Raw genomic sequence first — 57671 nt, forward strand, 5'->3', positions numbered from 1 at the left:
CGCAATTGCTCCGCGGCCGCGATGCCGCCCATGCCGGGCATGTTGACATCCAGTAATATCAGCACAGGAGTGACGGTCTTGACCTTTTCCAGGGCTTCCTCACCCGTCGCCGCCTCAATCACTTGCCAGTCGGCATGTTTGCTGAGGATGAACTGATGCGACATCAAACGTGAAACCCGGCTGTCATCGACAACAAGTACCTGTTTACTGTGAGTCATGTGCTATTCCTGAAACGTCATATCGGTGTATCGTTTCATTTTCGCATATTTTAGAGGGCATAGAGTGTAATTGGGTGCGCAATTGCCCTAGGGCAAGGTTTTCCCGTTTAGCTGTTGTATCGCGTCGCAGCGTCGGTCATGATGGCCGGCTGGCCGGGCCGGCAATCCGTTAAAATAGCGCCATTCCTCACTTTAGCCTGAATGCCATGACCCAAGACGAATTGAAGCAAGCCGTAGCCCGCGCCGCCATCGCCTATGTAGTTGAAGGTGAAATCATCGGTGTCGGCACCGGTTCCACCGCCAACTTTTTCATCGATGAACTGGCCAAGATCAAGGACACCATCAAGGGCACGGTCGCGTCGTCCGAAGCAACGGCCGCGCGCCTGGCCGGCCATGGCATTCCCGTCTTCGACCTGAACGATGTTGAATCGATCGCCGTCTACATCGATGGCGCCGATGAAATCACGGCCAGCGGCGCCATGATCAAGGGCGGCGGTGCGGCATTGACGCGTGAAAAGATCGTTGCCTCGGTCTCGAAACAGTTCGTCTGCATCGCCGACGGCTCCAAGCTCGTCGAGACCCTGGGTGCTTTCCCGCTGCCGGTGGAAGTGGTGCCGATGGCCCGCGCCGCCGTCTCGCGCCAACTGGCCGCGCTGGGCGGCACGCCCCGTTTGCGCCTGAAGGCTGGCAGCACGGAAGCGTTCATTACCGATAACGGCGGCGAAATCATCGACGTGCTGGGCTTGCAGATTGCCGACCCGGTGGCGCTGGAACAGCAGATCAACCAGATCGTCGGCGTCATCGCCGTCGGCCTGTTCGCCGTGCGCGGCGCGAATGTCTGCCTGCTGGGCATGCCGGAAGGCGTGCGTACTTTGGCATACTGATACGCAGCAGAAATCCGGGGTCAGACCCGCCGGGTCTGACCCCAGCCTTCACTTTGCACAGCCCGGTACACGGCCACGGTGCGCAGCAAGCCACCGAGGAAGATGCCGCTGAAGCAGCCATAGGCGAGGCAGACGGGCACGCTGAAGCCGGGCGCATGGGCATAGGCTGGTGCGATGGCCAGAGTCACGGCGACCGCATATTTCATGCAGAAAATGCTCATCATCAAGATCAACGGCACCCAGCTGCCGGGACGCTGCACGCTGGCCCGTTCGGGAATGGCGACGATCTTGCGCGCATCGGCCAGCGTCCAAGCCAGCGCCGCGCCGGCCAGGGCGCCGGCGGTCCAGGCGAACGGCGCCACGCCATCGAAGCCGAAACTGCTATGCACGCCGCTCAGGGACAAGGCCAGCATGACGAGGGGAATGATGCACAGCTTGCGCAAGGTCACTTCGCGCGCCCGGCTGGCCAGCACGCCCCGATAGACGAGAAAGCCCAGGATGGCCCAGACGTAGAGGGGAGTGTGGCTGAAGATTTGCTGCAACATGGTGTCCGCCTTGGAATGAGGTTGTCGATGGACGTACTGTGCCAGCCGACGGCGCGGGCGGCGAGCGGTGTGCGACGAAACAGGGAGGCAGTGCCGTGAAACGGCGGGGGCGGGCGTGAAACGCAGGTGAAACTGCCCGTGACGTGGTCACGGGCATGCTTGAAACTTACTCGGTAGGGGGAACGTAACCCATGGCCGCATCGGCGCCATCGCCGAAGAAATGCTTTTCCATCTGCGTGGCCAGGTATTTGCGGGCGCGCGCGTCGGCCAGGTTCAAACGGTTCTCATTGACCAGCATGGTCTGGTGCTTGAGCCAGGCAGCCCACGCTTCCTTCGACACCGATTCGTAAATCTTCTTGCCCAGTTCGCCCGGGTACGGCGGGAAATCCAGTCCTTCGGCTTCCTTGTTGAGTTTGATGCAGTGGATCGTGCGGGCCATCTGTGCTCCTGAATCAGTGTAGAGATAAAGCGTGATTATAAGGCACTTTGCGCCTGCCCTCGCGGGGCCGTCGCGGCCTGGCGACACGCCGTTTGCCGCGCCCTTGCGCTGGATCAAATTTGATCTGCGCCGCCCCAGCTAGTAAGATGCCTTATCGCGCCAGCCGCTGGCTGCGCCTCTTCCAAGCAAGTAGTAACAATTAACCAATATGGAATCCCTATGACCTCAGTGAAAGTCCATGGCATCGACGTCAGCAATACAGGCAGCTTCGCGCTGTTTGGCGGCATCAACGTGCTCGAATCGCGCGATCTCGCCATGCGCGCCTGCGAAGAATATGTGCGCGTGACGCAAAAACTGGGCATTCCCTATGTGTTCAAGGCCAGCTTCGACAAGGCCAACCGCTCGTCGATCCATTCCTACCGCGGTCCGGGCCTGGAAGAAGGCATGCGCATCTTCCAGGACGTCAAGGCGGCGTTCGGCGTACCCGTGATTACCGACGTGCATGAACCGTGGCAGGCGCAGCAAGTGGCCGAAGTGGTCGACGTGCTGCAATTGCCCGCCTTCCTCGCGCGCCAGACGGACCTCGTCGTGGCCCTGGCGAAAACCGGTAAAGTCATCAACATCAAGAAGCCGCAATTCCTCAGCCCAGGCCAGATGGCCAATATCGTCGAAAAATTCAAGGAAGCGGGCAACGATCAACTGATCCTGTGCGACCGCGGCACCTGCCTCGGCTATGACAACCTGGTGGTCGACATGCTGGGCTTTGGCGTCATGAAGAAAACCTGCGACGACCTGCCCATCATCTTCGACGTCACGCATGCGCTGCAGCAGCGCGACCCCGGCGGCGCCGCGTCGGGCGGCCGCCGCCAGCAGGTGGCGGATCTGGCCCGCGCCGGCCTGGCCGTCGGCATCGCCGGCCTGTTCCTGGAAGCCCATCCTGATCCCGACAACGCCCGTTGCGACGGCCCCAGCGCCTTGCCGCTGGACCAGCTGGAGCCATTCCTGGCGCAACTGAAGGCGCTCGATGACCTGGTCAAATCGTTTGCGCCGCTGAATATCAAGTAATGATATTTCAGTAAAGAAAAAGCCCGGCATGCCGGGCTTTTTCAGTTTTACAGGGTCTTGATCAATACTTGCGATTTACGCTGCCAGTTATACATATGCTGGCGGTCCTTCGGCAAATCGTCGACGGTGGCCGGCACGAAGCCGCGCTTCTTGAACCAGTGCGAGGTACGCGTGGTCAGCACGAACAGCTTGTTCAGGCCGGCGGCGCGCGCGCGGTTTTCCATGTGTTTCAGGATGCGTTCGCCGTCGCCCTGGGCTTGCACTTCCGGGTTGACGGTCAAACATGCCATTTCCGCCATCTTTTGCGCAGGGAACGGGTACAGGGCGGCGCAGCCGAAGATCACGCCATCATGCTCGATGACGGAGAAATAATCGATTTCGCGTTCGATCAGCTCGCGGCCCCGCTTCACCAAAGTGCCGTCCGCTTCCAGCGGTTCGATCAGCTTGATGATGCCGCCCACGTCTTCGATGGTAGCCTGACGCAAACTTTCCAGGTTTTCATGGCTGATCATGGTGCCCACGCCATCATGGGTAAACAATTCCAGCAGCGCCGAACCATCCATCGAGAACGGTACGATGTGCGAGCGCTCGACGCCGTTGTGGCATGCCTTGACGCAATGTTTCAAGTAAAACGCCGTCGCGTCGGGCAGAAAGCCCGCCATCAGCACGGCTTCGGCCTGGTGCGACGACAGTTCGCGGATTTCCACGCCCGTCGCGTCTTCCATCATCGGCGTTTCGGTAATGAAAATCAGTTTATCCGCGTGCAGGGCGATGGCGGCGCTGCACGCCACGTCTTCCATGGTCAGGTTGAACGCTTCACCGGTAGGCGAGAAGCCCAGCGGCGAGAGCAGCACCAGGCCGTCCGAACCGAGGATGGAATGGATGGTTTCGGCGTCGACCTTGCGTGTGATGCCCGTCAGTTCCAGGTCCACGCCATCGATCACGCCCAGCGGGCGCGCCGTGATGAAGTTGCCGGAAATGATACGGATGGCCGCATGCGACATGGGCGTGTTCGGCAAGCCCTGGCTGAACGCGGCCTCGATATCGAGGCGCAGCTCGCCGGCGGCTTCCTTCGCGCATTCCAGCGCGGCGATGTCGGTAATGCGCACGCCGTTGTGGAAGCGGCCTTCGACGTTACGCAGGGCCAGCTGTTCCGCCACCTGCGGCCGCGAGCCGTAGACAACAGTGACATTGATGTCCAGCGCATGCAGCAGGGATAAATCATGGGCCAGCACCTGCAGCGCCCCGGCGCTGACGAGTTCACCGGGGAAGGCGACCACGAAGGTCTTGCCGCGAAAGGCGTGGATGTAGGGCGCGACGGAGCGCAGCCATTGGACGAATTGGGTAGGGTTTTCCATTAAGCGCATTATAATTCGCTGCGCGATGTGCGCGCTTAAAATACCTGTAAAAAACAATGTCTTCAGCCAGCAATAAGTCTTCCCCTCCTTCCAACGTTGCAAATGTGCCCGCCAGCGGGGATGTTGCCACGCCTGCCGCCACGCCTGCGCAGGGCCGCCAGCGCCCGCCCGTGAGCCAGCAAAGGCAGCAGCCGCCGCGCGCGGAACAACAGAAACAGCAACAGCAGCAGCGATCGGCACAGGGCAAGCCTCAGGCCGCGCGCCCGCCGCGCGAGGGGCAGGAAAGCCGTGAAAGCCGCGACGCAGCCCGCGCCGCGCGCGAAGCGGAAAAGGCTTTCCGCAATCCGCTGCCGCCGATTACGTATCCGGAAGACTTGCCCGTCTCGGGCCGGCGCGCCGAAATCGCCAAGGCATTGACGGAAAACCAGGTCATCATCGTTTCGGGCGAGACGGGTTCCGGCAAGACGACCCAGTTGCCGAAGATTTGCCTGGAGCTGGGACGGGGACAGAAGGGCATGATCGGCCACACGCAGCCGCGGCGTATCGCCGCCTCGTCGACGGCCAAGCGCATTGCGCAGGAACTGGGCACACCGCTGGGCGAAACGGTGGGTTTCAAGGTGCGCTTTACCGACACCCTGAGCCGTGGCGCGTCCGTCAAGCTGATGACGGACGGTATCTTGCTGGCCGAGACGCAGACCGACCCGTTGTTGAAAAACTACGACACCATCATCATCGATGAAGCGCACGAACGCAGCCTGAACATCGACTTTCTGCTCGGCTATCTGAAGCAATTGCTGCCGCGCCGGCCCGATCTGAAAATCATCATCACGTCGGCCACCATCGATGCGGAACGCTTCTCGCGCCATTTCGGCACGCCGGAAAAACCGGCGCCCGTGATCGAAGTGTCGGGCCGTCTGTACCAGGTGGAAGTGCGCTACCGTCCCGTGGAACGGGAACAGGTGGCCATGCCCGGTGCCGCCAACCCCGACAAACCTGGCCAGCGGACGGCGAATGTACGTGTAGCTGCGCGCGAAAAGCGCGACCTGATGGATGCCGTCGTCGATGGCGTGGAAGAACTGTGCCGCATCGGCTCGGGCGACGTGCTGGTGTTCTTGCCGGGCGAGCGCGAGATCCGCGACTGCGCCGAAGCGCTGCGCAAGCACCATCCGCCGCACGTGGAAATTTTGCCGCTGTTCGCCCGCTTGTCGGCCGAGGAGCAGGAGCGCGTGTTTAAAACCAGCAATGCGCGCCGCATCGTGCTGGCCACCAACGTGGCGGAAACCTCGCTGACCGTGCCCGGCATCCGCTACGTGGTCGATGCTGGCCTGGCGCGGGTGAAACGCTACAGCTACCGCAATAAAGTGGAGCAATTACAGGTCGAGCCGATTGCCCAGTCGGCCGCCAACCAGCGCGCCGGCCGTTGCGGCCGCGTGGCCGATGGCGTCTGCATCCGTTTGTACGAAGAGCAGGATTATTTGCTGCGCCCGAAATTCACGGAGCCGGAAATCCTGCGCTCCTCGCTGGCGGCCGTCATCCTGCGCATGAAATCCCTGCACCTGACGGACGTGGAAACCTTCCCCTTCATCGAGCCGCCGCTGGCGCGCGCGATCGCCGACGGTTACCAATTGCTGCAGGAACTCGGTGCCGTCGACGAGGTCAACAAACTCACGCCGCTGGGCAACAAGCTGGCCAAGCTGCCGCTCGACCCGCGCGTGGGCCGCATGATCCTGGCCGCGCTCGATAACGCGTGCTTGAGCGAAGTGCTGATCGTCGCCTCGGCCCTGTCCGTGCAGGATCCGCGCGACCGCCCGATGGAACACCAGCAGGCGGCTGACGAGGCGCACAAGAAGTTTGCCGATGAAAAATCGGAATTCCTCAGCTATCTGAAAATCTGGCGCTGGTTCGAATCGGCCATCGAGCACAAGAAAACCAACCGCCAGTTGCAAGACAATTGCCGCACGAATTTCCTGTCGCAGATGCGCTTGCGCGAATGGCGCGACGTGCATTCGCAGCTGCTGACCATCGTCAAGGAACAGGGCTGGCGCCTGAACGAAGCACCAGCCACCTACGACAATCTGCACATGGCCTTGCTGACCGGCTTGCTGGGCAATATCGGCTTCAAGGGCGAAGACGAGCCTGGCGCCGGGTATCTGGGCGCGCGCGGCATCAAGTTCCACATCTGGCCTGGTTCCTCGCTGCTGAAAAAGCCGGGCAAGTGGATCATGGCGGCCGAACTGGTCGACACGACGCGGCTGTACGCGCGCTGCGTGGCGCAAATTCAGCCCGAATGGCTGGAGAAGGTCGGCGAGCATTTGCTGAAGAAATCGTGGGGCGAGCCGCGCTGGGAAAAACGCTCGGCGCAAGTGACGGCGTCCGAACGCGCCACGCTGTACGGCCTGGTGGTGTACAGCCAGCGCCGCATCAATTACGGCAATTTCAACTTGCCGGAAGCGCGTGAAATCTTCATCCGCGACGCGCTCGTTGGCGGCGACTTCGACACGCGCGCGCCGTTCTTTGCGCACAACCATAAACTGATCAAGGATATTGAAAACCTTGAACATAAATCGCGCCGCCTGGACGTGCTGGTGGACGATGAACTGATCGCCGCCTTCTACGACAAGCTGCTGCCGGCGGACGTGTGCAATGGCGCCGGTTTCGAGAAATGGCATAAAGAGGCGACGCGCGACAATCCGAAGCTGCTGTATCTGAATCGCGAAGAGCTGATGCGCCACGAGGCGGCTGGCGTGACGACGGACCTGTTCCCGAAAACCATGTCCGTGACGGGCCTGGAAATGGGCCTGACCTATCATTTCGAGCCGGGCAGCGTGCGCGATGGCGTGACCTTGGCCGTGCCGCTGTATGCGCTGAACCAGTTGCCGCGCGAACGCTGCGAATGGCTGGTGCCGGGCATGCTGAAGGAAAAAGTGCATCTGCTATTAAAATCGTTGCCGCAAAAGCTGCGCCGCCACTGCGTGCCGCTGCCCGATTACGCAGCGAAATTTTGCGAGCGCGTGCATGAAGCGGGCGTGTTTGGCCGCGGTGACCTGATCGACGCCATCATCCTCGACATCCGCACGCAGATCACGATCAATGTGCTGACGACGGACTTCAAGCCGGAAACCCTGCCTGCCCATCACTTCATGAATTTCAAGGTGATCGACGAGCATGGCCGCCAGCTGGACATGGGCCGCAACCTGGCCACCCTGCAGGCGGAATTTGGCGGCCAGGCGCGCCAGAGTTTTCAGAAGCTGGCCGAAGTGTCGGGCGTTTCCGGTGCGGGCACGCCCGGTGCCAAAGTGGCGGGCGCGCAAGTGGCGTCGCGGCTGCAGGCGCAAGCGCAGGGCGCCGCCGCCAATGCGGCGGCAGGCAAGGGCGGTGCGCCAGCCAAGGGCGCAGCCGCTGCGGCCGCACCGGCGTCAGGCAACGCCACCGTCTCGCAGCACATGGGCTTGACGGCCTGGACCTTTGGCGAATTGCCGGAGTTGCTGGAAATCGTGCAAGGCAAGCTGACCCTGATCGGCTTCCCCGCGCTGGTCGACAAGGGCACGCATTGCGACCTGGAAGTGTTTGACGACCCGACCGTGGCCGCCCGCACGCATAAAATCGGTTTGCGCCGATTGTTCGCGCTGCAAATGAAGGAGCAGATCAAATACGTCGAGAAAAGCATTCCGGGTTTGCAGCAGATGGGCATGCAATTCATGGCTCTCGGTTCGCAGGAAGAGTTGCGCGAGCAAATCATCAACAAGGCGCTCGACATCGCCTGCCTGCAAGATCCGCTGCCGCTGGACGCCGCTTCATTCGCCAAGCGCCAGGCGGAGGGCAAGTCGCGGTTGGTTCTGCTGGTGAATGAAATCGCCCGTTTGCTGTCGCAAGTGCTGACGGAATTCCACGGCTTGCCGAAGCGTCTGCAGAATATTCCTGCAGCGGCGGCCACCGATATCCAGTCGCAGCTGCAGGGCCTCGTGCATAAACGCTTCCTGACGGAAAACGAGTACACGCAGCTGGCGCATTTCCCCCGCTATCTGAAGGCGATCAATGTGCGCCTGGAAAAGCTGCGCGCCGACCCCACGCGCGACACCAAGTTGATGGCCGAGTGGCAATCGGCCGCCGCGCCGTATCTGCGCCAGGCCAAGGACCGCCAGGCCGGCAAGAACACGGATCCGAAACTCGTCGACTTCCGCTGGATGCTCGAAGAGCTGCGCGTGTCGCTGTTTGCGCAGGAGTTGCGGACGCCGATGCCGGTGTCGGCCAAGCGCCTGCAGAAAGTATGGGAGTCGATGCAACGGTGATGGCACCTCTATAAACCTACTGCGCAGCTCACTATCGCGTCGGCGTTGCTCACCGGCTCGGCGCCCCCGTACAGAGTACGGTTGCGCTACTCAACGCGATATTGAACTTGCTCGCTACGGTTTCTAGAGGCGCCTTGACGCTAACGATGGGCAGCAACATGCTCCGCTAATCCATCCTACCCGACCTACGTTCCACCTGATCTCTCAAGTGCGCTTGTTGAGATCATCATCATCGCTGAGCGATGAGCGCGAACCCAGGTCACTCTGGCTGCCGCCCGTGCCGGCGCGGCTGCCGCTCATGGAACTGCCGGACATGCTGCCTTCGCTGCCCGATTGCAGGCTGGCGCCGCTGCGCAGGTCGCTGCCGGAGGGCATGTGGCCCCCTGCCATGGCGCCGCTGCCGTAGCGCGTGCCGCTGCCATAGAACGCTTCCATCTGCTGGTTCCACGCTTCGCTGCCCATGTCGGGCCAGTTGTTCTTGTCGAAGCCGGGAGCGTCTTTCAGCAGGTCTTTGTCGACGTTGAGCAGGAAGCGCTTGTTGACGGTGTCCAGGGTCAGGCGTTCCCAGGGCACGGCAAACAGCTTGTCGCCCATACCCATGATGCCGCCGAAGGACAGCACGGCATAGGCGATCTGGCCGGTGCGCATGTCGAGCATGATTTCCTTGATGTCGCCCAGTTCCTCGTCGTCGTGATTGTAGACATCGTCCCCGATCAGGGTATCGGCCCCCATCAGGGCCGGCCCCGGGCCGTCGTGGTTGCGGTACATGCCCAGGATGTCGCGGTCCAGATAGCTCATGGTGTTCTCTCCTCGTGTGAAGTGCTGATCGAACATCCAGAGTAAGCATACGCACTATGTAGCGTTTGATCTGCCTCAATAGTGCCAGTGGCACTTTTATCGGTGTGCCAACGTACGGTGCTGTCAGCCAATTGCGGTACTCTATGCGTTCCAAGGAGGAGGCCGCACATGCTGACGATGCAACGCTGCAGAGGGATGAACTTGCGGTACGCTCCACAACGACACGCGCGCCGCGCGCCATGGTAAAGCCCGCCACCAAATGGCTGCGCGGGCTGTTGCGCGCCGGTAAGGCGCAGCAGCGCACGGCGACCAAGCTGGCCAAGGTGCTGTTCGGCCCGGTGCCGGCCAAGCCCAAGGCCAAACCCCGCAGCAAGCCCGTGGCCAAGACCAAGGCCAAAGCAATCGCCAAGCCGCGCGCCAGGCCCGTCAGCGACGCCGTGCCCGCCCTGGCGCCCTTTGCCACGCCCCTGCCGCCCCCGCGCGTGCGCAAGCGAACGGCGCCCCCGCCGGGCAAGTGGCTGGCCGCCCACTATGCGCCGTTGCCGGAACTGGGCCAGTTGCCGGGCCGGCGCCTGCCATATTTTCTGTACCTGCCCGAGAAGGCGCCGAGCGCCGCCATGCGCAGCCGGGGCCGGCCGCTACTGGTAATGCTGCACGGCTGCGAACAGAGCGCCACGCAGTTTGCCGACGGCACGCGCATGAACCGCCTGGCCGAACGCAAGGGCTATGCCGTGCTGTATCCGCAGCAATCGCTGCGTTCGCATGCGCGCCGCTGCTGGAAGTGGTACGACAAGCTGACCCAGGAGGGGGGCGGCGACGTGCGCCTGATCGTCGGCGCCATCGAGCAGGTGGCGGCCCGTTATGCGATCGACCGCGCGCGCATCTATATCTGCGGCATTTCCGCCGGCGCCGGCATGGCGCATATCGTGGCCCTCAACCATCCTCATCTGTTCGCGGCGCTGGGCCTGCATTCCGGGCCCGTTTTTGGCGCCGGGCATAACCTGATCGGCGCGCTGGGCGTGATGCAGCATGGCGCTGCCGCCCGCGCCGACGCGGCCATCGATGAAGTGCTGGCGCGCCAGCCGGCGTTTCCCCGCCTGCCCACCATCCTGCTGCAAGGGCTGGCCGACAAGGTGGTGCGGCCCATCAACCAGACGCAGCTGGTGCGCCAGAGCGTGCGCGTCAACCGCTTGCCGTTCGATACCGTGGTGACGGCGCAGCGTCTGCCTGGCGGCGCGGCGGGCGGGCGCAATCCGGCGCATGCGTATGCGCTGCACGATTATCAGGTGGGCAAGGATGTGCTGCTGCGCGTGGCGCAGGTCGAGCACCTCGAGCACGCGTGGAGCGGCGGCGACGCCAGCCTGCCATTCAACGACAAGGCCAGGCCCGACGCCAGCAAGATGCTGCTCGATTTCTTCGCCAGCCACCGCCGCCGGTAAGCCAGTGTGCCGCGCGCCGCAACGGTGCGCGGGCACTGGTACGCATCGTTCTTCCTTTCCCCGCAGGGCCGCGGCCAGCCTGCCGGCACGCTGGCCGCGCCCTTTCCAGCGCAGATTTCCCAATGTCGCAGCAGCATGAATTTTACAAAGTGGTATTGCTGCGGTATTTAAAAATCACAAAAACAGGCGCTAAAAATACGAACTGGTATACAATTGGTACACGTTTTCAGTGTAATCCGTGTCTGCCGTCCCATGCCCCGACGGTAGATACGCACTGACGGCAGCCACCCACGTTACGGAACGCGCCATGTCCATCAAGTCCAAGCAGTTGCTGTGGTTCTTTGCGTTTTTCCTCGTCTTTGAACTGAATATTTATTTGTCGAACGACATGATCATGCCGGCCATGCTGGGCATCGTCGGCGAGTTCCAGGCAGAGGAAAAATTCATTCCCCTGTCCCTGAGCCTGTATCTGCTGGGCGGCAGTTCCCTGCAGATTTTCCTGGGGCCCCTGGCCGACACCATCGGCAAGCGCAAGCTCGTGTTGACCGGCAATACCTTGTTCCTGCTGGCCACCTTGGCCGTGCCATTTTCCACGTCGATCGAGCAATTTCTCGCCGCCCGTTTCATCCAGGGCATGGGCTGCTGCTTCATCTTCGTCGGCTATGCCATGATCCATGAACTGTTCGACGACATGGCTGCCGTCAAGCTGAGCAGCATCCTGTCGAGCACCACCATCCTCGCGCCCCTGGCCGGCCCCATCCTCGGCAGCGCCATCATCAGCCGGCTGGACTGGCGCTACGTCTTTTTCCTCTCCGGCCTGCTGGCGCTGCTGTCCTTGCTGGGCCTGTTCAAGACCATGCCGCGCGCGTCACCGGCCGTCACGCGCCCGGACCTGGCCGCCATCGTGCGCAGCTATGTTGCCATTTTCAGCAATGGGCGCTTCATGTTCGGCATGTTCACGGCCGGGCTGGCCACCGTGCCCCTGACGGCCTGGATCGGCTTTTCGCCCATTTTCGTGCTGCAGGAAATGGGTGCCTCCTATGCCACGTATATCGCCTTGCAATGCGTGATTTTGTCGGGCTTTGTCCTCAGCAGCATCGCCATCCAGCGCCTGCGCCAGGATTTCCCTCTCGTCTCCCTGCTGCGCCTGGGCGGGCTGATCGCTGCCGCCGGCATGCTGGGTGCCGGCGCGGGCCGCCACCACGTCGACGTGTTTGCGGCCTGCATGTTTGTCTATTCCATCGGCTTTGGCCTGTTCAATGGCGCACTGATACGCAGCGCGATCACGGCCAGCAAGGAGTCGATGACCTTGACGACGGCCGCCATGAGCTTGCTGTACTGCATTTATCTGTCCGCCTGGCTGCAGTTGTACAACGTGCTGTGCCAGCGCTTCGGCTATGCGCTGGAAACGTATGCGCTGCTCAATATTCCCGTCATCGTGGTCATCACGGCTTGCCTGCTGCTGTTTACGCGGGGCATGGCGGGGCGCCGGGAAAGCGGGGTGCGGCTGGCCCGGCACTGATGGCGCAACGATGCGCCTGTTCTCGACCTTGTTTTACCTCCTGCGAAGTTCATTGACACTCTCCTGCGGAAAATGGTGCGCCCATGAAAATAGATGACCTGGCCTCGAAACACGATCAAGCAAAGATTTTCAACCTCGAATACGAGTTTCGCATCAACCGGCTGAAACTCGATTACATCACCCTGGCCGATGTCCGGCCCCCCGGCAGCGATCTGGAGCAACTGGCCGTGGAGCACCAGGCTGGCATCGCGGCCCTGCGCAGCTTCGTCGCCCTGAACTTTAACCATTTCAACGCGGCAAGCTGCTCCTCGCTCAGCTGCATCCCCACGCGCGCGCTCGGCGACGACGAGCGCTACCTGCACCGCATCTGGATGGGCGGCCCCTTGCCGGCCATCGCTTCCGAAGCGATCGGGCAGTGGGGCGCGGCGCTGGAGGAGGTCCGCTACAACGGCGGCGCGCCGTACGTCTCCATCCTGTGGGTGTGGGATGCGCAGCAGCTGCGCCATGACGAGCGCTTCAGCCCCACTGGCGGCGCCGGGCGCTACACGATAGGCCGCTACGCCATCGGCGGCACGACCCTGCATATCAACTCGCTGCGCGCGCTGGCGCTCGATTTCGCGCCGGCCCGCTTCGGCATCCTCGATACCCTGCATACGCAGCGCTACTTCGCCACCTTGTCCGATTATTTCCGCATCCTCATCATGTGCGAATACGGCGGCATGTATATGGATGTCGATACGGTGCCGCATAATCCGGCGACGATTTTCCTGATGAAGCCTGAAGTGCCCGATTATTTCCAGCGCAGGGAAGGCGAGGGAGAAGAGCGCCGGCATGTCAGCTGGATGAATCTGTTTCTCGATGAAACGGGCATGCTGATCGCCAAGAAGAACGATGCGGCGCTGCGCGTGATCCAGCGCAATGTGAACCTCGCCTATGCGGGTATCGATGCGCAGGTTCCCCGTTCCTGCCCGCAATTCGAGGCGCAGCTGTTTGGCCAGTTTTATGCCGAATGGAAGAAGAACCTGGGCGTGACCCTGCTCAGCCATGCCGAGTTCTACCAGCGCTATTGCGTGCTGTATGACGGCGCGCGCGAAGCGGTGGCGGGCGGCATCCGCGGCATGCGCTTGCTGGACGATATCATTACCGGCATGCACATCCCCTTGAGCGACGAGGAACGGCGCGCATATGCCCGCTGCGTGGCGCGGCTCGACGACATCGGCTGGCGGCTCGATGATCCTTTGCGCCTGCCCGACATCGTCGACGTGTTCGACATCGAGGAAGTGCCGCGCATGGCGTATGCGGCCCAGTTGCGGGCCGACATCGATCATTTTCACTATTACTCGGTGCTGTCGGACGACCCGCAGCTGGACCGCGTGAATGCCGTCTTTTGCCGCTACCTGCTGGCCCACCGTTCGCAGCAGATTACCGCCGGCAATTTCTGGCGCCCGACGGTGGGCCGCCACGGCAGCCGCATGCCGGCCGCCGGCGATGCGCCCCCGCCAGGTGACGAGGCGCAGGCGGACTTGCTGTCGCATGCGCCGCTCACGCTGGTGGCGGGCGAATTGCTGGACGACGAGACGAAGAACCGCATGGCGAAATTGCTGTTTGCCACCAGCTACCTTGAATACTGCTCGTTCGGCAACAAACTCAATCTGCAGTTCGTCGAATTGCAGCGGCGGCAAAATATCGACCCGTATCTGGAACACATCCACGGCTTGCATGACGAGGAAGGGCGTTTCATCGGCTTTTTCACGGCCGCGACGATGGACGAGTTCCAGGCCTGCGGCGCCGTGTCATATTACCGCGACGACATGAAGGCGCTCGACGATGCGTATGACGCCTTCGTGCTCGCGCATGCGCGCGCCGACGACTGTTTCGTCAGCAGCCTGGCCATCGACGAGAAATACCGGGGCCAGGGTTTGTTCCGGCAAATGTTCCATGAAATCCGCGACCTGGCCAGCCGCAAAGGCTGCGCGCGCATCACCCTGACGGTGTGGGAAAAGAGCGAAGCGCTGCAAGTGTATCTGCACAAGGGGTTTCGCAGCGTGGGCACGTTCGACTATGCCTACAGCCTGTTCTATGACCGGCTGCATTTCCTCGTGTATGACGGAAACTGAGGGACGCAGGGGCGGCCGGCAGCCGCCCCGTGATGAGGCTTACAGGGCCAGGAAGGCCACGGCAGACACGGCCGTTGGCAGCAGGGCGCCGGCCAGCAGGCCGACGGCGCCGATCGATTCATCCTTGAAACCGCGGCGCAGCAGGGCCACGCCGGCCGGGTTCGGCGCGTTGGCGATGACGGTCAGGCCGCCGCCGGCCACGGCGCCAGCCATCAGCATGTATTTCGCTTCGTCCGTCATGCCGACGATCAGCGAGCCGAGGTAAGTCAGGGCCGCATTGTCGGTAATTGCCGTCAAGCCCAGGGCGCCGAAGAACAGGGCCAGTGGTTTCAGGCTGGAAACGATGGGCTGCAGCCACCATTGCTGCATGCCGCCCAGTACCACCAGGCCGCCGAGGAAGAAGCCGACCAATAAACCCTCTTTCAGGATCAGCGGGCTTTGATAGCGTTCATACGCCTGTACGAAGCCGAGGAAGAACAGGAACAGGCCGATGAACAGCACGGGATGGTGCGCCAGTGTCACCACGCCGGCCAGCACGATCATGTGCACCAGGCTGACGGCCAGCGGTACTTTCGGCGCTTCCACCTCGCCCGCTTTCGGCTTGATGTCGGAGGTATTGCTGTGCAGGTATTTGCGCAGCAAAATGCTCACGCCCGTGGCGTTCACCAGCACGGCGATGGCGGCCTTCCAGCCGAAATGGCTGGCCATGTAGGCGCTGTCCCAGTTCCACGTGGTGGCCACCATCAGCACGGGCGGTGCCGCGTACGAGGTGAGGGTGCCGCCGATGGAGACGTTGACGAACAGCACGCCCAAGGCGCCGTATTTCAGCCATTCAGGAATGCCCGGGCGAAAGATTTGCGGCGCCAGCATCAGCGCCGCCAGGGTCATGGCGGCCGGTTCCGTGATCAATGAGCCCGTCAGCGGAACGAGCGCCAGACCCAGCCAGACGAGGGCCAGTTCCGTGCGCAGCGGCATCACGCGCGCCACGCTTTTCAACAGGCGCTGCACGGCGTCGAGCACGGGGCGCGAGGCGGCCACGACCATAACGACAAAGACGAACAGCGGCTCCGTGTAATGGCGCGACTCGGCATACTCGATGGCCGCATCGCTGCCCGAGACAAAGGCCATGATGATGATCAGGATGAAGGCCCAGAAGCCGAACACGACTTCGACTTCGCCCAGCAAATGCAGCAGGCCCGCATGGCGGGGATGGCGACGCGACAAGGTTTCAAACGACTTGGCGGCAAAAGTGTGGATGAGCGCAAGGCCGAAGACGATGGCGCTGATGATTTGGATGGTGGTCAAATGCGTTTCCTTATGGACGGAGGAAGCCGCCCGGTGCATTGCCGAGCGGTAAGGAGAGTGCTTATGGTACAGCAATCGATGCCAAAAACGGGGTTTTTCGGACATGGCGGAGCGGCCCCTGCGGTTGCGGCAGTGAGATAAACCTTGCCAAAAGCGGGGCTGGATAGTACTGTATGTGCATACAGTATTCATCTATCTATTCAATGATGCAACATTCTCAATTGATGGCCTCGCCGGAAGCCTTGCACCCGTCTTTATGGCGCGCATCGCAGCTGGGGCAGGGCGCCACGCGCTGCCTGGACACGGGCTTTGCCGCGCTGTCCGCGCAGCTGCCCGGCGGTGGCTGGCCCAGCGGCAGTCTCATCGACCTGCTGGTGCAGCAGGCGGGCAGCGGCGAATTGCGCCTGCTGGCGCCCGCGCTGGCGCAACTGCAGGGCTTGCCCATCGTGCTGCTGCAGCCGCCCCATCCGCCGCAGGCGTTGGCCCTGGTGGCACAGGGGCTGGCGCCGTCGCAGCTGCTGTGGCTCAAAAGCGCCAGCAGCAAGGATGCCCTGTGGGCGGCGGAAAACATCTTGCGCAGCGGCAGTTGCGGCGCCTTGCTGTTCTGGCAGCAGCACGTGCGCGCCGACAGCCTGCGCCGCCTGCACCTGGCCGCGCAAGGCGGCAACACCCTGTTTTGCATGCTGCGCCCGCTGCACGGCGCGCAGGATGCGTCGCCGGCGCCGTTGCGCCTGTCCGTGCGCCCGGCCGCCGGCGGCATCGAGATCGGCTTCATCAAGCGCCGGGGACCGCAGCGCGACGCGCCCCTGTTCCTGCCCCTGCAACCTCCTTCATTATTGCTACGCCATGCGACTCTGGATCGGCCTGTGCCTGCCCCGGCTCCCGCTCGAAGTATTTTGCCCGCGCTGGTCGGCTGACAGCCTCGGCGTAGTGCTGGAGCAGGAGCAAGTGATGGCCGTGTCGCCGCTGGCGCTGGCCGCCGGCATCCGGCCGGGCATGCGCCGCGCCGGTGCGTTGATGCTGGCGCCGCAGGCGCGCCTGCACGAGCGCTCGCTTGAACTGGAAGCGCAAGCCTTGCAAGCGGTGGCGCTGGCGCTGCTGCAATATTCGCCGCTGGTGGCGCAGGGCGAGGAAGCGACCCTGCTGGTCGATGCGGGCGCCAGCCTGCGCCTGTTTGGCGGCGTGCGCGCCCTGTGCCGGCAGATCGCGGCCAGCTTGCGCGCGCTCGGCTACACGGCCCAGCTGTCGTGCGCTCCCACGGCGCGCGGCGCCTGGCTGCTGGCGCGCGCCGGCACGCGCCGGAGCCGCGTGCTGGGCATGGAGAGCCTCACTCGCCGCCTCGACGGCCTGCCGTGCGCTCTGCTGCCGCCCGCGCGCCCTTACCTGGACTGGTTCGAGGGCATCGGTTGCCGCACCCTGGGGCAGCTGCGCCACTTGCCCCGGCCCGGCTTGCAGCGCCGCTGCGGCGGGGCTTTGCTGGCCATGCTCGACGATGCGCATGGCCACAGCACGGAACTGTTCGTGTGGATTGAGGCGCCGCCCACGTTCCGCGCCAGCCTGGAATTGTTCGACCGCGTGGAGCACGCCGACGCGCTGCTGTTCGGCGCGCGCCGCCTGCTGCAGCAAATGACGGGCTGGCTATGCGCGCGGCAATTTGCCGTCGAGCGCATTCAATTGCTGCTGGCGCACGAACGGGGCAGGGTGGCGCGCGCTCCCACCGTCATCGACCTGGCGCTGGGCGAGGCCGTGTGGCGCGACGAGCACCTGGTGCGCCTGCTCAAGGAACGCCTGGCGCAGCTGGCGCTGGACGCGCCCGTGATCGGCCTGACCTTGGAAGCGCTGCAGGTGCAGCCGATGGCGCCGCCCAGCGACAGCCTGTTCCCCGAGCCGGGCGGCACGCCGCAGGAGCGCCAGCGTTTGCTGGAATTGCTGGTGGCGCGCCTGGGGAGCGACAATGTCTTGCAGGCCGCGCCGCGCGCCGATTACCGCCCCGAGGCGGCCAACCAGTGGCTGCCGCTGCCGGCCAGGCCAGGCGCAAAAATCGCGCTACCCGACTTGCCGCCCGGCTTGCCCGGCATGCCCCGTCCAGGCTGGCTGCTGGCCCAGCCCATCGCCCTGCTGATGCGCGAGCACCGGCCGTTTTATGGCTCGCCCCTGAAAATGGTGTCCGTTGCCGAGCGCATCGAAGCGGGCTGGTGGGGCCAGTCGCAGGCGCGCGATTATTTCATTGCCGAAGGCCTCGACCACGCCCATTACTGGGTCTACCGCGAACGCATCGCCGGCAGCGCGGAAGACGCCGCGCCGCGCTGGTTTTTGCATGGCTTGTTTGGCTAAATGCGCTGTTCTGCTGAAATTGCCATGCTTGGCTATACTGGCTTCCCGGTGCCGCATCTTTCATTGAAACAAAGGATATCCATGACACAGCTTTCCGACTTCCCCATTACCCAAAAATGGCCTGCACTGCATACCGAGCGCCTGCAGCTGTACTCGCTGCCGACGCCGAACGGCATCAAGGTTTCCATCCTGCTGGAAGAGCTGGGCCTGGCGTACGAGCCGCACCTGGTCAGCTTCGAGCAGAACGACCAGCTGTCGCCCGCCTTCCTGTCCCTTAATCCGAACAACAAGATTCCCGCCATCCTCGACCCGGACGGTCCCGATGGCAAACCGCTGGCCCTGTTCGAGTCGGGCGCCATCCTGCTGTACCTGGCAGAAAAGACGGGCAAGTTCATCCCGCAGGACGCGGGCCTGCGCTATGAAACGATCCAATGGCTGATGTTCCAGATGGGCGGTATCGGCCCCATGTTCGGCCAGGTGGGCTTCTTCCACAAATTCGCCGGCAAGGACTACGAAGACAAGCGTCCGCTCGAGCGCTATCTTGGCGAGGCCAAGCGCCTGCTGGGCGTGCTCGAACAGCGCCTGCAGGGCCGCGACTGGATCATGGGCGAGCAGTACACGATTGCCGACATCGCCATCTTCCCGTGGGTGCGCTGCCTGGTGGGCTTCTATGGTGCGGGCGATCTCGTCGGTTTTGGCAATTTCCCGAACGTGCAGCGCGTGCTGGATGTGTTCCTGGCCCGGCCTGCCGTCATCAAGGGTGTCGACATCCCATCGCGTGGCTAAAACAGCCGTGGCCGGACGGCGCTACAATGCGCCATCGGCCGCCCTGCGCGGCAGCTTTGATCTGAGACAATGAAATCCACCCGGCAAGATTTTCCCGGCGCGCATGGCCATGTGCTGGCGGCGCGCCTCGATGCGCCCGACGGCGCCATCCGCGCCTACGCGCTGTTCGCCCACTGTTTTACTTGCGGCAAGGACGTGCTGGCCGCGCGGCGCATCGCGCAAGGCTTGACGGAACATGGCATCGCCGTGCTGCGCTTCGACTTCACGGGACTGGGCGCCAGCGAAGGCGAGTTCGCCGCCACGAATTTCTCGTCGAACGTGGACGACCTGGTCGCCGCCGCCGACTTTTTGCGGGCCAGGCACGCCGCACCGCAATTGCTGATCGGCCATAGCCTGGGCGGCGCCGCCGTGCTGGCCGCCGCGTCGCAAGTGCCGGAAGCCACTGCCATCTCCACCCTGGCCGCGCCGAGCACGCCCGCCTACGTGACGCGCATGTTCAGCGACCACCTGGAAAAAATCGCCGCCGAGGGCGAAGCGCTGGTGCAGCTGGAAGGGCGGCCTTTCCGCATCCGCCAGCAATTTGTCGACGACGCGGGCAGCCACAGTTTAAAGGAGCACATCGCCGGCCTGCGCCGAGCCCTGCTGGTGATGCACGCGCCGAACGACACGACGGTGAGCCTGTCGAATGCGATGGATATCTTTACGGCAGCCAAACACCCGAAAAGCTTCGTTTCACTCGACGATGCCGATCATCTGCTGACGGGGCGCGATGACGCGGCGTATGTCGCCAACGTCATTGCCGCCTGGAGCGCGCGCTATATCAACTAAGCAACTAAGCTGAATTAAGTCTTCACCCATGAAAAACGCCGTACCGGCAAGATGCGGGTACGGCGCAGATGGGGAGAAAACGGCTCAGTCCTCGTCGAATTCTGCCGAAAGATCCTTCCAGCCTTTGCTGATTGCAAAGGCGGAAAATTCCTCTGGCGCTTCCAGAACGATCAGTTTCTTGTCTTGCAGGCCAAGGTCGCCATGGCCGAAGTCGGGGCCAACGTAGCCGAGGCTGCGCAGGCGGGCCAGGATGTGGCCGACCAGGGTCTTGTCCTTGTAGGCGCCCGCTTCGAGCGGGGCGGCGAAATCGACGTAGACGTCGATGATGCCGTAGCCTTCGTCGAAGATGCGGATGGCCTTGATGTCGTGGGCACGGCCGGAGCCGTCGGTGGCCTTGAAGGGGCCGCTGAGCTGGATGTCGGTGTCATTATTCATGCCGCCAGCATACACCAAAAGCCGGCCCCGCATGGGAGGCGCCATGCAAAATCCCCTTGGAGGGAGCTTGTAAAAATTTCTTACAAATTTCGCGAGGTCTGGGGCGCTTTTCGCCAATTTCAAGGCCTTGAAGGCCGCTTGATCGTCCTTAGATTGGTAGCAAGCGGATGCTCATGGTGAGGTCCGCCCCTCTTATCGCTTCATTTGAAAAGGATATTTATCATGCGTACTTTTGACCTTGCTCCCCTGTATCGTTCCGCCATTGGCTTTGACCGCCTGGCACAGCTGCTCAACGAACAACGCGCCGATGCGCAACCGAGCTATCCGCCATACAACATCGAACTGGTGTCGGAAGATAAATACCGCATCGTGATGGCCCTGGCCGGCTTCTCGCGCGAAGAGATCGACATCATCACCGAACGCGACTCCCTGCACGTCACGGGCCGCAAGCAGAAAGATGGCGTCGAGCGCACGTTCTTGCACCGCGGCATCGCTGCCCGCGATTTCGAACAGCGTTTCCAGCTGGCCAACCACGTGAAGGTCACGGGCGCCACGTTTGAAAACGGCATGCTGACCATCGACCTCGTGCGTGAAGTGCCGGAAGCGCTGAAACCGCGCAAGATCGAGATCGGCGCCGGCAGCGACACCGTCAGTGTGCTGGAACAGCGCCAGGCAGCCTGATCTGAGCTGATCTGAGCCGACCCCGGCGCCCCTCCGGCGCCCAGGCAGGCTCTTTCCATGCAGTAAAATACTGGCCGGTTGATCCGGCCAGTGTCACGTCCGGAGCCCGTTCGGGGCCTCCTTGATCGCCATGCGACATGCGTGCGGCAGGCAAGATTAAACCCTGCTTAAAGGCGCAAATGCCTGTTTCCAAATGGAAAAATGTTAAGCACCGCCTAAGACTCGTGGCCCACTATTGCATACATCAAAATCTCATTGAATGAGGAGCAATTCATGGAACAGCAAAAGAATACCGCATCCCTGAAAATCAAACGCACCGTAGCCGCGCTGGCCGCGATCGGTGTGCTGGGCGCCGGTGGCGCCATGGTGGTGCATCAGAACAATGCTGGCGCGAATGCCGCTGCCGGCGCGCCCGCCGCTCCGGTGGCTGCCGCCGTGGCACCTGCAGCCAGCGCGCCGCTGGTGGCCTTGCCCGACTTTAGCCAGATCGCTTCGCGCAACAGCCCGGCCGTCGTCAACATCAGCGTCACGGGCAGCACCAAGGTGGCCTACGACCCCTCGGCCCAGGCTGGCAATGACGATTTTGGCAACGATCCCTTCTTCGAATTCTTCCGCCGCTTCCAGGGTCCGCAAGGCGGGCAGCGCGGCGGCCGCGACGTGCCCACGCACGGCCTCGGCTCCGGCTTCATCGTCAGCCCCGACGGCATCATCATGACGAACGCCCACGTGGTGCGCGATGCGCGCGAAGTGACTGTCAAGCTCAACGACCGCCGCGAATTCCGCGCCAAGGTGCTCGGCACGGATCCGAAGACGGATATCGCCGTGCTGAAGATCGACGCCAACAACCTGCCCATCGTGCCGCTCGGCCATTCCAGCGACCTGAAGGTGGGCGAGTGGGTGCTGGCCATCGGTTCGCCATACGGCTTCGACAGCACGGTCACGGCCGGCGTGGTCAGCGCCAAGGGCCGCTCCTTGCCGGACGACAGCAATGTACCGTTCATCCAGACGGACGTGGCGGTGAACCCCGGCAACTCGGGCGGTCCGCTGTTCAATACGCGCGGCGAAGTGGTGGGCATCAATTCGCAGATCTACAGCCAGACGGGCGGCTTCCAGGGCTTGTCGTTCGCCATCCCCATCGACCTGGCCGGCCGCATCAAGGACCAGATCGTCGCCACGGGCAAGGCCAGCCATGCCAAGCTGGGCGTGACGGTGCAGGAAGTCAACCAGGGCTTTGCCGACTCGTTCAAGCTGGCCACGCCGGAAGGCGCGCTGGTGGCCAACGTGGAGCGGGGCAGCCCGGCTGACAAGGCGGGCCTGAAATCGGGCGACGTGGTGCGCAAGGTCAATGGCCAGCGCATCATCGGCTCGGCCGACTTGCCGGCGCTGGTGGGTACCTCTTTGCCAGGCGACAAGATCAGCATGGATGTCTGGCGTGACGGCAAGATCGTGAGCCTGACGGCAACCCTGGGCAATGCGGCCGACAAGGTGGCCGAAGTGGCGAAGAGCGACAGCGCCGCCGGCAAGGTAAAGCTGGGCCTGGCCCTGCGTCCGTTACAATCGGATGAAAAACGCGAGGCGGGCATCAGCGCCGGCCTGCTGGTGGAAGACGCGGGCGGTGCTGCCGCGAATGCCGGAGTGCAGCCGGGCGACGTGCTATTGTCGGTCAATGGCCGTCCCGTCAACACGGTCGAGCAGGTGCGCGACGTGGTGGAAAAATCCGCCAAGTCGGTCGCCTTGCTGATACAGCGGGGACCGGACAAGATTTTTATTCCCGTACGTTTAGGTTAATGAAGAAGCAAACCCAAGGGCAAATACTGGGGTCGAACCCTCAGGGTTCGACCCCGGTTTTTCGCCTTTGGGGTGAAAAATTGAACAAGGAGCAGCCATGCGCTTATTGCTGGTAGAAGACGATACGATGATCGGCGAGGTGGTGCTCGATTTGCTGCGCGCCGAGCATTACGCGGTGGACTGGGTCAAGGATGGCGACATGGCCGACACGGCCCTGCAGACGCAGACCTATGACCTGGTGCTGCTGGACCTGGGCTTGCCGCGCAAGGATGGCCTCGACGTGCTGCGCTCGATGCGTTTGCGCAAGCTAGATACGCCGGTCCTTGTGGCCACGGCGCGCGACGCCGTCGAGCAGCGCATCGCCGGCCTGGACGCGGGCGCCGACGATTACGTGTTGAAACCGTATGACCTCGACGAATTGCTGGCGCGCATACGCGCCTTGCTGCGGCGCGCCTCGGGGCGGCCGGAACCGATCTTCGAACACCAGGGCGTGTCCATCAATCCGCTGACGCGCGAAGTGATCGCCGAGGGCCATCCCGTCAACCTGTCGGCGCGCGAATGGGCCGTGCTGGAAGCGCTGATCGCGCGTCCCGGCATCGTGTTGTCGCGCGCGCAGCTGGAAGAAAAACTGTACAGCTGGAAGGATGAAGTCAACAGCAATGCCGTGGAAGTGTATATCCACGGCTTGCGCAAGAAGCTGGGCAGCGACTTGATCCAGAACGTGCGCGGCCTCGGCTACATGGTGCCCAAGGCATGAGGATGAAGGTCACGGTGACGCATTCGCTGCGCGGCCGCCTGCTGTGGTTTTTGCTGGCGGCTATCATCATGGCGGCCCTGGCGCAGGCGTCGATCGCCTACCGCAGCGCCCTGTACGACGCCGACCAGATTTTTGATTACCACATGCAGCAGATGGCCCTGTCGCTGCGCTCCGGCGCGCCGCTGGCCAACCATGCGCAAGCCTTGCCGGCCGACCCCGTCAACAACGACATGGTGGTGCAGGTGTGGACGCCGGACGGCGTGCAGGTGTTCCGCTCGATCACGCGCGCGGAACTGCCGCAGCGCGCCGTGCTGGGCTTTTCGAATGTAAAGGCGAACGGCACGACTTACCGCATCTTCTCCGTGCAAACCAGTTCCCAGACCGTGCAGATCGCCCAGGACATGGCCGTGCGCAAGCGCATGGCCGGTAGCCTGGCGCTGCGCACGGTGGGGCCGATTGCCCTGATGGCGCCGATATTGATGCTCGTCGTCTGGTGGGTCGTCAGCGGTTCGCTGGCGCCCGTCTCGCGCGTGCGCAAGCAGGTGGCGGCGCGCCAGGCGGACGATTTATCTCCCGTCTCGGAAGCGGGCTTGCCCGACGAAGTGCGTCCGCTGGTGCATGAACTGAACCTGTTGTTCGGGCGCGTGAAAACGGCGTTCGACGCGCAGCAGCATTTCGTCGCCGACGCCGCGCATGAATTGCGCACGCCGCTGGCGGCCCTGAAGCTGCAGGTATTGAGCCTGGAACGGGCCGAATCGGAAGAAAAACGCAGCCTGGCGATCAGCCGCGTGAGCGCCGGCATCGAGCGGGCCACGCGCCTGGTCGAGCAGCTGCTGGTGCTGGCGCGCCAGGAAGCGAGCGCCGCCAGCGGCGACCAGCTGCAGGCGGTGGACTTGAACGATGTCGTCAAGCGGGCGCTGGGCGACATGGCCGGCATCGCGCAGGCGCGCAAGATCGACCTGGGCCTGCATCACATGGACCCGGCCAAGGTGGCGGGCCAGGCCGATGCGCTCAACATCATGCTGCGCAACCTGGTCGACAATGCCATCAAGTACACGCCGCAGGGCGGCACGGTCGATATCGACCTGCGCGCCAGCCCCGTCTGCGTGACCTTGTCGGTGGAAGACAACGGCCCCGGCATCCCGCCCGAAGAGCGCGAGCGCGTCTTCAGCCGCTTCTACCGCGTGCCCGGCACGGACGCCAACGGCAGCGGCCTGGGGCTGGCCATCATCAAGGCCATCGCCGAGCGCCATGGCGCGCGCCTGGTGCTGGACAAATCCGAGCGCCTGGGCGGCCTGTGCGTGCGCGTGGAATTCCCGCAAGCCGTGAAAAAGTAACGTTTTGATCATGATCTTTGGCATGTTGCATTGACGCGCGCGCCGCTGGCATATATTGTCTGCGCAATAAGCAATCAAGCAAACGGAGCGCAGCATGCAGAAGATCGGCTTTTCAGGCACCCTCGACCCCATCACCAACGGCCATATGTGGGTGATCGGCGAAGCGCGTTCGCTCGCCGACGAGGTGATCGTGTTCCTGTCGCAAAACCCCGCCAAGAAGCCGCAATTCCCCGCCGAAGACCGCAAGCGCATCATCGAGCAGAGCGCGCGCGAATGCGGCTGGGACAATGTGCAGGTGGTCATCGTCAAGGGCGACTACACGGCGCGCGCGGCGAAAAAGCATGGTTGCGACTACCTGATCCGCGGCATCCGCACGACGGCCGATTTCGACTATGAAAACCTGATCCAGCAAACCAATGTGGACGTGCTGCAGGGCGCCAAGACGATTTTCGTGATGCCGCCGCGCGACCTCGGTTCCGTCAGCTCCAGCTTCGTCAAGGCGCTGGAAGGGCCTGTCGGCTGGAACTGGACCATGAAGAAATTCGTCCCCGGCCCCGCCTACCAGGCGTGGATACTCGACTGCCTGCGCAAGGAGTGGGAAGCGCTGTGGAACTATGCCACCGCCTCGCAAGCGGACATCGCGCTGGCGGACCACTGGTTCGCCCACCTGACGGGGCCGCAGGCATATGGCGGTGCGGACCGCCACTATCACAACCTCGACCACCTGGTGCATGGCTTGTCCGAGATCCGCGTGTGGGCCGACAATACCTTTGCGCCCAAGCGCGACAGTGCGCTGGTGAAAAAGGCGTTCTGGTTCCACGACGCCGTCTACAGCCACGACGACGATGCCCTGTATTCGAGCGAAGAGGCGAGTGCCCAGCTGTGGCTGGCCAGCGGCCTCGATGCGGGCGACAACCAGGATGTGGCGCAACTGATACGCGCCACCGACCATTTCCAGGGGCCCGGCATCAGCCACGCGTTGAAGGACGCCATGCTCAGCGCAGACCTGGCCATCCTGGGTCAGGATGAAGAGGTGTATCAAGCCTACACGCAAGCCATCGTCCGCGAATACGCGCACGTCGATCCCGTGCGCTTCAACGAGCAGCGGGGCCTGGCCCTGCAGCACCTGAGCGCCAAGGCGCAGGCGGGCCAGCTGTTTGGCGATGCGTATTTCGCCGACCAGTACAACGCGCGGGCCATTGAAAACATGCAGAAAGAGATCGCGGCGCTGGCGGGCGGCTGATCGGATGCGCCCGTGTTGGGCGCTGCCCGCCTCTATTGCATGGACTGCTTCACCGCATGCTGTACCTGCAACAGCATCGAGTCGCATTCGGCGCGCAGTTCCACGGTTCTGCGGTTGATGGGGCCCCATAGGCGGCGCCTGAGCCGAAGCCCGAGCGCCGCCAGTTCGACGGCGAAGGCGGGACAGGACTTGGAGAGTTGCTGGAATGCCAGGCCAGCCTTTTCCGTACCATGATTTTCCAGCTCGTCAGGCTTGCAATGCACGCCTTCCCGGAAGACCGATAGCAGTTCCGTGGAGTTCGCATACGAGGCGAATAGCTGGCGCATCAGGACCGAGTGTCCTATCAGGTTATATCTGGATTGGAACAGCCCCGCCTCCGCCGTGTCTGCCGCCATATTGCGGGCACTCCTGTCGCGGCCTTCGCAATAGCGGCCAGAACTTTCGCGCATGCCCAGGCCCGTCAGGAGGACATACAGATGCCGCAGGGTATCGGCGCCATCCTTGTCATTCTGCATGCCCAGGGCCGCGAATTGCTCGTCATACCAGTCCAGCGCATCGTTGTCGTCGTTGCCATGTGCGGCTGCGGCCATGGTCACGGCAATGGTATCGCCCTTGCTCCAGTTCAGGTATGCCTTGGCAAATGCCATGGCCATGCCTTTGATGTAGCCTGCTGGCGCGACGCCGCGGTCGAGCCAGCGGTAACGTGCCAGTTCGGTTCGGGCCGCGATTTCCAGTATTGTTTCTTGCAGCTGGGCCCCTAACTCGGCTGTCAAACGAGCTGGCGGCGGCAAGGCCGATGCCGTCAGTGGGGCGGTGGCGATGTCGCTCAGTTGCTTATCCATGGGTATGCTCCGTTTCTCATTGCGATATGGGTTTGTCATCGCAATCTGGAGAAAGTTCGCAGCAAGGGATTTATTCAGCCTCGGGTTTGCCAATCCGCAGGCAGGAGTCGATTTCGGCCGGGGCAAGCCCGCTCAAAGCCGTAGTCCGGGCCAATTGAGCGATGCGCACGGTTTTACTCCTGCCGTTTCTGCTGGAGCTGACGCAACTGTTCCTGCCGAGCTGCCGCGCCGGCCCGTGCGCGTGACTTTAACGGGTTGTGGCCGCCGCCTTGGCGCGCGCCGCATGCAGTTTCTTGAAGCTGTCGATCAGGCGCTGGTGCCTGTCGAGGCCTTCCAGTTGCATGCTGGTCGGGGTCAGGCCGAAGAAGCGCACGCTGCCGTCCACCGAGCCCAGCACCGCGTCCATCCGTTCGTTGCCAAACATGCGGCGGAAATTGACGACGTAATCGTCCAGCTCCAGCTCGTCATCGAGTTCCACTTCCAGCACCACGTTCATGGCCTGGTAAAACAGTTTGCGCTCGAGCGTGTTGTCGTTGTATTGCAGGAAGGTTTCCACCAGTTCCTTCGCTTCTTCGAACTGCTGCAGGGCGAGATGAATCAGCAGCTTCAGTTCCAGGGTCGTCAGCTGGCCCCAGACGGTATTTTCGTCAAATTCGATGCCGATCAAGGTGGCGATGTCGCCGTACTCGTCGAGCTCGCTGTTTTCCAGGCGGTCGAGCAAGTCTTCCAGGCTGGCATCGTCCAGGCCGTGCAAGTTCAGGATGTCGGCGCGGAACAGCAGCGCCTTGTTGGTGTTGTCCCAGATCAGATCTTCGACCGGATACACTTCCGAATAGCCGGGCACGAGGATGCGGCAGGCCGTGGCGCCCAGCTGGTCATACTCGGCCGTGTAGACTTCCTTGCCCATGCCGGCGAGGATACTGAACAGGGTGGCCGCTTCCTCTGCATTCGAGTTCTCGCCGTGGCCGGAAAAATCCCACTCGACAAAGTCGTAATCTGCCTTGGCGCTGAAGAAGCGCCACGAGACGATGCCGCTCGAATCGATGAAGTGTTCGACGAAGTTGTTTGGCTCGGTGACGGCTTCGCTGGCAAACGTCGGCTGCGGCAAGTCGTTGAGGCCCTCAAAGCTGCGGCCCTGCAGCAATTCGGTCAGGCTGCGTTCGAGCGCCACTTCCAGGCTCGGGTGCGCGCCGAACGAGGCAAACACGCCGCCCGTGCGCGGGTTCATCAGGGTGACGCACATTACCGGATACACGCCGCCCAGCGACGCATCTTTGACCAGCACGGGGAAACCTTGCTCTTCCAGGCCGGCGATGCCGGCCAGGATGCCCGGGTATTTCGCCAGCACGTCCTGCGGCACGTCGGGCAGGGCGATCTCGCCTTCGAGGATTTCGCGCTTGACGGCCCGCTCAAAAATTTCCGACAGACATTGCACCTGCGCTTCGACCAGGGTATTGCCGGCGCTCATGCCATTGCTGACGTACAGGTTTTCGATCAGGTTCGAGGGGAAATACACGACCTTGCCATCGGAATGGCGCACATACGGCAGCGAGCAGATGCCGCGCTCGGCATTGCCGGAGTTGGTGTCGATCAAGTGCGAACCGCGCAGTTCGCCATCGGGATTGTAGATGTCGAGGCAATACTCATCGAGTATCTCTTTCGGCAACGCATCCTTGCGGCCCGGCTTGAACCAGCGCTCGTTCGGGTAGTGGACGAATGGCGCGTTGGCGATGTCCTCGCCCCAGAACGACCCGGCGTAGAAATGGTTGTTGCTGAGCCGCTCGATATACTCGCCCAGGGCCGACGCCAGCGCGCTTTCCTTGGTCGCGCCCTTGCCGTTGGTGAAACACATGGGCGAATGCGCGTCGCGGATATGCAGCGACCACACGTTCGGAATGATGTTGCGCCACGAGGCGATTTCAATCTTGATGCCCAGGCCCGCCAGCAGGCCCGACATATTGGCGATGGTCTGTTCCAGCGGCAAATCCTTGCCGACGATATAAGTATTCGCGCCAGGGGCCGGATTCAGGGCCAGCAAGGCTTGCGCATCGGCGTCCAGGTTCTCCACCTCTTCAATGACGAACTCGGGACCCGTTTGCACCACTTTTTTCACCGTGCAACGGTCGATCGAGCGCAGGATGCCCTGGCGGTCCTTGGCCGAGATATCGGCCGGCAACTCGACCTGGATCTTGAAAATCTGCTGGTAGCGGTTTTCCGGATCAACAATATTGTTTTGCGACAGACGGATGTTTTCGGTGGAAATATTGCGCGTATCGCAATACAACTTCACGAAGTAGGCAGCGCACAGGGCCGACGATGCCAAAAAGTAATCGAACGGGCCAGGCGCCGAACCATCGCCCTTGTAGCGGATGGGCTGGTCGGCGATGACCGTAAAATCGTCGAACTTGGCTTCGAGACGCAGCTTGTCGAGAAAGTTGACTTTAATTTCCATGAGGTAATCCAATACAGTGCTTATGAGTTAGGCGCTATTATCCGTGCTTTCTGCCGCAGGGCAAACATTGTTCACTGCGGCTGTGCTGGCCGGGAGCCGCTGGGGCGGGCCAAGGGGGCACGTTCCCCTACGAAGCAAGCGGATAGTCCATGGCTTTTCACCTATCGCACTGAAGGTTGTTTCTCTATTATGATTATTCTTGCTGATATACAAGAATCGCAAACTGTGATGGACGAGCTCGCATCGCATTGCGATTTTGACCTTGGCCGCGCCGCTCGGGACAGCTCCTGGATCACGCTGCAGCCAGAACATCCTTTCATGGTACTGGCCGGTGAAAGCAGCGGTGGCGTTTTTCTGGCGTACGGTGATGGCGAGGTCGAACGACGCCCTGTCCTGTATGTTACATCCGAGGGGCAGGCGGGCTGTATCGCCACCAATCTCACGGAGTTGATTGCCATGATGCTGGCGCTGCCTTACTGGCGCGACCTGCTCAAATTTTCAGAGGGTGGCAACTTGAAAGAGATGCGACAGGCCGCTCTGTTCAGCGAGCAGGACTACGTAGACGAATATGCCGAATTTTCTGCTGCCAGGAAACGGATATTGGATACATTACCTGTTCCTGTTATTGCTGATCCAGTCAAATTGCTGCATGACTGCGTACGCGCCACCGATTGCAGTGTCGTGGCCGAGGACGGCTGGCCTTACGAGTCGCTGTTTCATCATTTCAAATCAAGCGACAATCCAGACTGGACGTGAGTGTATGGACGCCAGCATGAAAAACAGTGGCTGCCCATGCTGGCGCAGCCGCTGTTTTTTTATGCGGATACGGTGATCAGAACTTCACCCACAGCCGGCCAAAATACGAGGCGCCGTTCAGGCCGAACTGCACGCTGTCGTATTTGAAACCGTTATCCGTCTCGCCCGCGTTTTGCGTGGTGGGCTTGACGTTGAAGATGTTGTTGCCGCCAAAGGTCAGCTTGGTGTTCTTGCTGATGCTGTAAGTAAAGCTCAGGTCGGCCGAGGTCTTGGCCGCGTAGCGGGCGTTCGGCACGCCATTGGCCGTGCCGCTGAAGGTGCCCAGGGTTTGCGGGCCAAAGTAGATGACGCGCAAGTCGGACTCCAGCTTGCCCGTGATGTAGTCGAAGCCCAGGGTGGCTTTCGCGCGCGGGCCGCCCTGTTCGATGAACAGGCGTTCGCGCTCGGACAGCAGGACATCCTCGAAGCCCGTCAGCGAGGCGGGCGTCTTGACTTTCGTCACTTCCGTTTTGCTCAAGTTCAAGGCCAGGAAGGTGTTCAGGCGGTTGCCGGCCAATTCTCCCTTGTGCGAAGCCGTCAGGTCCAGCCCGCGCGTGCGCGTGTCGACGGAATTGACGAAAAATTGCGCCTCCGTCACGCCCAGCTGGGCCAGGCGTGCCCCCAGGTCCGGGTAATTGCCGGCATTGAAACGGCCCGACAGCACGATGCGGTCCTTGATCTTGATGTTGTACAAGTCGGCCGTCACGGAAATGGCTTGCGTGGGCGTCCAGGTGGCGCCGAATGTAAAGCTGGTGGATTTTTCCTCTTTCAGCTTGGGAATGCCGGCCGCATTGGCGACGGCGCCGCCATTCGGCGCCAGCACCACGTCGGTGGCCACGCCGCCGACGAAGTCGGTAAAGGTGGACGAAAAATATACTTGCTGCAACGATGGCGCGCGGAAACCCGTGCTGGCCGAGCCGCGCAGCAGCACGTTCGGCGCCACCTTGTAGCTGGCGGCCAGCTTGCCCGTCACGGTGGAGCCGAAGTCGCTGAATTTTTCATAGCGCAAAGCCGCCTGGGTTTTCAGGCGCTCCGTCCAGTCCAGTTCGACGTCGCCATACGCGGCGATACTGTGGCGTTTGGCTTTCGTCACATCGCTGGGCTGGAAACCGGGAAAACCCTGGCTGCGGCCATTGCCGCCCACGCCCACGCCGTCGACGTCGCTGTAGGAGCCCGGTTCGCCGGCCATGATCTTGTATTCCTCGCTGCGGTATTCGGCGCCGAAGGCCACGTTCATGCCGCGCATCACCGTGTCGTAGTAGCGGCTGAAGTCGGCATTGCTGGTCAGTTGCTGGAACGAAAAGCCACCCGCATCAAAGCTGCTGGCGCTGACGCCCTTGCCGCCGTTCATCAGGTCGAGATTGGCGATCGAGGCGTTCAGGGTATGGCTGACGTCGTAGCGCATCTTGTTGTAGCCATAGGTTTGCGAAAAGTCCGCATGCCATTCGCCGATCTGGCTGCGGTGGCCGATGGTGGCGTACTGGTCGTCGATCTTGCCGTTAATAAAAGGCACGAAACCATCGGGGTACATGGTGGCCGAATTGCGGGCAGGGATGTCAACGCTGCCGATGCCGTCGCGGCCAAACGCGGCGCTCGAGGCGTCGCGCGTCTGCGCGCCGGCCGTGAAGTACAGCTTGCCCGTGCCGCTGGTGGCGTAGTCGCCATTGACGTACAGGGTTTTGTTTTCGGATTTGGTGTCGCCGATGATGCGCATGCTGTCCGCATCGGCCCGGTTCGAGCGGCCCCGGTCCAGGTATTCGCCCGTGATGGCCAGGGTGCCCTTGTCGCCCAGCGCGATGCCGCAATAGGCCGAGGTCATGTAATTCTTGCCGTCGCCTGCGGAATACTGGCTGTAGCCGGCCACGGCTTCGCAGCCCAGGCTTTTCTTCAGTTCGATGTCGATCACGCCAGCGATGGCGTCCGAGCCGTACTGGGCGGCGGCGCCGTCACGCAGCACTTGCACGTTCTTGATCGCCAGCAAGGGAATCGCATTCATGTCCGTGCCCGTATTGCCGCGGTTGCGCGCGCCGAACAGGTTGACGAGGGCCGTCGTATGGCGCCGTTTGCCGTTCACCAGCACGAGGGTCTGGTCGGAACCGAGGCCGCGCAGGGCGGCCGAATCGATCAGGTCGGCCCCGTCGGCGCCCGACTGGCGCGTGGAATTAAACGAGGGAGAAATGTATTGCAGCGACTGCGCCAGGTCGAACTGGCCGCCTTGCTCGGCGACCTTGGAAATCGGAATGATATCGACCGGCACCATGGTATCGGTGGCGGAACTGGCGACGCGGCGCGAGCCGACCACGCTGACCGTTTGCACGGGGCCGTCCGTGGCCGCAGGGTCGTTGCTCTGCGCCATGGCGGCGGGACTGAAGGCGGCCAGGGCGGCGCTGCCGTACAGGCTGATGAGGACTGCTTTACGCAAGGTGGTGAGGGTCGGCACGCAGTATCTCCAAGTGGCTGATGAGCAAGATTCGTGACTTGATTCTAGTGCCATCATTTCAGCATTCACCAGCGATACTTTGTTTTGTTATTACAAATTTGTAGTAACTGTTGTTTCCTGGTTGATTATCTTTTCGCCGCTGCCTGGCTTGCCTTGTACTGGTGCAGCATGCCCCGTTCAGGTGCTGCGTTGCACCATGCCGCCCACCCAGATTGCTTGCGTGCTGTATTGCACCTGGATCAGACAAGGTTGCTGCGTCACGTGGCCCTGATGCAGGCGCAGCGACTGTTGCAAATGTGCTGACAGCGCGCCCGCCGCCACGCCCGTGGCGCTGTCTTCCAGCGCCGGGTCGAGGTGGTTGAAGTTGCGGCCCTCGTACTCGTGCTCGCCCGTGCGGCAATACGCATAGCAGCCATTGATTTGATGTAAAGCGCTCCAGTCGGCGATCAGTTCCAGGTTCGGCCGCAGCGCGCGCAGGGTGGTGCGGTCGGCCACTTCCAGCAGCAGTTTCGGGCTGCCGACGGAGGCGATGACGGGCGGCGACAGCAAGTGCATGTGCTGGCCCATCAGTTCGGACGGCACATATTTTTCCAGCATGACGGACGGTGCCGGCTGCGGCGCCAGGCCGATGAACAGACCGGCTGCGTTGTACACCAGCTGCAAGGCTTGCCCGCGCATGGCCGTGGTGACCGTCAGGGTTGCTGGCGCGCCAGGCGCCGTCAGCAGCACATGCGCGGCCGCCAGGGTGGCGTGCAGGCACAGGGGGCTGCGCGTGTGCGGATAAAAATAGTCGAGCACGAGGCATCCCTCCGCGCCGTCCGCCTGCCGGTCGATGAAGACGCAGGCGCTGACCTGGCGCTCGCGGGCGAATTGCTGGCGCGCCGTTTCGCTGCTGTCGTCGTTTTCCACGACCAGCGCCGCATTGCCGCCACCGGGTGCGGCGCCGAAACATTTCAAGAGATGGACGATCATGGCGGGCGATGTGCAAGGTAAAACACCAGCATAACCGAGAAGCCGTATTCCAGATGAATATAATATACTGTGTTTATATACAGTATTGAGGTAGATCATGTGGGGCGCCGTCTTACCCGAGTATGCTGAGTTGTACTGCCTGAGCAATTTCAGCTTCCTGCATGGGGCCTCGCATGCGGAAGAGCTGGTGGCGCGCGCCGTCCAGCTCGGGTACAAGGGGCTGGCCATCACGGACGAGTGCTCGCTGGCGGGCGTCGTGCGCGCGCATGCGACGGCCAAGCGGGCTGGTTTCCCCTTGATTGTCGGCGCGCACTTTCACTTGACGCAGGCCGACGGCAGTCCGGCCCTGTCCTTGCTGGCGCTGGTGCGGGACATCGACGGTTATGGCAATTTGTCGGAACTGATCACCATGGCGCGCACGCGGGCGGCCAAGGGGCGCTATTTGCTGACGCCTGATGATTTCGCCGCGCCTTCGGCCGAGTTTGCCCATTTGCAGGGGCTGCCCGGTTGCCTGATGATCTTGCTGCCCAGCTATCCGGCCCAGCCGGCAACCGTGCGCGCACAGGGGGCGTGGATGGCGGCTACCTTTGGCGGCGAGCGCAGCTGGATCGGCCTGAACCTGCTGCAGCGGGCGCAGGATGACGCACACCGCGGCGCCGTGCAGGAGGCGGCGCAGGCGCAGGGCTTGGCCGTGGTGGCCGTCGGTCACGTGTGCATGCACGTGCGTTCGCGCAAGCCCCTGCTCGACACCCTGTGCGCGATACGCGTGGGTAAACCCGTGGGCGAGTGCGGCTATGCGCTGGCGCAAAATGCGGAGCAGCATCTGCGCGCGCGCCTGCGCCTGGCCAATGTGTATCCGCCGCAGGCGCTGGCGGAAACCGTGCGCATCGCCAAGAAGTGCACATTTTCCCTCGACAGCCTGCGCTATGACTATCCAGTCGAGCTGGTGCCGCACGGCCACACGCCGGCGACCTATTTGCGCGAAGAAACGTATGCGGGCGCGCGCAGCCGCTTTCCGCTGGGTATTCCGGCCAACGTGCAGGAGCAGATCGAGCAGGAACTGGAACTGATCGCCGAGCTGTCGTATGAAGCCTACTTTTTGACCGTGTACGACATCGTGCGCTTTGCCCGCTCGCAAAATATCCTGTGCCAGGGCAGGGGCTCGGCCGCCAATTCGGCCGTCTGCTATTGCCTGTACATCACGGAAGTGGACCCGGCGCGCGGCAACTCGCTGGTCGGGCGCTTCATGTCGCGCGAGCGCAACGAGCCACCCGATATCGACGTCGATTTCGAGCACCAGCGGCGCGAGGAGGTGATTCAATATATCTACGGAAAATATGGGCGCGAGCGGGCCGCGCTGGCGGCCGTGGTGATCAGCTACCGGCCGAAAAGCGCCTTGCGCGACAGCGGCCGTGCGCTGGGGATCGACCTGGCCATCGTGGAAAAAGTGGCCAAGGCGCATCGCTGGTTCGATGGCAAGCGCGATCTGCTGGAGCGCCTGGCCGAATGCGGGCTCGACCCGGCGGCGGAACTATCGCAGCAGTGGGCCGGCCTGGCGCAGCAACTGCTGGGCTTTCCCCGCCACCTGTCGCAGCATCCGGGCGGCTTTGTGATTGCGCAGGGTAAGCTTTCTCGTCTGGTGCCGATTGAAAACGCCAGCATGGCCGAGCGCAGCGTCATCGAGTGGGACAAGAATGACCTTGAGGAGCTGGGCCTGATGAAGGTCGACGTGCTGGCGCTGGGCATGCTGTCGGCCCTGCGCCGCGCCCTGGAGCTGGTGGGGGCGCGGCGCGGCGAGGAATTCCGCCTGCAGGATATTCCCGCCGAAGACCCCGCCACCTACGACATGATGTGCGAGGCCGACACCATCGGCGTGTTCCAGATCGAGTCGCGCGCCCAGATGAGCATGCTGCCCCGGCTGCGCCCCCGTGAATTCTACGACCTCGTCATCGAGGTGGCGCTGGTGCGTCCCGGCCCCATCCAGGGCGGCATGGTGCATCCATATCTGCAGCGGCGCCAGCAGAAAGAACCGGTCGACTATCCGAAGGGGCTGGAAAAGGCGTTGGGACGCACCCTGGGTATCCCGATTTTTCAGGAGCAAGTGATGCAGGTGGCCATCATCGCCGCCGATTTCACGCCCGGCGAGGCGGACCAGTTGCGGCGCGCCATGGCGGCCTGGAAACGCAAGGGCGGCATGAACAATTACCATGACCGCATCGTCGATGCCATGGTGGACAATGGCTATGAGAAAAAGTTTGCCGAGGCCATCTTCAGCCAGATCGAGGGCTTTGGCGAATACGGTTTTCCCGAGTCGCACGCGGCCAGTTTCGCCCTGCTGACGTACGCCAGTTCCTGGCTGAAATGCCACGAACCTGCCGCCTTCCTGTGCGCCTTGCTCAACAGCCAGCCCATGGGCTTTTACAGTCCCTCGCAACTGGTGCAGGATGGTCGCCGGCATGGCGTGCACGTGCTGCCCGTCGACGTGGCCATCAGCGGCTGGGAAGCGGCATTGGAAGACGGGCAGGGCGCCGCGCCCGCCGTGCGCCTGGGCTTGAACAGCCTGTTCGGCATGCGCGCCGAGGCGGCCCTGCGCATCGAGGATGCGCGCGCCATTACCGCCTTTGTCGACGTGGCCGATCTGGCGCGGCGCGGCGGCCTGGACCGCCATGACTTGCAGGTCTTGGCAGCCGGCAACGCTCTGCACGCGCTGGCCGGCCACCGGCGCGAGGCCTTATGGCAGGCGGCCGGCGCCGTGCCTGACAAGGATTTGCTGCGCGCCACCACGCAAGAGGAAGACTTGCCCGTGCTGGCCGCACCGACGGAAGGCGAGAGCATCGTCAGCGACTATCGCGCGCAAGGCCTGACCCTGGGCCGCCACCCGCTGGCGCTGCTGCGCAGGCAATTGCTGGAACAGCGTTTCCTGCCCGCGTCCGCACTGGCCAGCTACACGGATGGCCAGCTGGCGCGCGCCTGCGGCATCGTCACCGTGCGCCAGCGTCCGGGCACGGCCAAGGGCGTGATCTTCATGACACTGGAAGACGAGACGGGCACCGTCAACGTCATCGTCTGGCCCGACCTGGTGGAAAGCCAGCGGCGCGAAGTGCTGAGCGCGCCGCTGCTCGGTGTGTACGGCGTGTGGCAGCGCGAGGGTATCGTGCGCAATCTGGTGGCCAAGCGCCTGGTCGACATGTCGCATTTGCTGGGACGCTTGCGCACCAGCAGCCGGGATTTCTGTTGATGCTTGTCAACATTATCCAGCTGATGGCATGATTGTTATATGACTACTTTGCCAGAACCGATACTGCGTCCCGCCCTCGTCGCCGACGCGCCCGCCATCGTCGCCCTGATCGACGACCTGATGCCCTTTCTGACCCTGCACCCGGATGGCGCGGGGGCGGAAAAGTTCATCGAACATTGCCGCCAGCCGGCCATCGAAGGTTATCTGTCGCAGTCGCGCTACGCGTATCAGCTCGCGTATATCGACGGCGCACTGGCCGGCGTGGTGGCGATGCGTGACAACACGCATCTGTTCCACATGTTCGTGCCGCGCGCCCTGCACCGGCGCGGCATGGCGCGCCGGCTGTGGCAGGCCGCCCGCGATGCGTCCTTGGCCAAAGGCGATGTGACGGCCTTTACCGTCAACTCCTCAATGTATGCCTTGCCCCTGTACACCAGCCTGGGCTTTGTAGCCACGGGGCCGAAGGTGGAAATGGATGGCATCGCCTTCGTGCCGATGCGCATGGAATTGACGGCCTGATTACCAGCGCACGATCTTCCCCGGATTCATGATGTTCTTCGGATCGAGCGCGTGCTTGAGGGCGCGCATGGTGTCGATGGCGCCCTCGCCATGTTCTTCCACGAGGAAGGCCATCTTGTGCATGCCCACGCCGTGTTCGCCCGTGCAGGTGCCGTCCATGCCGATGGCGCGCGTGACCATGTCGCTGTTGACCTTTTCCGCGCGCGCGATGTCGGCCGGGTCATCGGGATCGACCAGCATCTGCACGTGGAAATTACCGTCGCCGACGTGGCCGATGATGGCGTAGACGAGGCCCTGCGCTTCGCAATCGGCCTTGGTGGCGAGGATGCATTCTGCCAGGCGCGAAATCGGCACGCAGCAGTCGGTGGAAATGGCGCGGCTGTCGGGGCGCATCTGCAGTAGCGCGAAATACGCGTTGTGGCGCGCGGCCCACAGGCGCGAGCGGTCTTCGGGGTGGCTGGCCCATTCGAAATCGCTGGCGCCGTGTTCCGCCGTGATGGCTTGCACCAGCTGCGCTTGCTCGGCCACGCTGGCCGGCGTGCCGTGAAATTCAAACAGCAACAAGGGTTTCTCCGGCAGCGCCATCTTGTCGTAGGCATTGATGGCTTTCACGCCATTTTCATCGAGAAACTCGACCCGCGCCACAGGAATACCCATCTGGATGGTCTGGATCACGGCGCTGACGGCTTCGCCCGTGCCGGGGAACGAGCACACGGCGGCCGAGATCGCTTCCGGCAGCGGATACAGTTTGACCGTCACTTCCGTGATGATGCCCAACGTCCCTTCGCTGCCGACGAACAAGCGCGTCAGGTCGTAGCCGGCCGACGATTTTTTCGCCCTGGTCCCCGTCTTGATGATGCGCCCATCGGCCGTCACCACCGTCAGGGCCAGCACGTTTTCGCGCATGGTGCCGTAGCGCACGGCGTTCGTGCCCGAGGCACGCGTGGCGGCCATGCCGCCCAGCGAGGCATTGGCGCCCGGGTCGATGGGGAAAAACAGGCCCGTGTCGCGGATTTCTTCGTTCAGTTGCTTGCGCGTCACGCCAGCCTGCACGGTGGCCGTCAAGTCTTCACTATGCACTGCCACCATCTGGTGCATTTGCGACAGATCAATCGTCACGCCGCCATGCAAGGCCAGCACGTGGCCTTCAAGCGAGGTGCCGCTGCCATAGGCGATGACGGGCACGTCGTGTGCGCTGCACAGCTTGACGGCGGCCGCCACTTCCTCGGTGGAATGGGCGAAGATGACGGCGTCCGGCAGCATGGGGGGATAGCTCGACTCGTCGCGGCCATGGTGTGCACGCATGGCTTGCGTCATGGAAAAGCGGTCGGCAAAGATCAGGGAAAGTACGGCAGCAAGGGATGCGGGCAGCGGTTTTTTCAGTACCGCCAACTGGTCAGTTTGATTCACGCGAGTCCTCCGTTTTTTTTATTCTACCCCGCGCCCGGGGATTTTATCGGTGGACTCTCGCATCAGCCGCGCTGATCGGGCTTGCCTGCCGGCGACCCTGCCACTAGTGGGACGTGAGCATGTCACCCTGGTGACGATGTCCCAGTACCTCATAGCCGACGACCGTGATGACCGGTGCAAAGAGCAGAATGCCGAGGCATTCAACGATATTCGCGCCAAAGATCGCCGCCATGATCGCCGTCGCGATGACGGCAGCTGTTGCGAGCAGAAGCCATAGATGCAGTTGATCGTAGCGGCGCACAAGAAAATAGTGGAGCGCATAAATCAAGGCGAGAAAAATGGTCACGGGAATCGCGGTGGCGAGCAGGGCCGGGAGTGTGCCGATATGGGCCTTGTTTTCAATCAGGTTCGCCGCGACGTCAAGACCCGCGCCCGTTGCCACAATAGATGCAATGATCAATATCTGCCCATAGCTCCAGATGAAAGCGCGTGAGCGATGCACGTGCAGCACATGCGCCGACGGTAGAATGGAGTACACCCACCACATGCCAAAGGTCAGCCCGACGCCTGCAATGCAAGCGAGTGCCGTTTCCAGCGTCCAGCCCTGGTGCTCCATTTCGGCAGACAAGGTCGCGACCGTACCGACCAGTCCTTCACCCAAGGCAAGGATGGCGAACAGGCTGTAGCGTTCGGCAATGTGCTCCGCGTGCCAGGGCGTACCGCCATCCTTGCGCTCCGCCAGCACGGGGCCGGCAAACTCGATGAGAAACCAGAGGGCAGCCAGGGTCATGGTCACGTCCATCGAGAAAGGGAAAAGAATAATCGCTATCCAGCCTATCTGGGCAATCGCAATGGCGGCGGCATAGGTGAGGCACGCGCGGCGCCGCGCGAGGTCTTGCCTCGCTGCCCGCAACCATTGAAATATCAGCGCCACGCGCATGATCACGTAGCCGAGTACCATCACCGAATTATCCAGCTGCTGGCCGTGTTCGAGGGAAGAGAACAGGCGCGGCAAGCCTACCGCCAGCACCAGCACGCCCGTCATCTGTACCATTGTGGTGATGCGGAAAATCCAGTCGTCAGTGTCGTAGGCGGATGCAAACCACGTGAAATTGAACCAGGCCCAGCAGATGCAGAGGCTGGCGAAGCCAAACCCGATGAGCGCGCTGGCGTAATGGCCTGCCGCGAGCGCGTGTGCGAACTGGGCGGCGGCAAACGCAAAGCATGTGACGAAAGTCAGGTCGAATAACAATTCCAGGGACGATGCGACGCGGTGTGGTTCGTGCGGATCGCGTCCTGACATCCGCCGTAGGTGATGGTGGAAAACTTTGACAACAGAATCAGATGTGCTCATGCTTTATTCCTCGCCTGCGTACGCGATATATCAAGGTGGTTTCAAGAATCAGGTACGGAGTAGCCCGCGAATTGTCCATATGGGAAAATTCAGGCATGGCCCACCCCTGTCAAGCTCTGTCAGGCGGGAAAATCCGTAGATGCGGAGAGGTCGCGCCACATATCCATTTCCTGTGCCACAAAGGCGTTTTTTTCGGCAATCGCAGCCAGCGTGTCTGTGCCCATGGGAAGACGCAGTGGCGGATGGGGCGTGTCTGCAAGGCGGAGCATGGCGGCCGCCAATTTTTGGGGATCACCGGGCTGATTGTGGTTAAGCGCCAACGCCTGTTTGCGCACGGCGCCTGAAGTCGCCGCGTAATCCTCAATTTCATCGGGCGCTACGAGCAGCGACGATGCATCCAAGAAATCGGTGCGGAAATAGCCTGGCTCGACGACAGTGGCGTGAATTCCCAGTGGCTTGAGCTCGGTATGCATGGCCTCGGTGATGCCTTCGACGGCAAATTTTGTCGATGAATACACCCCGAATCCTGCCGCAGCCTGATAGCCGCCTATCGATGAAATATTGATCACGTGACCGGAACGCTGCGCGCGCATTGCCGGCAGCACGGCGCGCGTCACGTTCAGCAAGCCGAAGACATTCGTGTCAAACATCCGTCGCACATCCGCATCGCCAGACTCTTCCACGGCAGCCAGCAGACCGAAGCCCGCATTATTGACGAGCACGTCAATACGCCCAAAATGTTCCAGCGCAACGCGCACACCCTGCCTGGTTTGTTCCTCATTCGTCACGTCTAGCGCAAGCGGCAACAACGCGGCGCAGCTGCCAAGCCGCTCGACGATCGCGGCGACGTTACGCCCGGTTGCGACCACCGCATTGCCGTCCGCCAGTGCCGCCTCTGCAATCAATGCGCCGATGCCTCTTGATGCACCGGTGATCAACCAGACGCGCTTGAATTCATGCTGTTGAACGTTATTCATCATTCTGCTCCCGAGGTGTTTAAAGGGCGAATGATAAAAGCAAAAATTAGCATGAACTAGTGGTTAAATGCTAGAATGATAATCAACTAAAACTTGCTAATCATCATCGCTCCATGAACGATATCCGCGCCATCACCGTCTTCGTCCGCACGGCAACGCTGGGCAGCCTGCGGCGCGCGGCCATTGACCAGGGCATTTCGCCACAGGCGGCCAGCCAGTCGGTGATCCAGCTGGAAAAATCACTTGGCGTGCGCCTGTTCCATCGGACCACGCGCAAGCTGAGTTTGACGGAAGAGGGCCAGCGCTTGTTCGATAGCGTGAAACCGGCACTTGCCATACTGTCGTCGTCCCTCGACGAAGCGCGCCGGTCCAAGGAAGAGGTCAACGGGATATTGCGCATCAACGCTCCCCGGTCGCTGGGGCTTTCGGTGCTTTGGCAATTTTTTGAATTATTTCAGCAGCATAATCCCAAAGTGCAGCTCGACATCCAGCTCGATGACCAGTTCACCGACCTGGTGAGCGTACGCGCCGATGTGGGTTTCCGGGGAGGGCCGCCGCCTTCGGCAGGGGCGATTGCGCGGCGGCTCATGCCCATCCAGTTGATCGTTTGCGCATCGCCAGACTACATCCAACGCCACGGCGCACCTCAAACGATAGACGAACTGAGCCAGCGCAGCTGCACCGGCTATCGGTGGGCAAATACAGGCAAGGTTGCGCAATGGCAGTTTCAGATCGGCGACGAGATTGTGCATCGGGACATCCCGGCAGTCATTTGCGTGAATGACACCGCGATGGAGACACAGGCTGTGTTATCGGGTCTTGGTATTGGACAACTAGGTAGTTTCGAGGCCATGCCACATATCCGCAGCGGCCGGCTTGTGCCTTTGCTCATGCAGCATGTCAGCGAGTGCGGCGCCATCTATATCTATTACGGGCATCGAGCGGAACAGTCACTGCGGGTGAGGACTTTTATTGATTTTATGATCGGGAAACTTGCTGATAACCGTGCTTTTTTCCTGGATCGGTCCGAATTGGCCGCTTCCGTTCCTTTGCTGAAGGCACGTCCTCATGCACAGATCGGGGGCGCCGGGCGCCAGCGTTGATTTTTGCCAGTTGTAAAAAATTTTCATGGCGTGCCGTGCATTGGTTGTAAATGAGAATCATTTCCATTAAAATGCCCGCCAGTAGTTATTTTGCAATGCGTGCTTCCACCCGAAAGGCCATGCCCATGAGATTTCCCCTGTCCTTCGCCGCCGTCCTGCCCGCCTGCGTACTGGCCCTGAGCGCTTGCAGCAGCGTCGCACCCGTCAACGGATCCGGCGCGACCGCCGCCGCGCCCGCTACTGCGCAAGACGTGCGCCAGTTGGGCGAGATCGTTGACCTGCGCCGCGGCCAGCGCTTGACTGCCGAGCAATTGCTGGCCCAGCTGGCCGCCGCGCCGCGGGTCATCGTCGGCGAGCAGCATGACCAGCTCAGCCATCACCAGATCGAGCAGTGGCTGTTGCAGCAACTGCAGGGCCAGCGTCCGCAAGGCAGCGTGCTGCTGGAAATGCTGAACCCGGACCAGCAAGCCAAGGTGGACAAGGTCAAGCCGTGGCTGCAGACGGATCCCGTCGTGCGCCCAGAGCACGTGGCCGAGCTGCTGGCGTGGCAGCGTAACTGGAAGTGGGAGCAGTATGGCGACCTGGTCATGACCGTGATGCGCGCGCCGTATCCCGTCTGGTCGGCCAACCTGGACCGCAGCGAGATCAAGCAACTGTTTATCGACAAGCCGGCCGTGCAGGGCAAGCACTCGAACCTGGCCAACGATGCCAAGGTGCATGACAAATTGAAGGACATCATCCGCGTCATGCACGACAACCAGATCGACGAGTCGCGCCTGGCCGCCATGCTGTCGGTGCAGCAGCAGCGCGACCGCCGCATGGCCGAGCGCCTGCTGGCCGCGCCCGCGCCGGCCGTGCTGATCGCCGGCGCCTACCATGCGCACAAGGACCTGGGCGTGCCGCTGCACGTGCAGGACTTGACGGGCGGCCCGGCGCCGCTGGTGCTGGTGCTGGCACAGCAGGGCGCCACGGTGCTGGCGCCGCAGGCCGATTTCGTCTGGTTCACGCCGGTTGTTGCACCTGCCGTCGCCAGCGCCAAATAATTTTTTGTATGTCCGCCGGGCGTTCTGCCCGGCACTCTCCCCCAGCAAGCTCCCCCGCAGCAGCCAGGTAGTCCGTCCGATTTTTTTGCATGCGCGTGCGCGCCGTTGGCGCAGCCATGCCTGTTACCTGTCAAAGTTCTCATGCGTATCTCTTGTCTTAAAGCCGCCAGCTGCGGTGCCGTTCTTTCCTTCTGTCACGCCACCGCGCAAGCGACCGCCTTGCCGCATGACATGTCGCCGCTGGGCATGTTTTTCGCCGCCGACCAGGTCGTCAAAAGCGTGCTCATCGGTTTGCTGGTCGCCGCGCTGGCCACCTGGGTGGTCTTGCTGGTGAAGGGCGCCAGTTTGCTGCAAGCGCGGCGCGAGGCGGCGCTGGCCGTCGCCATGCTGAAGTCGGCGACTTCCTTGCCGGACGCGGTAGTCAAGAGCGGGGCGTCCGTGCTGGCGCAGCAGCTGCTCGGCGACGTGCAGCAGGAACTGAAGTTGTCGCACGCCAGCGCGCCGGCGGCGGCCCTGAAGGAGCGGGCCGGCTTTCGCCAGGAACAGTTCATTGCGCAGCAGGTGCGCGCCATGACGCAAGGCATCGGCCTGCTGGCCAGCATCGGCGCCGTGGCGCCGTTCGTCGGCCTGTTCGGCACCGTGTGGGGCATCATGAACAGTTTTATCGGCATCGCCGTCAGCCAGAGCACGAATCTGGCGACAGTCGCGCCCGGCATTGCGGAAGCCTTGCTGGCGACAGCGCTGGGCCTGGTGGCGGCGATACCGGCCGTCGTCATCTACAACGTGCTCAGCCGCGGCATCAACCAGTACAAGGCGCAGCTGCGCGCCGCTTCCGCGCAAGTGCTGCTGATGCTGAGCCGCGACCTCGACATGCGCCAGCAGGCCTGAGCCATGGCGTCCCTGTTTCCTTCGTCGGACGACGATACGGCCGATATGCCGGAGTTGAGCGAGATCAATGTCACGCCCTTCATCGACGTGATGCTGGTGCTGTTGATCATTTTCATGGTGGTCTCGCCGCTGGCCACCGTCGACCTGAAAATCGACTTGCCTGCCGCCACGGCCAAGCCCGAACCGCGTCCCGAAAAACCGCTGTTCGTTTCCCTGAAAGCCGACCACAGCCTGTACCTGGGCGAGTCGCCCGTGGCGCGCGAGCAGCTGGGCAGCCTGCTCGACGCCCAGACGGGCGGCGACCGCCAGCGCACGCTGTTTTTCCAGGCCGACAAGCAAGCCGCGTATGAAGACGTGCTGGGCGTCATGGACGCGCTGCGCCAGGCCGGCTATCTGAAAGTGGGCCTGGTGGGCCGGGAGGGCGGGTGAATCCGCGCCCTGTATTGAGCTGGGGCATCGCCACGTCGTTGGTGGCGGCCGCCGCGTTGGCGCTGCTGTGGTGGGCCAGCTGGCAGCCCGTCACCGTCGTGCCCGCCAACCCGGCGGCCAGCGTGATGGTGGTGTTTGCCGCGCAAGCGATGTCGCCGGAAACGCGGGTGGCGCATGCCGTGGGCGCGCGCCAGTCGGCCGCGTCCAGCGCCGCCCGGCCGCCCAAGAGTGCAGTCAGGCAAGAGGCGCTACCGGTGCTGGCACGCGCCGCCGCGCCGGACATCGTCGCCGCGGAAAAAGAGGCGAAGGCAGAAACCAGTCCGTCGCCCGATCCCGGCAAGGATGCCGCGAAGGAAGCGTCTGTGCCTGCGCAGGCCAGCAGCAGCGCCACGCCGGCGCCAAGCCCCGTACGCGGTCCGCAGGCGGCGCCGTTCAACAGCGATACGCCGCCCGCCAGCGCGGCGCCGGCCAGCTGGCAAAGCCAGGTACTCGGCCACCTGGCCCACTTCAAGCGCTATCCGGGCGATGCGCGCCAGCGCAAGAAGGCTGGCGCCGCCTGGGTGCGCTTCCAGGTGGACCGCGACGGCAAATTGCTGGCCAGCGAACTGGTCACCTCGTCGGGCACGGTGCTGCTTGACCGCGAAGCCTTGCAAGTGCTGCAGCGTGCGCAGCCGCTGCCGGCGCCGCCCGCCAGCGTATTGCGACAGGGCACGGTGACGGTCACCTTGCCCGTGTCGTTCAAGCTCGATGCCGGGAACGGTCACGGCGCCAGCTGAATTTTTCAATCACATAAGAAATCGAGGGTGTATGCATATCAAGACAATGACGCAGGCCGTGGGCATCTGCATGGCTTTGCTCGCGCAGCAGGCATGGGCGCAGCAGGCGCAAGACAGTGGCAAGGTGGAATTTTCGCCGCTGAATGTATCGGGTGAAACTGTCCCGGCGGAACAGCAGGCGCTGGAGAAACCGGGCGCCGTCAGTGCGCGCGGGGCCGATACGCGCTTGCAGAGCGTCGACCAGATCGTGCGCAGCATGCCGGGTACGTTTACCCAGATCGACCCGGCGCAGGGCGCCGTCAGCGTCAACATCCGCGGCCTGTCGGGCCTGGGGCGTGTCAACATGATGGTCGATGGCGTGAGCCAGAATTACTATGGCAGCGCGCCGTCGTCCGTGTCGCACGGTGGCGTGTCCAGCAGCCAGTTCGGTGCCCTGATCGACCCGAATTTCATCATCGGCGTGGATGTGTCGCGCGGCAATGTTGTCGGTGGCGATGGCGTCAATGCGCTGGCTGGTAGCGCCAATTTCCGCACCATCGGCGTCGATGACGTCGTCTTCGCCGGCGAAAAAACGGGGGCGCGCACGAAAATGTCGACTGGCAATAACGGCGTGGGACGCAGCGCCATGCTGGCCGTGGCCATGAAAAACCCCGCCTTCGATGGCGGCAGCGTGGGCTTCATGGCCGCCACCAGCGCTAGCGTGATCGGCAACAACTACAAGAATGCCAAGGGCGTCAACAGCGAGGAATTCGGTTTCGGCTACAACCGCTATTACAAGCAGAAACCCAAGTCGCAACTGCTGAAGCTGGATCTCAAGTTGAGCGACTTCCATGCGCTGGAACTGTCGGCGCGCGATTACCGCAACACGTTTACGCGCCGCGATATCCAGAGCAATGACTACTACGTGAAATATCACTACACGCCGTTTTCGGAATTGATCGACCTCAATGTGGTGGCCAGCAGCAGCCGCGGCAACCAGAAATACATGCCCGAGGCGCTGACCAATTTCATCAACACGAATGCGGCCAACCGCGCCGACGCCATCGACATCAACAACACCAGCAGTTTCAAACTGGCCGGTGGCGACGCGCTGGTGACCGTCGGCGGCAAACTGATGCGCAATAAGTACAGCAAGCACGTGGAAAGCCTGGTCGATGATCCGGACAATCCGGACGCGAACCAGCAATCGATTGAAAACAATACGTTTGGCCCCGAGGGCGTGCAAAAGATCAGCAGCCTGTATGCGGGCCTGCAATACAACCGTGGGATTGTGCAGGTCAATGCGGGTCTCAATACCACGCACTTTGATTTGACCGGCTACAAGCCCGCCTGCGATCCGCGCGTGCAGTGTTTCCCGCAAGGGGCGAGCAATATTGCGCTCAAGGAGCATGGCATCAATCCTTCGCTGCTCGTTTCCGCGCAAGTGACGCCGTGGTTGCAGCCGTTTGCCAGCGCCGAGCGCACGATGCGCGGGCCGAATCCGCAGGAAGTGTTTTTTTCGAATGACGGCGGGGCCTCGATGAATCCTTTCCTGAAGGGCGAGAAAGCGACGACCTACCAGCTGGGTTTCAATTCCAGCTTGCATGGCTTGCTGAGCAAGAATGACGTGCTGAACTTCAAGGCCCTGTATTTCAAGAGCAAGATCGACGGCTATATCACCAGCCAGTCCTTCCTCGTGTGCGACCGCGGCCGCAAGTGCAATATCGCGGAAGTGCTGGCCAACGACTGGCAGAATGTGGATGACTACATGACGAACATGTATATCTACATCAACTCGGCCACGCCCGTGTATTCGCGCGGATGGGAACTGGAAGCGCAATATCAGCTGGGACCGGCCTATGCGCGCCTGTCGTACACGCGCGAAACGACGCGCCAGCCGACCTCGATCGCCAGCGCCTGGTTTGGCGCGGCCGACATCAGCGAGCTGCCCAGCGTGTACTACAACCTCGATGTGGGCACGCGATTGCTGGACAACAAGCTGGAAGTGGGCGCCATTCTCAAGCATACGGGCTCGAACCGCCGCCTGTCGCCGGACAATGAAGCCGATGAAGCGACGGGCGAAGTGCTCAAGGCCGACAATCCGAAGATCCCGGCCGTGATCGACTTGTATGCGAGCTGGCAGGTGACGAAAAATCTGTTCCTGCGCCTGTCCGTGCAAAACGCCATGAACAAGGATTTCTCGGAAGCGCTGAACCGTTTGAACTCGATGCCGTCCCAGTCGCAGGACAACACGCCGCTGAGCACGGCGCGGGGCCGGACGTATGTGGCGGGGCTGGAGTACCGGTTTTAGTCAAACCCAAGTGCAAATACTGGGGTCGTACCCTCAGGGTACGACCCCGGCCCTGCGCTTGGGGTGAATTAATACTCGCGTGGTGTCGTTCCATAATAGCTGTGAATGGAGTTCACCCACGTGGTATCGGCCATGTTCGGCCAGTTATCCGTATCGAAGCCGGGCGCGTTTTCGATGCGTTCCTTGTCGACGTTGAGGGTGAAGCGCTTGTTGACGGTGTCGAGCAGCAGCGCTTCCCACGGCACGGCGAACAGCTTTTCGCCGATGGTGAAGACACCGCCGTGCGACATGACGGCGTAGGCGATTTTGCCGCTGCGCATGTCGATCATGATTTCCTTGATTTCGCCCAGATGTTCATCCTTGGCGTTGTGCACATGGTCGCCGATCAGGGTGTCGGCACCCATCAGTTCGGGGCCGGGACCTTTGTGGCCGCGGTTGACATACATGCCGTAGGCGTCGCGTTCTTCGTAGCTCATGATGGACCTCCTGTTGAAAATGCCAGTCTGCCGCCAGGGTGCGGCAGGGTCTGTTCGCTCGCCCACACAAAGTATGGAATTGGAAATATTTCAATTATTGCCAGCTTGCAATTTTGTTGTGCGTAGACAGCAGGAGGGGGAGGGATAGTCGGTATTTGCCGCAAATTTCCGCGCGCGGGGAGCGACGCAGGCGGGCTTTAGTGTATAATTTCAATTTCCCGCACGTGCCGTTCGGCACCATCTGCAATGACCAAATTTGTCTTCGTCACTGGTGGCGTTGTGTCTTCCCTTGGAAAAGGGATTGCCGCCGCCTCCCTCGCCGCGATCCTCGAATCGCGCGGCCTTAAAGTCACCATGCTCAAGCTCGACCCGTATATCAACGTCGATCCTGGCACGATGAGCCCTATGCAACACGGTGAAGTATTCGTCACCGATGACGGGGCCGAAACCGACCTCGACCTCGGTCACTACGAGCGCTTCATTTCCACCCGCATGAAAAAGGTGAATAACTTCACCACTGGCCAGATCTATGAATCGGTGATCCGCAAGGAACGCCGGGGCGAATATCTGGGCAAGACCGTGCAGGTGATTCCGCATATCACCAATGAAATCCAGGATTACATCCGCCGTGGCGCCGAAGGCTACGACGTGGCCCTGTGCGAAATCGGCGGCACTGTCGGCGATATCGAATCCCTGCCATTCCTGGAAGCGGCACGTCAGCTGAGCCTGCGCGCCGGCCGCAAGAACACGGCTTTCGTCCACCTGACCCTGGTGCCTTACATCGCCTCGGCCGGTGAACTGAAGACCAAGCCGACCCAGCACTCGGTGCAAAAGCTGCGCGAAATCGGCATCATGCCGAATGCGCTGCTGTGCCGCGCCGACCGCGCCATCCCGGAAGACGAACGCGCGAAAATCTCGCTGTTCTCGAATATCGAAGAGCAGGCCGTCATTTCCGTGTGGGACGTCGACACCATCTACAAAGTGCCGCAAATGCTGCACGACCAGGGCCTCGACAAGATCATCTGCGACGCGCTGGACCTCGATCCGGCACCGGCCGACCTGTCGATCTGGAGCAAGCTGATCTACACGATGGAGCATCCGAAGGCGGAAGTGACCGTCGGCATGGTCGGCAAGTATGTCGAGCTGACCGAGTCGTACAAGTCGCTGATCGAAGCGCTGCGCCACGCTGGCATCCACACGGAAAGCCGCGTCAACATCGAGTACATCGATTCGGAAGAAATCGAAACGACCGGTTGCGAGAACCTGGGCAAGTACGATGCCATCCTGGTACCGGGCGGCTTCGGCAAGCGCGGCGTGGAAGGCAAGATCAAGGCGGCCCAGTTCGCCCGTGAAAACAAGATCCCTTACCTGGGCATCTGCCTGGGCATGCAAGTGGCCCTGATCGAATACGCGCGCAACAAGGCAGGCATGCCGAACGCGAATTCGACCGAGTTCGACCTTGATACGGATCAACCTGTCGTTGCACTGATCAATGAGTGGCAAAACCACGATGGTAAAGTCGAGTTGCGCGATGAAAACTCGGACCTGGGCGGTACCATGCGCCTGGGCGCGCAGACCTGCGCCGTCAATCCGGGCACCCTGGCCGCCGAGATCTACGGCAGCGTGGTGACCGAGCGTCACCGTCATCGCTACGAAGCCAATAATCACTACCTGGCCCGTGTCGAAACGGCTGGCCTGATCGTGTCGGCCCGCACGCCGAGCGAAGATTTGTGCGAAATCATGGAATTGCCACGCACGGGTGAGAATTCCCACCCATGGTATATGGGCGTGCAATACCATCCTGAGTTCAAGTCGACGCCACGCACCGGCCATCCGTTGTTTACCTCGTTCATCAAGGCAGCGCTGGCGCACAAGGAAGCCAACGCCGTCGCTGAGTAACGCCGGTCGATCGCGACAGTATTACCCGTAAGACAGCTCCCGGCCAGATGGTTCCCGCCGGGAGTTTCTTTGCCCCCTTTGTGCAATTGCGCATCAGAACGCAGTGTGCAGCCCCCTGTTAAGCTTAACTTTGGAGAATGACATGAGTGCTATTGTTGATATTATCGGTCGCGAAATCCTGGACTCGCGCGGTAACCCGACCGTCGAATGCGATGTGTTGCTGGAATCGGGCGTGATGGGCCGTGCGGCCGTGCCGTCGGGTGCCTCGACCGGTTCGCGCGAAGCCGTGGAATTGCGCGATGGCGACGCCAAGCGCTACTTCGGCAAGGGCGTGCTGCAAGCATGCGAGAACATCAACACCGAAATCTCCGAAGCCATCATGGGCCTGGACGCCAATGAACAGGCTTTCCTGGACCGTACCCTGATCGACCTGGACGGCACGGAAAACAAATCGCGCCTGGGCGCCAACGCCATCCTGGCCGTCTCGATGGCTGTTGCCAAGGCTGCCGCCGAAGAAGCGGGCTTGCCGCTGTACCGCTATTTCGGCGGTTCGGGCGCCATGCAGATGCCAGTGCCGATGATGAACGTCATCAACGGCGGCGCACACGCCGACAACAACCTGGACATCCAGGAATTCATGATCATTCCCGTGGGCGCCCCGTCGTTCAAGGAAGCCGTCCGCTACGGCGCGGAAGTATTCCACACGCTGAAAAAGATCCTGCACAAGAAGGGCCTGAACACCAACGTGGGCGACGAAGGCGGTTTCGCGCCATCGCTGGCCAACCATGAAGAAGCCATCAAGCTGATCATCCAGGCCATCGAAGAAGCGGGCTACGAGCCAGGCACGCAGATCGCCATCGGCCTCGATTGCGCCGCGTCCGAGTTCTACAAGAACGGCAAGTACGAAATGGAAGGCGAAGGCCTGAGCTTGAGCGCCACCGAGTTCACCAACCTGCTGGCGACCTGGTGCGACAAGTACCCGATCATCTCGATCGAAGACGCGATGCATGAAGGCGACTGGGACGGCTGGGCGATTCTGACGGCGGAACTGGGCAAGAAAGTGCAACTGGTCGGCGACGACCTGTATGTCACCAACACCAAGATCCTGAAAGAAGGCATCTCGAAAGGCATCGCCAACTCGATCCTGATCAAGATCAACCAGATCGGCACCCTGACGGAAACCTTCGCCGCCATCGAAATGGCCAAGCGCGCCGGCTACACGGCCGTCATTTCGCACCGCTCGGGCGAAACGGAAGATTCGACCATCGCCGATATCGCCGTTGCCACGAACGCCCTGCAGATCAAGACCGGCTCGATGTCGCGTTCGGACCGCATGGCCAAGTACAACCAGCTGCTGCGTATCGAGGAAGACCTGGGCGACATCGCCAGCTACCCTGGCCGCGATGCGTTCTATAATCTGAAGTAAGCTGATGTAAAACCCACTGGCCGGCCGGAGATATCCGGCCGGTTTGTTAACTGAATACCCCATGCGCCTGATTACGCTCGCCCTGGCAGCCCTGCTGCTGTTGATTCAATTTCCCCTCTGGCTGGGCAAAGGCGGCTGGCTGCGTGTTGCCGACATGGAAGCCCAAGTGGCGGTGGCGAATAAAAAGAATATGGAATTGAAGGCGCGCAACGCCAAGCTCGAATCCGAAGTGCGCGACCTGAAAGATGGGACGGGCGCCGTCGAAGAGCGTGCCCGCTACGAGCTGGGCATGGTCAAACAGAATGAGATTTTCGTGCAGATCGTGCGCAAGGGACAAACCCCGCCACTGCTGGAAACGCCGGTGGACGCCGCTGCGCCACGCTAAGATAGTACTACTTCCCGCTTGCCAGCCTGGACCGATTGCCAGGCTGACCTGTCACATGACTACTTTGTTACCTTGTTACCTTGTACTGCTGCACACGACTGGCCGCATGGCGCGGCGTGCTGCTGCCTTGCTGCTTGCTGATCAGAAACGGGCCTTGCCGGTCGAGATCAGGTAAAAATGGATGCTGGTGACCACGACGGCGACAGCGATCAGTGCGGTTTCGAGAAATATCATATAAAAATCCTTTCAGTATTGAGTTATCCGCGCGACGCCAGGAAGCGCAATTCTGCGGCCAAGTTCGGCATCAGGTTTTCGTAACGGGCCGCTTCCGAGTTCAGCAGGGCGATGTCGCGCTTGCTTGGGCGCACATAGCGCGCGTCCTCGGTGCTGGTGTTCGTGCTGGCGATGACTTCCTTCTGTGCCAGTTCGCTGTACGGCTTGGAAGCGAGCAGGGCGCCGAGGAAGGCGCGCGTGGCGCGGCCCAGGTTGCTGAAGTAGTTGTCGTTGTCGTTGCTGTAGGTGTTGGTAAAAGTGGACATATGCCCTCCATGAATGGTCTGTTGTTGCATTGCACAATAATGGAGTTTGCGATATGCGTCCAATTTCAAATTCCAATTTCAGAAATTCAAGAAACGCATAATAAGGGCGTAGCCATCGGCCACGCCCTGAAAATGAATTTGTTACTAAATGTTTATCCTGCGGTTTATCCTGCGGCGATGCGTCCCAAACCCGGATCGTCGCTGAAAAAACCGTCGAGTCCCGTATCAATGTAACGCCGCATTTCCGCCACGGAACCAGCCTCGTTGCGCGCATTTTCGCCATTGCCGTCTCGGAAGTCGGCCGCCAGGAAACGGTTTTCCGGACGGAAGGTCCACGTGTGCAAGAGCAAGCCCGCCTGGTGCGCATCGTCGACGATGGAAGAAGGTTTTGCCAGGCGCTGGTCGGCGCCCAGCGCGATGATTGCTCGCGTGGGCGGCGCCACCACATCCGCGTAGGCGGCGATGTCGCGCAGGCCGGCTGGCGTAATCATTTGCCCGAACGTCAGCTTGCCGCCGGCCTTGGCCACGTCCATCGGGCGGATATCGCCACCCACCACCAGCTGCATCAGGCGCACGTTGGCGCGCCGTCCCAGCTTCTCGCGCAAATACTTCAAATTCGCTACTTCGAAGGACTGGATTTCGATCGGCGCACGGCGCGTGTATTCGTGCGCCAGCAGGGTCGAGAGGAAACGGTCTTCCAGCGCCAGGCCCGCATCGCGGAAATAGGTCGAGCTTTTCAGCTCCGGCACGAGGCCGATGATGCGTCCGCTGGCGGCAGATTGCGCTGCAACAAAATCGATGATTTCTTCCCACGTCGGGATCTGGAATTGTCCATCGTACAAGGTGTTGCCGGTACGTACTTTCGGCAGTCGTTCGATGGCGCGCAGGGTTTTCAGTTCGGCCAGGGTGAAGTCGTCGACGAACCAGCCTTCGTGCCATTCGCCGTCGACCATCTTCTTGCCGCGCCGGCTGGCAAACTCGGGCCGGCGCGCCACGTCGGTGGTGTCGATCAGATTGCTTTCGTGGCGCGCCACGAGGATGCCGTCGCGCGTGGCGACCAGGTCCGGCTCGACGTAGTCGGCGCCGTCGAGGATGGCCTTGGCGTAGGACGCCAATGTATGCTCGGGACGCAGGGCGCTGGCGCCGCGGTGGGCGAAGACCAGCGGCCGCGCCGGTGGCGCAGTCAGCAGGCCGGCCGCAAAGCCGGGCGCGGCGGCCAGGGCCAGGCCGCCCACGGCCGCCTGGACGAAGCTGCGGCGCGAAAAATGCCGTTGCGGCAAGATTGATGTGCGCATCAGAAATCCGCCGTCAAGGTGAGGAAGCCCTGGCGCGGGGCGATCGGGAAGGTGTTGTATGTCTTGTCGGCCGCGCCGACCACCACGTTCAGCGAGCCTTCGCGGTTGGCCAGGTTGCTGACGTTGACACGCCAGCGCGGGTTTTTCAGCCAGCTGGCCATGGCCGGCAGCTTGCCCGACACGCCCAGGCCCATCAGGAAGTAGCTTGGGACCGATAAATCGTTGGTGTACGTCGCGTAGCGCTTGCCCACATAGTCTCCCGTCAGTTGCACTTCGATATCGCCAAGCGTCGCGGAAGCAACAAACTTGTTCAGCCATTCCGGCGAGCCCGGCACGTTCTTGCCCGCCGTCAGTACCAGCGCGGCGCCATTGTTGTAATTGTCCGCGTACTGCGAGCGGTTGTACGACAGGGCATTGTAGAACGAGAAATTGTTGCCGAAGTGCACAGTACCCGCGATATCGATGCCGTCCGTGCGCACGCTGCCCACGTTGGCCAGCACGGGATTGCCGCCTATGATGGAGGAAATCACGGGGGTTGGGCTGATCTGCAGCAAACGGTTGCTGAAATCGACGTGGTAGACGTTGACCTGGCCATCGATGGCCGTGATGGCGCCCAGGTTCAAGGCGTGGCTGCCGCGCACGCCCACTTCATAGGTGAGTGCCGTTTCCGGCTTGGCATCGCGCTTGAACAGATCAAAAGCGGCCTGGCTCGACAAGCTCCATGGCGAGGCGCCGCCGCCGCCATAGGTGACGAACTGGCGCATGTTTTTCTGGATATTGAAATACAGCTGGTCCTGCGGCGTGAAATCCCAGCGCGCGCCCACTTGCGGCAAAAACCATTTTTTCGTGTTGATGGTGCCGACCGGCAAGGCCGTCGAACCGCCGGAAATGGCGCCCTTGGCCGGCTGCACGGGGAACTGGCCATCGGCAAATTGCAGGCTGGACTTGAAACCGGCCTGCAGGGCGATATCGGGGCGGATACGCCATTCATCCTGCAAGTGCAGCTGCACCACCTTGTTGTCGATCTCGCTGCCGTACTGCGTGATCAAAGGATTGCTGGGGCGGTCGTAGGGCGACGTCGGGTTGTTGACGTCCAGCGCATACCAGCGGCGATAGGCCGATGAGCGGTTCTGTTCCAGCCACAGGCCCGCTTCCAGCTGGTGTTCGCCGATTTCCTTGCGCAGGGTGGAAAGGAAGCCGCCGCGCTTGATGTCGTATTCCGTCGTGCGCACGGCGTAGCCAGAGTTGCCGAAGACTTGCTTCAAATTCTGTTTCGGGTAGTACACGCTGAACAGGCCAGGCAAGCCGGCCACGCCGATGGGGCCGGCCACCACGCCCGCGCCGTCATCCTTGTGGTAATACACCTGGTTCGACCAGGTCATGCCTTCGGACAAGTTGGCGTCGAACTTGGCATACGCCAGGTAATCGGTGCGCTGCGCATCGCTGTAGTAATTGCGGTAATTGTTGCCGTCCGCGGCAGGCGTGGCGCCCGTCGGCGACAGGTAATTGAGGGCCGCCTTGAAGTCCGGGTACAGGAAGGGACGCGTGTACGGCGCGCTCGTTTCGCCGGCCACGTGCACGGTGCTGTCTTCGTTCGGTTCGATCTTGTCCGAGTAATTGAAGAACAGGGTCAGCTTGCCTGCCTCGCTGCGGTTGACGTACTTGGCGTTGAACTGGTCGCCGCCCTGGCGCGCGTCGAAATCCCAGGCCCGCGCTTCATGGTGCAGGATGGAAAAGTAGGCGCTGCTGCCTTCGCCGAAGGCGCCCGTATCGTAGCGGGCAAACGTGCGCGAGGTGCGGTGGCTGCCCACGGTTTGCTGCACGCTGGCGCCCTGCGTGGCCAGCGGGTCGCTGGAATAGGTTTCGATGGTGCCGCCCAGGTTGCTGGTCGAGGCCGTGGCCAGGTCGCCCGCGCCCGACGACAGCACGACGCTGCGCACGTTTTCACTGATCACGGCGCGCTGCGGCGACAGGCCGTTGTAGTTGCCGTACTGCTGGTCGCCCAGCGGCACGCCATCCATGGTGTAACCGAGTTGCTGGCCGGAAAAGCCATGCACGAACAGCGACAGGTTCTGCTCGTTGTTGCCCCATGGATCTGCCGTCTGGAAGCTGACGCCGGGCAGGGTTTGCAGGGCTTTCAGGGGATTCGTGCCGGGCAGGATTTTCTGGATTTCATTCTTGCTCAGGGCGACGGAAGAGCGCGTCTTGCGCGAGGAAATCTCCACGGTGGTCATCGGTGCATTGTCGTCGGCAGCCGGGGCGGCCGCTGCGGCCATGTCGGTAGTGGCCGATGCCACGGCGGCGGCGACGGCCGTTTGCGCCAGGGTAGGCAAGCTCAAGCCTGCGGCGCAAGCGCCCAGCAAAACGTGGAAGGAATGGCGGCGCAGGGCCAGCGTCAAGTGGGTGGTCATTATCAGCCTGTGGAAAGTATTGGGAGGAATACAAGCTGCGCAGCGTAACGGCGGCGCGTGACGGGCTGATGACGAACTGATGACGGGAGGATGACAGCGGAAACAATTGCGCCGCCTCAAGGGCGGCGCGGCAGATTCATTACGAAACTGTAATGCTTAGTTGATGCTGGCTGCGGGTGGAATCAAAACTTCCGCCGGCGCATCCGTGATGAACAGCTGCGCGCAATCGACCTTGTCGAATTCGTAGTGCTGGCCGCAGAAATCGCAGTTCACGCCCACTTGTCCCACTTCTTCCAGGGTGCTGTTGACTTCTTCCTCGCCCAGCATCTTGAGCATATTGCCCACTTTTTCACGCGTGCAACTGCAATGGAAGCTCGGGTGCAGCGGGTCGAAGACGCGGATCGTTTCTTCCCAGAACAAACGCTGCATCAGGGTGTCGATATCGGTCGACAGGATTTCCGCCTCTTTCAGGGTCGACGCCAGCATCACGGCACGGTTCCACGTGTCGAGCGCGTCTTCTTCCGACACAGGCGTCGCTTCGGCCTTGCCGCCATGGTGGGGCAGCTTTTGCAGCAGCAGGCCGCGCGAGACGCTGTCGTCCGTGGCCAGCCACAGACGCGTATCAAGCTGTTCCGAGCGCAACATGTAGTTTTCGATCACGGTCGCCATGTCGTCGCCGTCCAGCGGCACGATGCCCTGGTACGGTTGCTGGCCTGGCACCTTGTCGGCCGGGTCCAGGGTGATGATGAAGCGGCCCTTGCCGGTGGCGTTGAGCAATTGCGGCACGGTGGCCACGTCGGGGATGGCGGCATCCGGATCCAGCTTGGCCGTGGCGCGCAGGCGCAGGTCGGAGTCGCACTCGACCACCATCAGGCGCACGGGGCCGTCACCATGGATTTGCATGATGATGGAGCCGTTGAATTTCAGGTTGGCCGACAGCAGGGCGGCGGCGGCCACCATTTCGCCCAGCACTTTTTTCACGGCCGTCGGGTAGGCGTGGCGCGACACCACTTCCTGCCAGGTGTGGGACACGTCGATGAACTGGCCGCGTACGGCGGCGTTGTCGAAAATAAATTTTTGCAGGGTATCCTGGCCGCTAACGGCTGCGCTGACCGCGCCCGTGGTTTCAGTCGTCATTCTCTTATCCAATCTTCTTGAGTTGCGTATTAAATAGCTGGCCGCGTTGCACATAGTTCACGGCGTTGCTTTGTAGCCTGGTGATATCGTCTGCCGTCAGAGCCCGCACGGCTTTCGCCGGTGAGCCGATGATCAGCATATTGTCGGGAAATTCCTTGCCTTCCGTGACCAGCGCACCCGCGCCGACGAGGCAGTTCTTGCCGATCTTCGCGCCATTCAGGATCACGGCCTGGATGCCGATCAGGGCGCCATCGCCGATGGTGCAGCCATGCAACATTGCCTGGTGACCAATGGTGACGTTCGATCCGATGTCCAGCGGGTAGCCCGGATCCGTGTGCAGCACGGCGCCTTCCTGCACATTGCTGTTGGCGCCCACGGTGATGCGTTCGTTGTCGCCGCGAATCGTG

At 62.1% G+C, this 57671-nt stretch carries 47 protein-coding genes (2 of these 47 running past the window's edge); 27 read left to right on the forward strand and 20 right to left on the reverse strand.

What is annotated here, in order from left to right:
• On the reverse strand, positions 1–218 hold the 5' portion of the coding sequence (locus ACPJXG_RS06410) for a response regulator (RefSeq protein ID WP_219307462.1). 151 nt of this gene lie to the left of the window's left edge; 218 of the gene's 369 nt are visible here — the first part of the coding sequence; it begins with the start codon at positions 216–218; the stop codon falls past the left edge of the window.
• 206 nt (positions 219–424) lie between these two features.
• On the opposite strand from ACPJXG_RS06410, the gene rpiA reads away from it, so the two are divergent.
• Entirely contained in the window at positions 425–1102 is a 678-nt protein-coding gene (gene rpiA / locus ACPJXG_RS06415) for a ribose-5-phosphate isomerase RpiA (protein ID WP_225242217.1), read from the forward strand.
• 20 nt (positions 1103–1122) lie between these two features.
• Here the strand turns inward: rpiA and ACPJXG_RS06420 are convergent, their stop codons facing one another.
• Both ACPJXG_RS06420 and ACPJXG_RS06425 read right to left on the reverse strand, forming a co-directional pair.
• Positions 1123–1647 (reverse strand): DUF6622 family protein, encoded by a 525-nt coding sequence (locus tag ACPJXG_RS06420; protein ID WP_425253729.1) that lies wholly within the window; start codon positions 1645–1647, stop codon positions 1123–1125.
• Positions 1648–1813: 166 nt separating this feature from the next.
• On the reverse strand, positions 1814–2086 hold the full coding sequence (locus tag ACPJXG_RS06425) for an oxidative damage protection protein (RefSeq protein WP_034750797.1): 273 nt from the start codon (positions 2084–2086) through the stop codon (positions 1814–1816).
• A gap of 219 nt (positions 2087–2305) precedes the next feature.
• Between ACPJXG_RS06425 and kdsA the strand changes: the two genes are divergently transcribed.
• Entirely contained in the window at positions 2306–3151 is an 846-nt protein-coding gene (gene kdsA / locus ACPJXG_RS06430; RefSeq protein WP_034750794.1) for a 3-deoxy-8-phosphooctulonate synthase, read from the forward strand.
• Positions 3152–3198: 47 nt separating this feature from the next.
• Here the strand turns inward: kdsA and argA are convergent, their stop codons facing one another.
• Positions 3199–4509 (reverse strand): amino-acid N-acetyltransferase, encoded by a 1311-nt coding sequence (gene argA, locus ACPJXG_RS06435; RefSeq protein ID WP_046685875.1) that lies wholly within the window; start codon positions 4507–4509, stop codon positions 3199–3201.
• Between the two features lie 56 nt (positions 4510–4565).
• Here argA and hrpA point away from each other — a divergent pair, with 56 nt between their 5' ends.
• The gene (gene hrpA / locus ACPJXG_RS06440) at positions 4566–8798 is read left to right on the forward strand and encodes an ATP-dependent RNA helicase HrpA (protein WP_425253730.1); all 4233 of its coding nucleotides are present in this window, start codon (positions 4566–4568) and stop codon (positions 8796–8798) included.
• Between the two features lie 204 nt (positions 8799–9002).
• Here hrpA and ACPJXG_RS06445 read toward each other — a convergent pair whose 3' ends face one another.
• On the reverse strand, positions 9003–9596 hold the full coding sequence (locus ACPJXG_RS06445; protein ID WP_035821241.1) for a PRC-barrel domain-containing protein: 594 nt from the start codon (positions 9594–9596) through the stop codon (positions 9003–9005).
• Positions 9597–9835: 239 nt separating this feature from the next.
• Between ACPJXG_RS06445 and ACPJXG_RS06450 the strand changes: the two genes are divergently transcribed.
• The 3 genes from ACPJXG_RS06450 to ACPJXG_RS06460 all read left to right on the forward strand — a co-directional run bounded on the left by ACPJXG_RS06450 (position 9836) and on the right by ACPJXG_RS06460 (position 14674).
• Complete coding sequence (locus tag ACPJXG_RS06450) at positions 9836–11035, forward strand: alpha/beta hydrolase family esterase (RefSeq protein WP_425253731.1); 1200 nt, start codon at positions 9836–9838, stop codon at positions 11033–11035.
• A gap of 307 nt (positions 11036–11342) precedes the next feature.
• Positions 11343–12557, forward strand: coding sequence for an MFS transporter (locus ACPJXG_RS06455; RefSeq protein WP_425253732.1), 1215 nt, complete (start codon positions 11343–11345; stop codon positions 12555–12557).
• An 83-nt stretch (positions 12558–12640) separates the two neighbouring features.
• Complete coding sequence (locus ACPJXG_RS06460; protein WP_425253733.1) at positions 12641–14674, forward strand: GNAT family N-acetyltransferase; 2034 nt, start codon at positions 12641–12643, stop codon at positions 14672–14674.
• 39 nt (positions 14675–14713) lie between these two features.
• Here the strand turns inward: ACPJXG_RS06460 and ACPJXG_RS06465 are convergent, their stop codons facing one another.
• Positions 14714–15979, reverse strand: coding sequence for a putative Na+/H+ antiporter (locus tag ACPJXG_RS06465; protein ID WP_035821230.1), 1266 nt, complete (start codon positions 15977–15979; stop codon positions 14714–14716).
• 206 nt (positions 15980–16185) lie between these two features.
• Between ACPJXG_RS06465 and imuA the strand changes: the two genes are divergently transcribed.
• From imuA to ACPJXG_RS06485, 4 genes are all read left to right on the forward strand, one after another.
• The gene (gene imuA / locus ACPJXG_RS06470) at positions 16186–16896 is read left to right on the forward strand and encodes a translesion DNA synthesis-associated protein ImuA (RefSeq protein ID WP_425254720.1); all 711 of its coding nucleotides are present in this window, start codon (positions 16186–16188) and stop codon (positions 16894–16896) included.
• Positions 16826–18313 carry a Y-family DNA polymerase gene (locus ACPJXG_RS06475; RefSeq protein WP_425253734.1) on the forward strand — a complete coding sequence of 496 codons (1488 nt, stop codon included), beginning with the start codon at positions 16826–16828 and terminating at the stop codon, positions 18311–18313. The genes imuA and ACPJXG_RS06475 overlap by 71 nt, the downstream gene beginning before the upstream one ends.
• Positions 18314–18394: 81 nt before the next feature.
• Positions 18395–19099 (forward strand): glutathione S-transferase N-terminal domain-containing protein, encoded by a 705-nt coding sequence (locus tag ACPJXG_RS06480; RefSeq protein ID WP_425253735.1) that lies wholly within the window; start codon positions 18395–18397, stop codon positions 19097–19099.
• A 69-nt stretch (positions 19100–19168) separates the two neighbouring features.
• Positions 19169–19927, forward strand: a complete 759-nt coding sequence (locus tag ACPJXG_RS06485; RefSeq protein WP_425253736.1) for an alpha/beta hydrolase family protein — start codon at positions 19169–19171, stop codon at positions 19925–19927.
• 84 nt (positions 19928–20011) lie between these two features.
• Here ACPJXG_RS06485 and ACPJXG_RS06490 read toward each other — a convergent pair whose 3' ends face one another.
• A complete protein-coding gene (locus tag ACPJXG_RS06490) occupies positions 20012–20362 on the reverse strand; it encodes a hypothetical protein (protein ID WP_035827997.1) in 351 nt (116 codons plus the stop codon).
• A 222-nt stretch (positions 20363–20584) separates the two neighbouring features.
• Here ACPJXG_RS06490 and ACPJXG_RS06495 point away from each other — a divergent pair, with 222 nt between their 5' ends.
• The 5 genes from ACPJXG_RS06495 (at position 20585) to coaD (ending at position 26168) form a co-directional block, all read left to right on the forward strand.
• Positions 20585–21043 carry an Hsp20 family protein gene (locus ACPJXG_RS06495; protein WP_034750759.1) on the forward strand — a complete coding sequence of 153 codons (459 nt, stop codon included), beginning with the start codon at positions 20585–20587 and terminating at the stop codon, positions 21041–21043.
• A gap of 273 nt (positions 21044–21316) precedes the next feature.
• Positions 21317–22831 carry a Do family serine endopeptidase gene (locus tag ACPJXG_RS06500; protein WP_099403592.1) on the forward strand — a complete coding sequence of 505 codons (1515 nt, stop codon included), beginning with the start codon at positions 21317–21319 and terminating at the stop codon, positions 22829–22831.
• 97 nt (positions 22832–22928) lie between these two features.
• A complete protein-coding gene (locus ACPJXG_RS06505) occupies positions 22929–23588 on the forward strand; it encodes a response regulator (RefSeq protein WP_010400558.1) in 660 nt (219 codons plus the stop codon).
• A 2-nt stretch (positions 23589–23590) separates the two neighbouring features.
• Positions 23591–24925: an ATP-binding protein gene (locus ACPJXG_RS06510; protein WP_425254721.1), complete on the forward strand. Its 1335-nt coding sequence runs from the start codon at positions 23591–23593 to the stop codon at positions 24923–24925.
• 94 nt (positions 24926–25019) lie between these two features.
• On the forward strand, positions 25020–26168 hold the full coding sequence (gene coaD / locus ACPJXG_RS06515; protein WP_425253737.1) for a pantetheine-phosphate adenylyltransferase: 1149 nt from the start codon (positions 25020–25022) through the stop codon (positions 26166–26168).
• A 32-nt stretch (positions 26169–26200) separates the two neighbouring features.
• On the opposite strand, the gene ACPJXG_RS06520 is transcribed toward coaD, so the two are convergent.
• A complete protein-coding gene (locus ACPJXG_RS06520; protein WP_425253738.1) occupies positions 26201–27010 on the reverse strand; it encodes a hypothetical protein in 810 nt (269 codons plus the stop codon).
• Between the two features lie 247 nt (positions 27011–27257).
• The gene (locus tag ACPJXG_RS06525; protein ID WP_425253739.1) at positions 27258–29462 is read right to left on the reverse strand and encodes an OsmC domain/YcaO domain-containing protein; all 2205 of its coding nucleotides are present in this window, start codon (positions 29460–29462) and stop codon (positions 27258–27260) included.
• A 228-nt stretch (positions 29463–29690) separates the two neighbouring features.
• On the opposite strand from ACPJXG_RS06525, the gene ACPJXG_RS06530 reads away from it, so the two are divergent.
• Positions 29691–30218 (forward strand): hypothetical protein, encoded by a 528-nt coding sequence (locus ACPJXG_RS06530; protein WP_425253740.1) that lies wholly within the window; start codon positions 29691–29693, stop codon positions 30216–30218.
• A 76-nt stretch (positions 30219–30294) separates the two neighbouring features.
• Here ACPJXG_RS06530 and ACPJXG_RS06535 read toward each other — a convergent pair whose 3' ends face one another.
• The gene (locus ACPJXG_RS06535; protein WP_425253741.1) at positions 30295–32697 is read right to left on the reverse strand and encodes a TonB-dependent receptor plug domain-containing protein; all 2403 of its coding nucleotides are present in this window, start codon (positions 32695–32697) and stop codon (positions 30295–30297) included.
• A 177-nt stretch (positions 32698–32874) separates the two neighbouring features.
• Positions 32875–33669 (reverse strand): PhzF family phenazine biosynthesis protein, encoded by a 795-nt coding sequence (locus ACPJXG_RS06540; RefSeq protein ID WP_278316728.1) that lies wholly within the window; start codon positions 33667–33669, stop codon positions 32875–32877.
• 97 nt (positions 33670–33766) lie between these two features.
• Here ACPJXG_RS06540 and ACPJXG_RS06545 point away from each other — a divergent pair, with 97 nt between their 5' ends.
• Positions 33767–36907, forward strand: coding sequence for an error-prone DNA polymerase (locus ACPJXG_RS06545; protein WP_425253742.1), 3141 nt, complete (start codon positions 33767–33769; stop codon positions 36905–36907).
• A 39-nt stretch (positions 36908–36946) separates the two neighbouring features.
• The gene (locus tag ACPJXG_RS06550) at positions 36947–37426 is read left to right on the forward strand and encodes a GNAT family N-acetyltransferase (protein WP_257626098.1); all 480 of its coding nucleotides are present in this window, start codon (positions 36947–36949) and stop codon (positions 37424–37426) included.
• On the opposite strand, the gene ACPJXG_RS06555 is transcribed toward ACPJXG_RS06550, so the two are convergent.
• The 3 genes from ACPJXG_RS06555 to ACPJXG_RS06565 all read right to left on the reverse strand — a co-directional run bounded on the left by ACPJXG_RS06555 (position 37427) and on the right by ACPJXG_RS06565 (position 41167).
• Positions 37427–38836, reverse strand: coding sequence for an FAD-linked oxidase C-terminal domain-containing protein (locus ACPJXG_RS06555; RefSeq protein WP_035821201.1), 1410 nt, complete (start codon positions 38834–38836; stop codon positions 37427–37429).
• A 103-nt stretch (positions 38837–38939) separates the two neighbouring features.
• Positions 38940–40190: a low temperature requirement protein A gene (locus ACPJXG_RS06560; RefSeq protein WP_200880277.1), complete on the reverse strand. Its 1251-nt coding sequence runs from the start codon at positions 40188–40190 to the stop codon at positions 38940–38942.
• A gap of 119 nt (positions 40191–40309) precedes the next feature.
• Positions 40310–41167 carry an oxidoreductase gene (locus ACPJXG_RS06565; RefSeq protein WP_035821198.1) on the reverse strand — a complete coding sequence of 286 codons (858 nt, stop codon included), beginning with the start codon at positions 41165–41167 and terminating at the stop codon, positions 40310–40312.
• A gap of 113 nt (positions 41168–41280) precedes the next feature.
• Here ACPJXG_RS06565 and ACPJXG_RS06570 point away from each other — a divergent pair, with 113 nt between their 5' ends.
• The 6 genes from ACPJXG_RS06570 to ACPJXG_RS06595 all read left to right on the forward strand — a co-directional run bounded on the left by ACPJXG_RS06570 (position 41281) and on the right by ACPJXG_RS06595 (position 47696).
• A complete protein-coding gene (locus ACPJXG_RS06570) occupies positions 41281–42270 on the forward strand; it encodes a LysR family transcriptional regulator (RefSeq protein WP_425253743.1) in 990 nt (329 codons plus the stop codon).
• Positions 42271–42395: 125 nt separating this feature from the next.
• Positions 42396–43313 carry a ChaN family lipoprotein gene (locus ACPJXG_RS06575; RefSeq protein WP_425253744.1) on the forward strand — a complete coding sequence of 306 codons (918 nt, stop codon included), beginning with the start codon at positions 42396–42398 and terminating at the stop codon, positions 43311–43313.
• Between the two features lie 219 nt (positions 43314–43532).
• Positions 43533–44201: a tonB-system energizer ExbB gene (gene exbB, locus ACPJXG_RS06580; protein ID WP_425253745.1), complete on the forward strand. Its 669-nt coding sequence runs from the start codon at positions 43533–43535 to the stop codon at positions 44199–44201.
• 3 nt (positions 44202–44204) lie between these two features.
• Entirely contained in the window at positions 44205–44630 is a 426-nt protein-coding gene (gene exbD / locus ACPJXG_RS06585) for a TonB system transport protein ExbD (protein WP_051958971.1), read from the forward strand.
• Positions 44627–45406 carry a TonB family protein gene (locus ACPJXG_RS06590; RefSeq protein ID WP_425253746.1) on the forward strand — a complete coding sequence of 260 codons (780 nt, stop codon included), beginning with the start codon at positions 44627–44629 and terminating at the stop codon, positions 45404–45406. Before exbD ends, ACPJXG_RS06590 begins: the two co-directional genes overlap by 4 nt.
• A 31-nt stretch (positions 45407–45437) precedes the next feature.
• Positions 45438–47696: a TonB-dependent receptor domain-containing protein gene (locus ACPJXG_RS06595; RefSeq protein WP_425253747.1), complete on the forward strand. Its 2259-nt coding sequence runs from the start codon at positions 45438–45440 to the stop codon at positions 47694–47696.
• A gap of 68 nt (positions 47697–47764) precedes the next feature.
• On the opposite strand, the gene ACPJXG_RS06600 is transcribed toward ACPJXG_RS06595, so the two are convergent.
• Positions 47765–48172 carry a PRC-barrel domain-containing protein gene (locus tag ACPJXG_RS06600; protein ID WP_035821190.1) on the reverse strand — a complete coding sequence of 136 codons (408 nt, stop codon included), beginning with the start codon at positions 48170–48172 and terminating at the stop codon, positions 47765–47767.
• A gap of 246 nt (positions 48173–48418) precedes the next feature.
• Between ACPJXG_RS06600 and ACPJXG_RS06605 the strand changes: the two genes are divergently transcribed.
• The 3 genes from ACPJXG_RS06605 to ftsB all read left to right on the forward strand — a co-directional run bounded on the left by ACPJXG_RS06605 (position 48419) and on the right by ftsB (position 51882).
• A complete protein-coding gene (locus tag ACPJXG_RS06605) occupies positions 48419–50071 on the forward strand; it encodes a CTP synthase (RefSeq protein ID WP_402719154.1) in 1653 nt (550 codons plus the stop codon).
• 142 nt (positions 50072–50213) lie between these two features.
• Positions 50214–51497 (forward strand): phosphopyruvate hydratase, encoded by a 1284-nt coding sequence (gene eno, locus ACPJXG_RS06610; protein ID WP_035821185.1) that lies wholly within the window; start codon positions 50214–50216, stop codon positions 51495–51497.
• A 61-nt stretch (positions 51498–51558) separates the two neighbouring features.
• Entirely contained in the window at positions 51559–51882 is a 324-nt protein-coding gene (ftsB, locus tag ACPJXG_RS06615; protein WP_425253748.1) for a cell division protein FtsB, read from the forward strand.
• Positions 51883–52139: 257 nt separating this feature from the next.
• On the opposite strand, the gene ACPJXG_RS06620 is transcribed toward ftsB, so the two are convergent.
• The 5 genes from ACPJXG_RS06620 to ACPJXG_RS06640 form a co-directional block, all read right to left on the reverse strand.
• Positions 52140–52421 carry a hypothetical protein gene (locus ACPJXG_RS06620; RefSeq protein ID WP_425253749.1) on the reverse strand — a complete coding sequence of 94 codons (282 nt, stop codon included), beginning with the start codon at positions 52419–52421 and terminating at the stop codon, positions 52140–52142.
• 164 nt (positions 52422–52585) lie between these two features.
• Positions 52586–53716: a glycerophosphodiester phosphodiesterase gene (locus ACPJXG_RS06625; protein ID WP_425253750.1), complete on the reverse strand. Its 1131-nt coding sequence runs from the start codon at positions 53714–53716 to the stop codon at positions 52586–52588.
• Positions 53716–56127: a TonB-dependent receptor gene (locus tag ACPJXG_RS06630; RefSeq protein WP_425253751.1), complete on the reverse strand. Its 2412-nt coding sequence runs from the start codon at positions 56125–56127 to the stop codon at positions 53716–53718. Before ACPJXG_RS06630 ends, ACPJXG_RS06625 begins: the two co-directional genes overlap by 1 nt.
• Positions 56128–56283: 156 nt before the next feature.
• Entirely contained in the window at positions 56284–57264 is a 981-nt protein-coding gene (gene hslO, locus ACPJXG_RS06635) for an Hsp33 family molecular chaperone HslO (RefSeq protein WP_425253752.1), read from the reverse strand.
• A gap of 4 nt (positions 57265–57268) precedes the next feature.
• A protein-coding gene (locus ACPJXG_RS06640) for a gamma carbonic anhydrase family protein (RefSeq protein ID WP_035821175.1) crosses the window boundary here: on the reverse strand, positions 57269–57671 show its 3' portion. 122 nt of this gene lie beyond the right edge of the window; 403 of the gene's 525 nt are visible here — the last part of the coding sequence; the start codon falls outside the window, past its right edge; the stop codon is at positions 57269–57271.

The sequence above is a fragment of the Janthinobacterium sp. NFX145 genome (genome assembly GCF_049810325.1).
In the GTDB taxonomy this organism is placed as follows: domain Bacteria; phylum Pseudomonadota; class Gammaproteobacteria; order Burkholderiales; family Burkholderiaceae_D; genus Janthinobacterium; species Janthinobacterium rivuli.

Coding starts and splice junctions, on each gene's coding strand:
- ACPJXG_RS06565 (WP_035821198.1), bottom strand. CDS start 41,167: ATGAATAACGTTCAACAGCATGAATTCAAGCGCGTCTGGTTGATCACC.
- argA (WP_046685875.1), bottom strand. CDS start 4,509: ATGGAAAACCCTACCCAATTCGTCCAATGGCTGCGCTCCGTCGCGCCC.
- ACPJXG_RS06490 (WP_035827997.1), bottom strand. CDS start 20,362: ATGAATAATGACACCGACATCCAGCTCAGCGGCCCCTTCAAGGCCACC.
- ACPJXG_RS06560 (WP_200880277.1), bottom strand. CDS start 40,190: ATGAGCACATCTGATTCTGTTGTCAAAGTTTTCCACCATCACCTACGG.
- ACPJXG_RS06525 (WP_425253739.1), bottom strand. CDS start 29,462: ATGGAAATTAAAGTCAACTTTCTCGACAAGCTGCGTCTCGAAGCCAAG.
- rpiA (WP_225242217.1), top strand. CDS start 425: ATGACCCAAGACGAATTGAAGCAAGCCGTAGCCCGCGCCGCCATCGCC.
- hrpA (WP_425253730.1), top strand. CDS start 4,566: ATGTCTTCAGCCAGCAATAAGTCTTCCCCTCCTTCCAACGTTGCAAAT.
- ACPJXG_RS06545 (WP_425253742.1), top strand. CDS start 33,767: ATGTGGGGCGCCGTCTTACCCGAGTATGCTGAGTTGTACTGCCTGAGC.
- exbD (WP_051958971.1), top strand. CDS start 44,205: ATGGCGTCCCTGTTTCCTTCGTCGGACGACGATACGGCCGATATGCCG.
- imuA (WP_425254720.1), top strand. CDS start 16,186: ATGCAACATTCTCAATTGATGGCCTCGCCGGAAGCCTTGCACCCGTCT.
- ACPJXG_RS06595 (WP_425253747.1), top strand. CDS start 45,438: ATGCATATCAAGACAATGACGCAGGCCGTGGGCATCTGCATGGCTTTG.
- ACPJXG_RS06550 (WP_257626098.1), top strand. CDS start 36,947: ATGACTACTTTGCCAGAACCGATACTGCGTCCCGCCCTCGTCGCCGAC.
- ACPJXG_RS06450 (WP_425253731.1), top strand. CDS start 9,836: ATGGTAAAGCCCGCCACCAAATGGCTGCGCGGGCTGTTGCGCGCCGGT.
- coaD (WP_425253737.1), top strand. CDS start 25,020: ATGCAGAAGATCGGCTTTTCAGGCACCCTCGACCCCATCACCAACGGC.
- ACPJXG_RS06505 (WP_010400558.1), top strand. CDS start 22,929: ATGCGCTTATTGCTGGTAGAAGACGATACGATGATCGGCGAGGTGGTG.
- ACPJXG_RS06600 (WP_035821190.1), bottom strand. CDS start 48,172: ATGAGCTACGAAGAACGCGACGCCTACGGCATGTATGTCAACCGCGGC.
- ftsB (WP_425253748.1), top strand. CDS start 51,559: ATGCGCCTGATTACGCTCGCCCTGGCAGCCCTGCTGCTGTTGATTCAA.
- ACPJXG_RS06630 (WP_425253751.1), bottom strand. CDS start 56,127: ATGACCACCCACTTGACGCTGGCCCTGCGCCGCCATTCCTTCCACGTT.
- ACPJXG_RS06460 (WP_425253733.1), top strand. CDS start 12,641: ATGAAAATAGATGACCTGGCCTCGAAACACGATCAAGCAAAGATTTTC.
- ACPJXG_RS06500 (WP_099403592.1), top strand. CDS start 21,317: ATGGAACAGCAAAAGAATACCGCATCCCTGAAAATCAAACGCACCGTA.
- ACPJXG_RS06480 (WP_425253735.1), top strand. CDS start 18,395: ATGACACAGCTTTCCGACTTCCCCATTACCCAAAAATGGCCTGCACTG.
- ACPJXG_RS06455 (WP_425253732.1), top strand. CDS start 11,343: ATGTCCATCAAGTCCAAGCAGTTGCTGTGGTTCTTTGCGTTTTTCCTC.
- ACPJXG_RS06425 (WP_034750797.1), bottom strand. CDS start 2,086: ATGGCCCGCACGATCCACTGCATCAAACTCAACAAGGAAGCCGAAGGA.
- ACPJXG_RS06485 (WP_425253736.1), top strand. CDS start 19,169: ATGAAATCCACCCGGCAAGATTTTCCCGGCGCGCATGGCCATGTGCTG.
- ACPJXG_RS06620 (WP_425253749.1), bottom strand. CDS start 52,421: ATGTCCACTTTTACCAACACCTACAGCAACGACAACGACAACTACTTC.
- kdsA (WP_034750794.1), top strand. CDS start 2,306: ATGACCTCAGTGAAAGTCCATGGCATCGACGTCAGCAATACAGGCAGC.
- eno (WP_035821185.1), top strand. CDS start 50,214: ATGAGTGCTATTGTTGATATTATCGGTCGCGAAATCCTGGACTCGCGC.
- ACPJXG_RS06530 (WP_425253740.1), top strand. CDS start 29,691: ATGGACGAGCTCGCATCGCATTGCGATTTTGACCTTGGCCGCGCCGCT.
- hslO (WP_425253752.1), bottom strand. CDS start 57,264: ATGACGACTGAAACCACGGGCGCGGTCAGCGCAGCCGTTAGCGGCCAG.
- ACPJXG_RS06575 (WP_425253744.1), top strand. CDS start 42,396: ATGAGATTTCCCCTGTCCTTCGCCGCCGTCCTGCCCGCCTGCGTACTG.
- ACPJXG_RS06420 (WP_425253729.1), bottom strand. CDS start 1,647: ATGTTGCAGCAAATCTTCAGCCACACTCCCCTCTACGTCTGGGCCATC.
- ACPJXG_RS06540 (WP_278316728.1), bottom strand. CDS start 33,669: ATGATCGTCCATCTCTTGAAATGTTTCGGCGCCGCACCCGGTGGCGGC.
- ACPJXG_RS06605 (WP_402719154.1), top strand. CDS start 48,419: ATGACCAAATTTGTCTTCGTCACTGGTGGCGTTGTGTCTTCCCTTGGA.
- ACPJXG_RS06495 (WP_034750759.1), top strand. CDS start 20,585: ATGCGTACTTTTGACCTTGCTCCCCTGTATCGTTCCGCCATTGGCTTT.
- ACPJXG_RS06570 (WP_425253743.1), top strand. CDS start 41,281: ATGAACGATATCCGCGCCATCACCGTCTTCGTCCGCACGGCAACGCTG.
- ACPJXG_RS06475 (WP_425253734.1), top strand. CDS start 16,826: ATGCGACTCTGGATCGGCCTGTGCCTGCCCCGGCTCCCGCTCGAAGTA.
- ACPJXG_RS06625 (WP_425253750.1), bottom strand. CDS start 53,716: ATGCGCACATCAATCTTGCCGCAACGGCATTTTTCGCGCCGCAGCTTC.
- ACPJXG_RS06445 (WP_035821241.1), bottom strand. CDS start 9,596: ATGAGCTATCTGGACCGCGACATCCTGGGCATGTACCGCAACCACGAC.
- ACPJXG_RS06520 (WP_425253738.1), bottom strand. CDS start 27,010: ATGGATAAGCAACTGAGCGACATCGCCACCGCCCCACTGACGGCATCG.
- ACPJXG_RS06510 (WP_425254721.1), top strand. CDS start 23,591: ATGAAGGTCACGGTGACGCATTCGCTGCGCGGCCGCCTGCTGTGGTTT.